Genomic DNA, 56,161 nt, shown 5'->3' on the forward strand with positions numbered 1-56,161 from the left:
TTCCTGTGCCAGCACTAACCCCTGTTCCTCCAGATACTTCGAATCGAGATCCGGTACGTAGGGCGTAAAGGCTTGGGCGGGTGAGAACGCTGTCCCACTGCAACTGAGAGCGGCAAGCAAGGCAAGGAGAGCAGTTCGCTTCACAGGTCAGCCGGAGAACAATCAGCGCTAGCTTAGCCGATTCCCTTCAGACTGCTGGCGCAGGTTGGCCCGGCTATTGCGCCGCCACATGGCGGGTTTAATGCGACGCAGCGCCGACCCTTGGAACTGCTGATCCCAGGCTTCCTCCGAGAGAGTCGCCAACTCCGCTAGGGCAGGAGCCAGCAACTCCGATCGCGGCTGGAGATCCGGAAGGGTGGTTATTTGGGCAAAGCGTTGATTCCAAGGGCAAACCTCTTGGCAGATATCACAGCCCGCCACCCAACCTTGGAGATTCTGGGCGATCGCGGCGGGCAAGTCTGCCGCTCGGTTCTCGATCGTGTGATACGCAATGCAGCGATTGGCATCAACCACATAAGGCTCCACGATCGCTTGGGTCGGGCAAGCCTCTAGACATCGGCTGCAACTGCCGCAATGGGCTGTGTGCGGACGATCAGCGGGCAACGCCAAAGTCGTCACCAGTTCCCCCAGAAAAATCCAGGAACCAAACTCGCGACTGATGACATTGCTATTTTTGGCGATCCAACCTAGGCCAGCTCGTTGCGCCCAGACTTTATCTGCGATCGGGCCACTATCGACGTACCAGCGACATTCGCAGTCCGGCTGCTGAGTTTGCAGCCAACGGGCGAGGGCTTTCAGTCGCTTTTCGACCACGCGGTGATAGTCGCGCCCCCAAGCATAGCGAGCAATTTTGCCCACTTCAGGCGACGGGTCAGGATGATCGCCGCTGTAGTAGTTCAGCGCGACACAAATCACGGACTGCGCATTGGGCAGCAAATTCCGCACATCCCGCCGGCGATCGCTGGCCATCCAGTCCATTTCCGCTTGATAGCCCTGGGCCAACCAGCGATCGAGTGCAGCCAAGGCTTCCGTATCGGGTGGATCGACGCTCGCAATCTCGACTTTGTCAAAGCCGAGGGCGATCGCTTCGGCCTTAATCTGCTCTGCAAGCGTTGCAACCATTGCCTACAGCAACACCGCTGCATCGCGATCGAGCAACCAGTAGAGTTGCCCTGTAACAGGCTGAATCAGGCGGACGGGCGTTTGTTGACTATCGCCTGTTGCCGCCAAGGCACGTTTTAGTGCTTCTTGTTTGGCTGCTCCACTAACCAAAAACACCACCGTTCGCGCTTGGTTAATCAACGGTGCCGTGAACGTGAGGCGTGGTTGTCCGCCGCGATCGCCTACCGTCACAAGACGGCTTTGTTCCTCCAAGGCAGCGGTTCCCGGAAACAGGGATGCCGTATGGCCATCGTCTCCTAGTCCCAGGAGGACTAAGTCAAACACCGGCCAGGCTGGCTCCTGCACTTGAAAAGCTCGCCGCAGATCTGTCTCCGCGATCGCGGCATCTTGCCAAGGATCAGCGGACTGAGTGGGCAGCGGGTGAATCTGCTCGGCCGGAATCGGCACCTGATCCAGCCAAGCTTGGCGCGCCATCCGCTCATTGCTATCAGGATGATCGTTGGGAACGTAGCGTTCATCTCCCCAGAAGATTTGCCAGTTGGCCCAGTCTGCCTCTGAAGTAGCCAACTGCTCGTACAGCGCCTTGGGCGTACTGCCGCCTGACAAGGCCAAACGAAACGTGCCTCGCTCCGCGATCGCCCGACTGGCAGTTTCTAACACCAGCGTTTGAGCTGCAGACACGACCGCTGCAAAATCGGCCAAGACAGATTGATGAACAGACATCTCAGGCTCTCTGCACTGGTTCCATTCTGGCTGATGGTCATTGTGCAGGTTGATGCCGTGCCTACTCACGACCTTTGCCAGCGATCGGATCAGGTTAGGGTGAGAGACGAGAGTGGCGTTACACCGATCGCCCCGCCTGATGAGACTGCCACCATGACACTGGATATCGTTCTTGGCTCAATCAACCGATTGACTTTACCTTGCCAGGCGTCATCAACTCGGCAGTCCAGAACAGTCGCCAGCGCGAGACTTTACGATTCAATATTGTTGTGCCGACGGGGCAAACTGAGCATTTTCAAGCCCTGCTCGAAACAACCTTTCCCTCGCCGCAGTTCCAGTGGCGACTCGGGACTTTTCAACCCTCTGCCGATCTGGCAGATTACCTCGCCCACAAATACAGTCGCGATCGCGGCGAGCGACTACTAGGGCGCTTCATGCAGTTCTCACGCGTCTGGCTGCCGCAGGTGTTTCCGGACCTAACGCGGATTCTTTATTTCGATACTGATGTTGTTCTGCTTGAAGACCCAGCCATTCTCGATCAACAAGCAGGAGACTTCAACGATCAGATTTTCTTTGCAGCTGTGCCTCACTCTCGACCTGCTTGGCTGTATTTCAAGAAGCCATGGCGAGCCCACAGCTACATTAAAGCCATGGGAACCACCTTTAACAGTGGCGTGATGGTGACTGACCTACGCTTCTGGACAGAGGCGGTCTATCAACGTATCCAAGCGGCCCTCGATCGCGATCGCCAATTCCGCTATCGCTTCTTGGAACCTGGTGACGAGGCTCTCCTCAACGCCTGCTTCCCGAACTACCGTGCCCTACCAAAGCGCTGGAACCGCTGTGGCTATGGCAATGCTCGCTTTGTCGCTCGGCTGTTGGCCTGTGATCCACAAGAGGCAGCAATCATTCACTGGAGCGGCGGTCATCATAAGCCGTGGAATACCCACGACATCATCTATGGCGATCTCTGGCGGCGCTATGCCAATCTCCCGGGCCTACTCCTACCCAACCCCATCTAGCTGGCTACTGCTCCTAAAACCAAGACAAGCGATCGCTGTTCTCTCGCTGTCTATATTGATGCAGCAGCAAACTCAATATTTAATTTGAGAGCCGCATTTAACTCTATCCAGAAAACTACAATCATAGATACAAGAGTGCTACCAACCAAAAACAAAAACCCTAATTCTATAGACAAAGAGCGATAGCTATTAGCTGGTTAACACATATTCTGTAAGGCATGAATACTTCTAGAAAATTTCAGGACTTCACTGCATCCTAAAGAACTCATAAAACATCTGTCATTGTCTCGCTTGAACACTAAATTGAAGTCAATAGCCCTTAGTGGCCAGAATTACATTTGAGAAGGGTTAAGGATGTTGAGCCATCCTGAAGGGGGATCTGTGAACAGGGCCTACGCTTACCTCGGTCTGCTCCTACTCGTGAGCTCTTACTTCACTGCTCCAGCGATCGCTCGGCCAGTGCGTGGGGGTGGCAGTCGCCCCAGCATCAGTAGACCTGTAACCCGACCTGCTCCCAGTCGGCCAAATGTGAGCCGACCCGTTACGACACCTAATCGTCCCAATATCACTCGACCGATTAATACGCCAAACCGACCCGTTAATGCTCCTAGTCGGCCTATCACCACTCCTAACCGACCTATCAACAACCCCAATCGGCCCATCAACACGCCAAATCGACCGATTATCAATCAGCCGATCAATAATCGACCAATCATTAATCGCCCAATTGGTTCTGGCAATACGATCATCAACAACCGCCCAATCAATATCAACAACATCAATACTCGTCCCAATTGGGTCAATCGGAATTGGGCAGCCTCTAGGCCTTGGGGAGGTTATGGTTGGTATGGTAGCTGGGCTAATCCACCTTGGGGGTGGTGGACCGCCAATACTGCTATCTGGGGAATTACATCTCTTGCCAGCGCTGCCATCATCAGTAGCTCGATTGATAATGCTGTCAGCACAAACGTTGTCTATATTCCAGTTCCTAACAGTTCCTATGAGCTTTACTATGGAACCATTGCGCCGACTAGTAGTAGTGTGACAACCTTTGCCTTTGGCTATGAAGGTCAAACCTATCAAGCAGTAGCAGATTGTCAGCAAGGGCTACTGAATGGTCAGCCTCCCACGACTGCTGCAGAAGCTGAACTTTTGAATGCTGCTTGTCAGGTTGCTTTTGCCAGCTTCTAGGAATTGATGAAGGTGTTTTAAAGGGTGGGCGATCGCTCACCTTTTTTGTCTGCTTGAGTCTTCCATTTTACGAGCGATTGCTGGCAATTTTAGCCTCAGAAGTGCTACAGCACCGGATCGCTAGCGCCAAACCGTAGACGCAACAGAGACAACGTCAACACGACTAAAAACAGTGCAAGACCAACAGTACAGGCATAACTGACTTCTAGCTTTTGAAAGGCCTGCTGATAGACATAATAGACAACAGTTTTAGAGCTATTGAGTGGGCCTCCTTGGGTCATGATGAAAACTTCTTCAAAGACCTTGGTTGCAGAAATTGCTGAAATCACCGCAACCAGAACAAGGTAGGGACGCATCAGGGGCAGCGTGATGTCTAAGTGGCGTCGCCAGCCATCCGAACCATCCAAGGCCGCAGCTTCGTAGAGTTCGAGAGGGATGCCCTGTAAACCGGCGAGATAAATCACCATGTAGTAGCCCAGTCCTTTCCAGACCGTCACGGCCATCACACTGAAGAGCGCCAAGGCTGGACTGGTCAGCCAAGGAATCGGTTGGAATCCTTCGCCAAACACCAACTGCCCGAGTTGGTTGAGTAGACCTGTTTCGGCATAGAGCCACCGCCAAGCAATTCCTGCAACCACGATCGAGACAATGACGGGGGTGTAGTAGGCCAAGCGGAATAGAGTAATGCCGCGTAGTGGGCGATTGACCAAGATTGCTAGGCCCAACGGTAGAAAGACCAGCAGCGGCACGACACCAATGAGATAGATAAACGTATTGCCAAGAGTTTTCCAAAAGACGGCATCGTTAAGCAGCCGCTGAAAATTTTCGAGGCCGACCCACTGGGGCGATCGCGTCAGGTTGTAGTCAAAGCGGGTGAAGCTGAAATAAAAGGCTTGCAGCGCTGGCCAAAACACCGTCAGACCAAGGATTGTCAGCGCCGGTGCCAAGAATAAGTAGGGGGACAGGCGATCGCGCAATGCAGTCATGGACACCTCTGGCACAGATAACCGAGGGCGAAGGCCCCGAAGGTAAAATACTGGTTTCCCCGCTCGGCGTCAGCTTGCCATGTCCGTTCAAATCCCTGTTGCTCTGCCGCAAAACGCCTACGAGATTGCGATCGCGAATGGGGGATTGGCCGCAGCAGGGACTTGGTTGCAGCAAGCTGATCTGAAGGCGGGCACGAAACTTCTGATTGTGACCAACCCGGCGATCGGGCGGCGTTACGGCGATCGCCTCGTGGCAGCACTGCAAGAAGCAGGTTTCATCGTCGACTGCCTGACCCTACCGGCTGGCGAACGCTACAAAACGCCAGCAACAGTTCAACGCATCTATGACAAAGCCCTAGAACTGCGGCTGGAGCGCCGTTCGGCCTTGGTCGCCTTGGGTGGCGGCGTGATTGGTGACATGACAGGTTTTGCGGCGGCAACCTGGTTGCGCGGCATTAGCTTTGTGCAGATCCCGACCTCCCTGCTGGCAATGGTTGATGCTTCGATTGGGGGCAAAACCGGCGTCAATCATCCCCGTGGCAAAAACCTGATCGGGGCGTTTCATCAACCCAAGCTGGTGCTAATTGATCCAGAAACGCTACAAACCCTGCCCGTACGGGAGTTCCGTGCCGGCATGGCTGAGGTAATTAAGTATGGCGTGATTTGGGATCGGGATTTGTTTGAGCGGTTGGAAGCAAGCCCCTTTCTCGATCGCCCGCGATCGCTACCGGCCAATCTCCTAACGCTGATCTTAGAGCGCTCCTGTCGCGCCAAAGCAGAGGTGGTTGCCAAGGATGAAAAAGAATCGGGCTTGCGGGCCATCCTCAACTACGGCCATACGATTGGCCACGCCGTCGAAAGTCTGACAGGCTATCGCATCGTTAACCATGGCGAAGCTGTGGCGATCGGGATGGTTGCGGCGGGACGGCTGGCTGTGGCGCTAGGACTCTGGAATCAGGATGAATGTGATCGCCAAGAAGCCGTGATTGCTAAAGCGGGCTTACCAACACGCCTACCAGAAGGGATTGATCAAGCTGCAATCGTCGAGGCTCTACAACTCGACAAAAAAGTGCAGGCAGGCAAGGTACGGTTTATTCTGCCAACGACGCTCGGCCACGTCACGATTACCGATCAGGTACCGAGCCAAACCCTGCAAGAGGTGCTGCAGGCGATCGCCAACCCCTAAGACCTACCGTTGGAGATAGGTGAATGTCCGTTGAAGAAGCCAGTAAAGCGGTTGTCCGCAACTATGTTGAAGCCTTCAATCGGGGTGATCTTGCAGCCCTCAAAAGCACTCCTAGCAGAGGATGCTGAGATCCAGGGCGTTTTGGGACAAGGGCTTTTCGATCGAATCGAGCCCGTTTGGCGTCAATTGATCGAGGGCTACGGCATGCAATTGAGCATCCAAGAACTGATTGCGGAAGGCAATGTGGTTGCCGCTCGATACCTCGAAACAGGAACGTTTCGGAAGCCAGCGTTTGGACAGCAACCGACAGGTCGATCCTATGAGCTGGTGGCGATCGAATGGTTTGAGATTGAAAACGGCAAAATTAAACGGCGCTGGGGTGTTCGCGACTCTGCTTCACAAGCTCGTCAGTTAGGGCTGTTGACTTCTTGATTGCGATCGCCGAAACAATATCTGGCCCGTTTAAGGCCGATCGGGAGTTTATGTCAGACTGAGGCAGAACAATTGCCCTTAAACACTGGCTGTGACCACCGATTTAATTTGCTTGCTGATTCTGGCCCTGTGGACCCTACCGCTGAACCACATTCCCGCCATTGGACGGGCTAGCAAAGCCGGTCTGGATTGGGCCATGAGCAATCGCGATCGCCAGCCAGAAGTGCCGGAGTGGGTGGGTCGTGCCGATCGTGCCCAGCGCAATCACCTCGATAATCTGGCGATGATTGCCAGCGTGATTTTGATTGCGCAGATCACAGGCAAAGCGGATGGGACAACTGCGATCGCTTCGATTGTGCTGCTGCTAGCCCGCATCGCCCACAGCCTCACTTACCTAGCTGGTTTACCCCTACCGCGATCGCTCAGCTACTTTGTCTCTATCGCAGCCCTGCTAACCATTGTCTGGCGTCTGTTTGCCTGAACTAGTAGGCGCAAACCCGAAAATCATCCCCGACCCAACAGGCGCGATCGCGACTGGAGCGTTCGGCAATACCCCAGCGGGAATTGATGCCCTCGGGGGTCAGTCCTCGCACTTCGGCAACGCCCGGCGACAAAACCGTTACGGTAATCACCGAACGGCCAGCAATCCAATTGGACTGCAGCGAGGTCACCGTAAAGCTGCCATTCTGTCCAAACTGTTTAAAGTCGCAAGCACCGTTGAAGGTTGTGCGGCCAGCTTCTTGAATCACACAGCGGGCAGGTGTTGCTGATCCGGGCAGTGCGAAGGCTGTTGCTAGGCCTAAGCCCAAGAGGCCACTGGCCATCGATTGCATCAACCAATTTGACTTCTGCATCTTGGGTGCTGGATAGAATACCTTTGTTGTATTAGATTGCCCAGAAAGGTTCTGCGATCGCAAGCAAGACGCATTTCGATGCAATCAATGCTCTCAGCCTGAAAGGGTCAATCAAAAACAGATGTCACTGGATAGGCAACATCTGTCATTACACAAATACTCAGTTAGAGCCGATCAACTTTAACGAGTTCCCAGCTGTAGCGATCCATTACTGCTTTGATAGGCGCACATTTGTTGCTTAGTGACTCGATCAACCCAACAGCGAACTGGTTTTCCTTTTTGATTAGCTTCCGCAGTTTCTGGCAAGCTCAGCAGAATAGAGCCGGTGCTGAGCAGCGCGATCGCTGTTAGGAGTGCAGCAGTAAATGAACGGTGTTTAGTGGAAGTCATTGTTCAGAACAGAATCACTGACTTCATTACAATCACTCTTGAGCATCTGACTCCTTGTGATCTTTCAGGGCTCCTATGTGTGAGATTGATCACACATTGGCAACACAATTAATTGCAATGAGCGATCGCTATTCGATAAAGGCCGAATGATTTGAATGAGTACGGGTCCAAGCCCAGCGCTCATGTTCAGCCAACTCTGTACCAGGGCGACTCCAGCGGCGATCAGTGTGACTGAGATCAACACTCGTAAAATTCACGTCGTAGATGAAGGCATGACTGAGATCAGCCTCATGTAGATCCGCTGCTGTAAAGTCTGTGCGATAGAGAATCGCCCGCACTAAATCCGCTTGCTGCAAGCAAGCTTGGCGACAGTTAGCCTCGGCCAAGATGCTGTCGTTGAGCATCGCCCGTCGCAGATTCGAACCCACCAATTGCGCCCGACAGAGATCCGATCGCAGGAGATCGGCCCCGAGCAAATTCGCACCGCTACAGTCTGCCTCTCGGAGAATGGCACCCCGCAACCAAGCTCGCCGCAGATCCGCACCAACCAAAATCGCGCCCGTCAGATCTGCTCTCTCCAGATCGACATTGACGAGATCGACAAAGGAGAGATCCGCTTGGCGAAGATCGGGAATGACTGTTGGATTTTGCGATCGCCAGCGACTCCAGACCGCTGTGCCGCGCCGCAGAAATGCCAGATGTTCTGCATTCGCCATGACCGCTACTCCCGCGAGCGATCGCCGGGATGCTCACGTCCCGACAGGTTTTCCAGTGCTGCTACAGCAGCCCGCGAGCCAGCAATGATGTCGCGCTCCTCCCCACCCAAAAAGAGTCGCCCAAAACTGCCAATCGCACTGACTTGCAGGATGTTGATCAACGCCGCCTTTTCCGCTTCGTTGGCTGCTAGCGCTGCATAAGCCGCCGGTTGCACTTCGAGGACGTAGAGGGTTTCACCAGCCAGCAGCATTTGACCACGGCGCTGCCGGTTGATCAGCTGCGCTTGGTGAGCATCAATATTGCGGATGATTTGGCTGGAGACAATTTTGGGTTTGAGGCGATCGCGCTCCGTCAGTCCCAGAGCAGAGAGAACGGCACGTCCCGCTTCACGGACTTCGCCTTGATTACTGGCGTGGACTTCCATCAAGCCGTAGAGGCGTTCGATGAACTGCACTCCAGGCCGCACCACCGCCGCCTTGAGGGCGATGTCCATCATCCGGTTGATTTCAATACCCGGGGAGATTTCAATCCAGACCGAGGCATCCCCTGGCAGGGTCAAAAAGCCTGTGGCGACTGTACCGATATAGGAGGCGTGTTGCCGTTGCAAATTGTCGAGGTAGACGTAACTGCGCAGCTCAACGCCCAAAACAACATCCTTGTAAAGCCAAATTTGAGTCTACCGCGCAGACTCAGCCTCAATCGAGCAAGGGCGCGATCGCACTGGCAATCGCTGCGCGTTGTTCCGCGTCGTAGCCCCAGCGATCGAGAAAGTCACTAAACGGGCCTTCAGCCGTTAAACTCTGCTGCAAGTCTTGGATCTGTTGGCGCAAGCTCGGGCTCTGGAGTTGCCGCAGATGTTCTGCCGATCGCCGACTGACTCGCTGGGATTGAGCGGCCATTGCTGGGTCGGCATTGCGCTCGTGGGTCAGCCCCATCGCCGTAGACATGGCTAGATTACGCACCATCAAGTCTTCGACATAGGTTGGTTGCGATCGCAGGGCAGCAATCAAGGCAGGAGCAGGTTGATCCGCCCAGGGCTCGTCGCTCGTGAGGTAGGTGACGAAAAAGCCCCGTGCCCCATCTCGGCTGGCCACCAACCGGGCGATCGCTTCAATGACGGCATCTGTCGGCTCCAAGGCTAAAAGCTGCTGAGCCAAGGCGATCGCAGTACCAAAGTCGGGATGATCAGGGATTGTTGGGACAGAGTCTGTCATCGGTGGCAAACAGCAGGGCACTGACGTTGATCTTAGAAGGCTGACTCAGACCCTCGCCGCGCACTAGAAGGTTTCCTCTTCCGCGATCGCGGGGGGTGCAGATTCGGGATGGGGACCAATCCACTCGGGATGTTTGAAGTAGTGCAGGTGCTGCCAGCGATCGAGCACATCGTGGATTAAAACCTGCTCAAAGAAGACCTTGGCCACCACAGCGAGCGGCAAGGCCAAAATCAGACCTGCTAGGCCAAAAATACTGGCAAAAACAATCTGAGCAATCAGGGTCAAGGCCGGCAGCAGCGAGACTTGACGCGCCATAATCGTCGGCGTTAGCCAGTAGCTTTCAAGTTGCTGAATAATGATGTAAATGACCAGCACCACCCAAGCTTTCCAAGGTTCATCTAATAACACGATAGAAATTGGAAAAACAGCACTAAGTGTGGGTCCGAGGTTAGGAATTAAGTTGAGGAATCCCGCAATAATCGCATTCACCAGTGCGAGCTTGACACCGAGGATCACCAATCCTAGCCAGCTGAGAATAGCGATCGCACTGGAGCTGATTAAAATACCGAGAAACCAGTCGCTGAGGGAGATCTCGCAGGCACTGAGAACTTCATCAGCGCGGCGTCGATAGAAGGAAGGCAGTAGGCGTAGAAAAGTCTGACGATAGGCTTGGGGATTGCTGAGCATCATCAGCATCAACACGATGACTAAGAGCAGCTGAGCAGCGGCAGCCAAGGTGTTGTTAAAGATGGAAAGAAAATTGCGAGCTAACGGCCCGAGTTGCTGGGAGAACGAGCTCCAATTGCGGCGATCGCCAAAACCCTGAATCAGGTCCCGAATGGTCGAGTCGACAAAGCTGCGGGCACTGCGATCGTCACTGAAACCGGGCAAAATCTTGACGACATCCACGAGCCGCTCTTCCACCCAAGTCAGCAACTTGGCAAAGCCTTGGGGTGCCAAGCGCAGCAACTCTTGAAACTGCACTAGCAACGGCGGCAGCAGCAGAGCAATAAGCAAACCGCCGCCGATCGTGATGCCCAAGAGCGTCACCGCCAGGGAGGTCCGCCGCGACCACCGCAAACGCTGCTGCAGCTGTCGCGCCAAATGGTTAATGATCACCGCCAAGACCACGGCGGCAAACAGCAACAACATCACCTGCCGCAACTGCCAGAGAATGTAGGCGGCTGCTAGGATGCCGGTGAAACCAAGCCACTGCCCGAGGCGCATGGTCGAGAATCCTTTCCGTTGACCTCACTCAGTATGCGGCACTGTTTTGGAGGACTCACATGCAGCGGACCTGGCGATCGCCCCAAGTGTTCCAACTGCCAGCAGGCTGGCTTCAGCAGGTTCAGCAAGCTTATCCCCATGACTACGCCGAGGTGCTGGCCCAGCTGATTTGGCAACGACAACTGGCCACCCCGGCATCTCTCGCTGGCTTTCTCAATCCCGATCGCTATTTACCCACCGGCCCTGAGGCGTTTGGGGTCGAAATGGATGGGGCGATCGCGCGACTCTTACAGGCCCACGCGAATCCTGACGATCGCCTCTTGATCTGGGGGGATTTTGACGCCGACGGGCTGACCGCCACAGCAGTGCTCTGGGAAGGACTGGGTCAATACTTTCCCCAGACAGAGCGTCTGTTTTGGACGATTCCCGATCGCCTCCAGCAATCCCATGGGTTGAACCTTGAGGGACTGGAGCAGGCGATCGCCAACGGCATCACCTTAGTGATTACCTGCGATACCGGCTGTAGTGATGCGGAGCTGCTGCAATGGGCCAGCGATCGCGGCTTGGATGTAATTGTCACGGATCACCACACGTTACTCCCTGAACGGCCACCGGTTACGGCGCTGATCAATCCCCGTCAGTTGCCGACTGACCATCCCCTCGCCACTCTCTCCGGCGTTGCGGTCGCCTACAAATTAATAGAAGCGCTCTATCAAGCTCTCCCCCTAGCGACAGCACAACCCTTGGAGCATCTGCTGGATTTAGTCGCGATCGGTCTGATTGCCGATTTAGTCGACCTGCGGGGGGACTGTCGCTATTTGGCGCAGCGAGGCTTGCAGCAATTACAGCAACTGGCCCAAGTCCGGCCCCAAGCCAGTCGTCGTCCCGGCATCACCGAACTCCTGAATCGCTGCCGGGGTAGCGGCGATCGCCCGACTGACATCCGCTTTGGTCTGGGGCCACGACTCAATGCTGTCAGCCGCCTCCAGGGCAAGGCCGATCTGGCACTGCAACTCCTGACCAGCCGCGATCCAACCGCCGCTCGACGATTGGCCCAACAGGTCGAGGAGCTGAACCAACGGCGGCAGCGCTTACAGCGTGACCTGCTGCGGGAATTAGAACCCCAAATTCAGCAACAGCGCGATCGCGCCGCTCTCGTCCTAGTCGGCGAGGGCTGGCACGGCGGCCTCCTAGGGCTGGTGGCCAGTCAGGTTGCCCATCGAGAAGACAAACCGACCTTAGTTCTCAGTCTGGATCCCCCCAAGACTCAACCGCGATTGGCCCGTGGCTCGGCCCGATCGATCACCGGCCTCAATCTCTATGAACTGCTCGCCAACCAGCGATCGCTACTGCTCCGTTTTGGCGGTCATCCGCAAGCAGCGGGACTGACCCTGATCGATGAGCATCTACCCCTGCTCAGAGAAGCCCTCGAACAACGGCTCCAGCAGTATCCGCCCGATCGCAGCCAAGCGGCGATCGCGCCAGAGCTGACGGTGAGCGTAGCGGATCTCGATCGCCCCCTATTTCGCGCCCTCTATGCGCTGGAGCCTTGCGATCGCCTGCCGCAATTGGAAGTTCGGCGCTGTCGCTTGCAACGGCAGTGGCAAAATTCTGTCGGTTCCGGCCCTTATCGCCGTCAGTACTGGACCTTTCAGATCACCGATGACCGTGGCGCGATCGCCCAGGGACAATACTGGCCCGAGAGCAATGCCGAGACCTTACCCCCCGAGGGCGATCGCTGCGACCTCGTGATCGAGCTCGATCTCCGCAGCGCTGCCGGGGATCAAAACCGGAAGGAACTGGTTGCCCGTCTGCTGGCTTGGCGATTACCGCAGTCAGAGTCAGCGATTCCTATGCCTGACTTGCTGGATTGGCGATCGCAGCTGCCGGATCCAGCGATCGCAGCTCATATCCTCACGACTTGTCCTTGGAGCTGGGAAGAACTCGCCAGCCACTGGCAACAGGCGCTGCGATTGCAACAACCATTAGCGCTGGCTTACCCGCACCCCGAAGCTGAGAGTCTGGAACGAGGATGGCGGCAATGGCTGGGAATCCTGACGGCCCTAGCCCAGCGATCGCAACCTGTCCCTTGGCCTCAACTCAGTGATCACCTGGGCTGGCCCACGGCTTTGATCAGCACTGGTTTACAAGTCTGTCAGCCCTTGGGTTATCACTGGCAAGCCAGTGCAGAAGGACTATTACTTATTTGGCCGGACCGGGCACAGTTGGCTTGGCAAAGCCCCCACCTCCAACAAACCCATCAGCAATGGCAGCGACTCCTGCGAGAATGGCAGAGACGGCGACAGTTCTTTGCTGAGGCTTCCCTCAAGACGCTAGCCGCAGGCCTAAACGATCGCTATAATCTCCGCACTTCCGAGCCGGCCTAGCTTGCCTCGACCGACGGCGGAACCGCCGGGACAACTGGCACAGTTACCCTGTGAACTGTCCCAAGCTCTTGCCTAGGCTGAGCCTAGGGTTTCCCGCTTTTGGCTTCTAGGAGCCTCGACCATGTCGCTGTTCAGTCGCCTTCGTTTTTCGGTTTACGGTTCGGCTCTGCTGGCTGCGAGTGGGGCAGTCTGCATTGGGATTTCAGCAGAACATGCCCGAGCGTTGCCCTGGCAGGACAGCCCCAAGGTCGTGCTCGATCAAGCTTGGCAACTCATCGATCGCGAGTACGTCGACCCCACCTTTAATCGTCAAGACTGGCAGGCCGTGCGGCGCGAACTCCTCAGCCGCAACTACGGTTCCAATGAAGAGGCCTATGCTGCCTTGCGATCAGCTCTGCGCCGGCTCGATGACCCCTACACCCGTTTCCTAGCGCCCGAACAATTCAAAACCCTGACGGAGCAAACGGCTGGGGAAGCCTCAGGGATTGGCATCGAGATTATTCCTGACAGCAAAGATAGTCGGCCGCGGATTCAGGCCATTCTCGACAACTCACCCGCCAGCAAAGGAGATGTTCAAGTTGGCGATCGCATCTTGGCGATCGATGCCGACTCCACCCGCGAACTCACCCTCGATGAAGTTCGCAACCGCCTTCAGGGCAAGGTGGGCAGCGAGATCGACCTCAAACTGCAGCGGGGCGATCGCATTTTTTCTGTCAAGCTGACCCGCGTCCAGATTGAAATTCCCAGCGTTACCGCCGAGCTGCGGCAACATAGTGGCCGATCGGTGGGCTACATCCAGCTCCGAGAATTTACAGCTCACGCGGCGCGGGAAATGCGGACTTCGATTCGTAGTCTCGATGAGCAAGGCGCTACCTCCTACGTGCTCGATCTACGGGGCAATCCGGGCGGACTGCTCTACTCCAGCATCGAGATCGCCCGCATGTGGCTTAACAACGGCACGATCGTCAAGACCGTCGATCGCAATGGCAAATCGGAGACAATCAACGCCAACAACAGCGCCATCACCAACAAACCGCTGGCCGTCCTCGTCGATCAGAACTCTGCCAGTTCCAGCGAGATTCTGGTCGGAGCACTGAAGGATAACAATCGCGCCGTGGTCATCGGCCGCCAAACCTTTGGTAAAGCCCTCGTGCAGTCAGTTCACACCCTTGCCGATGGTTCGGGCTTAGCTGTCACTGTGGCTCACTACTACACGCCCAACGGCACCGATTTGGGTAATCGGGGTATTCAACCCGATGTCGAGGTGCGCCTCAATCAGCGGCAGCAGGCTCTGCAGCGCAGCGACCCTAGCTTCTTGGGTTCCAATCAAGACCCCACCTACGGCCAAGCGATCGCAACCCTCGAGCAGCGCACTGCCGAAAGCACGCCCAGCCCAGCGAGCTCGCCCCAGTTGAGTCAACGCCCCAGCGAGATTCGCCCTTGAGTGCACTGCTCACCGATCCCCGCTATCAAGCGGGTATTGCCCTCTTTAACCAGCGGCAGTTCTACGCTTGCCACGATGTCTTCGAAGCGTTGTGGCACGAGGCGATCGAGCCCGATCGCACTTTTTTGCAAGGCGTTTTGCAGATTGCAGTCGGGCTGCATCATCTCTCCAATAGCAACCGACGCGGTGCCACGATTCTGCTAGGGGAAGGCTGCGCCCGCCTGCAGGATTACCAACCCGACTATGCAACGGTGGATGTCAGCCACTTGCTCGCCCAGAGTCGACAGGTATTGCAAGCCCTCCAGGGTTTACCCAGCGAGGATTGCGGTGAGGCGATCGTGATCGGTTTGGGGCTGCGTGCTGGGACAGCTCCTAGCCTGCCCTGCCCTCAACTCTGTCTTCAAACGAGCGGGGTATGATTGGGGCGATCGCGCCCGCGTGACAAGGACGACAGGAATGACAGCGGTAATTCGGCGACTGATTTGGGGCATGAGCCTGTTCGCAGCGATCGCACCGGCTAGCTGGAGTTTTGCACAAACCACGAATGCGCCTGCACCGGCCCAGGCCGACCAAAGCCTGACCCTGTTCTCGGACATTCAAGAAGCGAATTCCAAAACTGGCGTCGTCACTGCCCGTGGCAATGTAGTGATTCTCTATCCCGCACGACAACTGCGAGCCACAGCGGCCCAAGCGCAGTATTTTTCACGGGAACGGCGGATTATTCTGACTGGCAATGTTTTCGTCCAGCAGGAAGGCGGCAACTCCCTCCGGGGCGAAACCGTGACCTATCTGATCGAAACCGGTAAGTTTGTAGCCCTGCCGACACCCCAAGGACAAGTGCAATCGATCTATAACCTTGATAGTGCTGAATCACCCTAGGTCGCCGCTGACCCATAAGATGGGAACGTTTGCCGAGTACCGCTGCGATCGCTGTGAAGATTCGCCTAGAAAATGTTCGGAAGTCCTACGGCAAGCGCCTGATTGTTAATCGCGTCAGCTTGTCCGTAGCCCAAGGCGAGGTTGTCGGGCTGCTCGGCCCCAATGGCGCGGGTAAAACCACGACGTTTTATATGACCACTGGCCTTGAACGGCCGGATGAAGGTCATGTCTGGCTGGATGAAACGGAACTCACCCGCCTGCCCATGACCCAGCGGGCCCGCCTTGGCATTGGCTATCTCGCCCAAGAGGCCAGTATCTTCCGGCATCTGACGGTGGTGGAGAACTTACTGCTAGTGCTGCAGCAAACTGGTATTCGGGGACGAGAACAGCGCCAGCGAGTTGAGGAACTGCTCAGCGAGTTTCGGCTTGAAAAAGTGGCTCACACCCAAGGTATTCGCGTCTCTGGGGGTGAACGTCGCCGCACCGAGATTGCCCGCGCCCTGGCTGTCGGCAGTCAGGGGCCAAAATTTTTGCTGCTGGATGAGCCCTTTGCCGGTATTGACCCGATTGCTGTGGCCGAAGTGCAGGAGATCATCGCCCGACTCCGAGCCCAACAGATGGGCATTTTGATCACCGATCACAACGTGCGGGAAACCCTGAAGATCACCGATCGCGCCTACATTCTGCGGGACGGAGAAATCTTGGCAGCCGGCTCCGCCGAAGAGTTAGCGTCCAATCCTCTCGTCCGCCAATACTATTTGGGTGAAGACTTCGTTTTCTGAGCTTCCCAGCACGCTTCGCGGCCTGTGGCGACGACCTCGGCGGTATGGCCTGAGCGTACGGGGGTTTGCAGCGAACCGCTAAACTTGGCAGCATGACTACTCCAGACCTCAGTCTTGCGTCATCCTCAACCCAGCCCAAACCCAGCTTGCGGCTGCCATGGTGGGATCGAATCTCGATCATGGACCGCTACATCCTGCGGGAAATGTTGGGGCCTTTCCTGTTTGGGGTTGGCGCCTTCACTTCGGTAGGCCTGTCGATTGGGGTCGTCTTTGAACTCGTGCGGCAAGTCACAGAAGCAGGTCTGCCCCTGTCCGTCGCGGCCCAAGTCTTCCTGCTGAAAATGCCAGACTTTTTGGTCTTGGCTTTTCCGATGTCGATGCTGCTGTCAGCCTTGATGGCCTACAACCGGCTGTCTAGCGACAGTGAATTGATTGCCCTGCGCAGCTGTGGCATCAGCAGCTACCGGTTTATTCTGCCAGGCATCTTGATGAGCATTGTGGTCACCGGTATGACCTTTGCTTTTTATGAATCGGTGGTGCCGGCGGCCAACTTTCAGGCTCAGGTGACACTGCAGACAGCACTCAACCAGACTCGGCCTCAGCTGGAAGAAAAAAACAATATTGTCTACCAGCAATTCGATCGCAAGACCTCAGAGCTCGCACGCATTTTCTATGCCCGTCGCTACGACGGTGAGCAGATGCGAGGGCTGACGATTCTGGACTTTACGCGCGGCGAACTCAGTCAGATTATTTCGGCAGAGACTGGGGTCTGGCATCCCGGAGATCAGCTCTGGGAATTTCGGAATGGCACCATTTACGGCGTTGCTCCCGACGGTTCCTACAGCGGCATCGCCACCTTCAAGTCGCAGGAATTCACAATTCCTGAAACTCCCCTGAGTATTGCTAGCCAGAGTCGCGACGAGACGCAGATGAATGCAACCCAAATCTGGCAATATCTGCGCGTGCTGCGGCAAACCAACAATACGGCTGACATCCGCAAGTGGGAGGTACGCCTGCAGCAGAAGTTAGCCTTACCCTTTGTCTGTGTTGCCTTTGGCTTAATTGGTGCCAGTTTAGGTACTGCTCCGAACCAGCGGACTGGACGCGCTACGGGCTTTGGCATCAGTGTGCTGATTATCTTTTCCTACTACCTGCTGGCCTTTGTGACAGGAGCCTTGGGCATCAATGGCACCCTGCCAACGCTACTAGCCGGTTGGTTTCCCTGGCTGTTGGGCATGGGGGTCGGACTGTACCTGCTGCGTCAGACTGCTCGCTAGATCCCGTCAGCCCTTAGGATCAAAACAATTGCGACGCTACCGCCATGAATCTGGTCAGCCTTCAGAACAGTCTGGATAACGCAACCTTTGCCATCCTGCTGCCCACCCTGCTCTGCTACTGGACAGGTGTGGCCTTCCCGAATCTGAAGGGATTGCCAGCGATCGGGACGGCGGGGATGGCGATCGCGAATCTCTGTATGGCGGCGCTACTGGGAGCACGTTGGCTAGAGGCGGGCTACTTCCCGATCAGCAATCTCTACGAATCCCTGTTCTTTCTGGCTTGGGGACTAACCGCCATTCACCTCTTGGCCGAAAAGTTGAGCGGCAGTCGCCTCGTGGGCGCAGCCACCTCACCGTTAGCGCTAGGGATTGTGGCCTTTGCCGCCTTTACGCTGCCCAAGGAGATGCGACAGGCTGAGCCGCTCGTGCCAGCGCTGAAGTCGAACTGGCTGATGATGCACGTCAGCGTGATGATGGTCAGCTATGCGGCACTGCTAGTCGGCTCTCTACTGAGCGTTGCTTTTTTGGTGGTGACCCGTGGTCAGGCGATCGAATTGCGCGGTAGTTCCGTTGGCACAGGCAGTTTCCGGCAGGTGAAGCTCAACCGAGCGAGTGACCTCACGATCGCGACTGCAGAGTCTGGGGGAAGCGGCGGTACCGCTGTCCTCGAGCAACCGGTGCTGCAGCTCGCGCCAGAGCAGCTCAGCTTGGCCGATACCCTAGACAACGTCAGCTATCGAGTGATTGGTCTGGGCTTCCCTCTGCTGACGATTGGCATCATTGCCGGCGCAGTGTGGGCCAATGAGGCTTGGGGCTCTTACTGGAGCTGGGATCCGAAGGAAACCTGGGCGTTGATCACCTGGCTCGTCTTTGCGGCCTACCTCCATGCCCGGATTACGCGGGGCTGGCAAGGACGGCGACCCGCCATTCTGGCAACCGTTGGTTTTGGCGTGGTGTGGGTCTGCTATTTGGGCGTCAACTTGCTTGGCAAGGGCTTGCACAGTTACGGTTGGTTCTTCTAACCGAACACTGAGAACGGATTCATGGCCGATCGCACGCCTGCACAAGCTGTTTTTTGTGACTTCGACGGCACAATCACGACGGAAGACACCTTTGTGCGGGTGCTGGAAGCCTTTGCGCCCGAGGCTTGGGCAGCAGTCTGCGATGACCTCTTTGCCTTTCGGATCAGCTTGCGCCAGAGCATCCGTCAGGTGATGGCGACGATTCCTTGCGATCGCCTACCGGAAATGCAGGCTTTAGTCGCCACCTATCCAGTACGGTCGGGCTTTGTCGAACTGCTGGACGATCTGGAGGCGCGAAATATTCCCTTCTACGTCGTCTCGGGGGGCCTGCGTTGTCTTGTTGAAGCAGTGCTTCATCCCTGGCGATCGCGCTTGGCGGGACTATATGCCGCTGAAGTCGATCTCAGTGGCCCAACCATTCAGGTCTACTCAGACTTTGAATCCGATCAAGAACTGGTCGCGAAAGTCCAAGTTCTCGACAAGGTCGGAGCCTCGCAAGCGATCGCGATCGGCGACTCGATCACGGACGTGAATTTAGGCATGGCTGCCGATCTGGTCTTCGCCCGTCCCCACCTAGCAGACTACCTGCGCGATCGTGGCAAACAATCACTGCCCTGGGACAGCTTCCACGACGTCCGCCAAGAACTCCAGCGCCGCTGGAGTCGTCACTAACGGGGCTTGCAGTACTGATTGTGCAGCCGCTGTACTTCCACCAGGCGATCGCTGCGGGCCTGTACCGCGTAGGCTTCAGCTTCGAGCTGCTGGCGGCGAGGATCGCGATAGCTCAAAAACGAGCGCCGTAGTTGCGGGGGTGGATCGTAGGGCAAGCCAAGCACTTGCAACTGGGTGCGTCCCGCGCAAAATTGAGCTGCGTGAACTGCCTCATGGACGAGGGTGACTTCATCCAGACCCAGTTCAAACACGACGGGATTGACCACAATCAGCCGTTCCTTGGGAGCGAAGTAGCCGTAGAGGCCCTCTCGACCAGGTTGGCGAATTTGGACGCGAAAACCAAAGCGGTTGAGGCTTTGCAATAGGGGCTGGAGTGTTGCCGACCAAGGGGACGCGATCGCGGGTTGAGAAAGCAAGGCCAAGCTGGCGATCGCGATCGCGGTGATCACTGACTTGGGAGATCGTCCCATGCTGGTCTTCTGCCCGTTCGACTGGACTGGCTTGCAGGCTAGCGCATTCCGGGCAAAAAGCCGGTGGTTAAGCGACGAATCACGCGGGTGGCAATGTCGCTGTAGTCCAACTCTCCCACCAGAATTTGCGCCATCCGTTGCGGTGCTGTCGGGCGCTTGATCCCAATCTGATAGCCGAGGTTAGGGACCCGATAGAAAACACTGGAGATCCGCTTGGCCCAGGCCATGCTGTCACCCCACTCCTGCTGGATCGTGCGGCTATAGCCAGCGAGTGCGTTGCGATCACCGGCGATCGCGCGATCGATCGCTTCGGCAGCTCGCATGCCACTCAGCAGCGCCGGACGAATGCCTTCCGCAGTGAAGGGATCGGTGAGAGAAGCGGCTTCCCCCACCAGCAGCGCTGAGCCGCGGTGCAAGGGCTGGGAGCCATCCCAAACGCAGAGCGGATGGGGAACAATGCGATCGAGGTCAGCGCTCACACCAAATCCAGCGAGATAGGTTTCGAGCAAGCCCCGAAAGTCGGTGGCATCGTTGCCGCGAAAGGTACCAATCCCGATCGAGTAGCCATCGGATTTGGGAAAGACCCAGATGTAGCCATTGCGGACTAGACCGAATTCAAAATGAGCAGTGCTGTCCGGACGGGCTGGCAGGGGCACATCCAATTCGCAGGCTTGGGCGTAGCGCCGTTTCTGACTCGGGAAACCCAGCCATTGCGCCAGCGGCCCACGGGCACCATCCGCGGCAATCAGGGTGCGACTACGGTAGGCGCGATCGCCCACGGTAACCAGCCAACCATCGCCTTCCGCAGAGACTGCCGTAACCGCCGCCCCATCCTCAATGCGGGCGCCTAAGTTCGCTGCTTGCTCGACCAAAAAATGATCGAAGCGATCGCGTCGCACCATCCAGAACGGTTCTTCGCTCGGCAATTCAGCCTCGACCGGATCGCCCAGTTTCCAAGTGAATCGGAGCCGATCGACGCCATGGTCAACCACCGATCGCAGATCACAATCAAACCAGCGAGCGACCTGAGGCGAGACGCCACCTGCACAGGCTTTCTGTCGGGGCAACTGAGCCTGCTCCAACAGCAACACTTGGCGATCGCGCCGTGCCAGATGATAAGCCGCACTCCCACCGGCGGGGCCAGCCCCAACAACAATGCAGTCCAGCATGACGGCCTAGACCGTCATAATGTCTTTTTCTTTGTCGCTCAGCAATTGTTCGACTTTGGCTGAGAATTTGTCGGTGAGCTTTTGCACTTGATCTTGTTGATCGCGGGCGTCATCCTCTGAGATTTCACCACTCTTTTCCAGCTTACGAATGCTGTCGATCGCATCGCGGCGGACATTGCGAATTGCGACCTTTCCCTCCTCAGCATATTTCGCCGCGAGCTTCACCAATTCTTTCCGGCGATCGCTGGTCAAGGGCGGAATATTGAGGCGGATGATTTGGCCATCATTGTTGGGCGTCAGGCCAATATCTGACAGCGAAATGGCCTTCTCGATCGCGCCCATACTGCTGCGATCAAAGGGCTGGATTTGTAGGGTTGAGGCGTCGGGAGTGCTGATCGAAGCTAATGACTTCAGGGGTGTCTCGCTGCCGTAGTAATCGACAACGATCTTGTCAAGCAGGGATGCATTGGCGCGGCCAGTGCGAATCGTGTTGAAGGACCGCAAAGTGGCCTCCACCGACTTTTGCATGGTGCTTTCAACGTCAGCTAACTTCACAGGAACCTCCCACGGTCGTACCAATGTCTTCACCTTGCACGGCACGGCGAATATTGCCTTCACCAAACAGGTCAAAGACCACAATCGGAATACTATTATCTTTGCAAAGTGCGATCGCCGTACTGTCCATCACGCCCAGTTCGTGATTGAGGACGTAGTTGTAGTTCAGCGTTGTGAAGCGTCGCGCTTGCGGGTTGAGTTTCGGGTCAGAATCGTAGACCCCATCCACTTTGGTGGCTTTGAAGACCACATCGGCATTGATCTCCGCTGCCCGCAAGGCTGCCGTCGTATCGGTGGTGAAGAAGGGATTACCGGTACCGGAACCAAAGATCACGACGCGACCTTTTTCTAAGTGCCGAATAGCACGGCGGCGGATGTAGGGTTCTGCCACCTCTTGCATCGCGATCGCGGTTTGTACCCGCGTCGGCACTTGGAGCTGCTCTAGCGCATCCTGCAGGGTGATGGCATTCATCACCGTAGCAATCATGCCCACGTAGTCTGCCGTCGCCCGCTCCATGCCCGCAGCTGCGCCTTTGATGCCGCGGAAGATATTGCCGCCACCGACGACGATCGCGACTTGAAAACCGTCTTGAACGACAGTGGCAATTTCCTGAGCAATCCGCTGCACGACAGCGGGGTCGATGCCATAGCTCGCGTCGCCCATTAGGGCTTCGCCACTCAGTTTGAGAAGAACGCGTTTATAGGCCATGCCCACACTTGACTGGGGTCGATGCCTCACCAGCCCCACTAACGATAGCAGTCACTGCGATCGCAACTAAAGCCAGAGATGTGAGGAGGGGATCCGGCCTTTGGTAGACTCAACTGTTGGAATCCCCAGAAGCAATCATCCGTAAGGAGTCAGGACGGCGTGGAGAAGACGATCGGTCTCGAGATTATTGAAGTTGTCGAGCAGGCAGCGATCGCCTCGGCCCGCCTGATGGGCAAAGGCGAAAAGAATGAAGCCGATCGCGTCGCAGTAGAAGCGATGCGGGTGCGGATGAACCAAGTGGAAATGCTGGGCCGCATCGTCATCGGTGAAGGCGAGCGCGACGAAGCACCGATGCTCTATATCGGTGAAGAAGTGGGCATCTACCGCGATGCAGACAAGCGGGCTGGCGTACCGGCTGGCAAGCTGGTGGAAATCGACATCGCCGTTGACCCCTGCGAAGGCACCAACCTCTGCGCCTACGGTCAGCCCGGCTCGATGGCAGTTTTGGCCATCTCCGAGAAAGGCGGCCTGTTTGCAGCTCCCGACTTCTACATGAAGAAACTGGCTGCACCCCCAGCTGCCAAAGGCAAAGTAGACATCAATAAGTCCGCGACCGAAAACCTGAAAATTCTCTCGGAATGTCTCGATCGCGCCATCGATGAATTGGTGGTCGTGGTCATGGATCGTCCCCGCCACAAAGAGCTAATCCAAGAGATCCGCCAAGCGGGTGCCCGCGTCCGTCTGATCAGCGATGGTGACGTTTCGGCCGCGATCTCCTGCGGTTTTGCTGGCACCAACACCCACGCCCTGATGGGCATCGGTGCAGCTCCCGAGGGTGTGATTTCGGCAGCAGCAATGCGTTGCCTCGGCGGTCACTTCCAAGGCCAGCTGATCTACGACCCAGAAGTGGTCAAAACCGGCCTGATCGGTGAAAGCCGTGAGAGCAACATCGCTCGCCTGCAAGAAATGGGCATCACCGATCCCGATCGCGTCTACGACGCCAACGAACTGGCTTCGGGTCAAGAAGTGCTGTTTGCGGCTTGCGGTATCACCCCGGGCTTGCTGATGGAAGGCGTGCGCTTCTTCAAAGGCGGCGCTCGCACCCAGAGCTTGGTGATCTCCAGCCAGTCACGGACGGCTCGCTTCGTTGACACCGTTCACATGTTCGACGATGTCAAAACGGTTAGCCTCCGTTAATTCCTGATCCCAAATGGCGGCCGGAGCGGTAGAACGGGTATAGCTCGATCGCTTCGGTCGTTGTTTTTCAGCGAATCCATTTGCGATCGCTTTTCAAACCCTTTTTTCGTCAACCTTCTTTAAACGCCCTCATGCATCTCGCAGTTGTCGGCCTCAGCCATCGGACAGCACCGGTTGCCGTGCGCGAGAAGCTGAGCATCCCTGAACAGCAAGTTGAAGCCGCGATTCAGCAGCTGAAAAGCTACCCACACATCGAAGAGGTGGCGATCCTCAGCACCTGCAACCGCCTCGAGATCTACTGTGTCACCCGTGCTACTGAGCCCGGCGTGCGCGAAATCACCCAATTTTTGTCTGAGCACAGCCATCTGCCCTTAGGGGAGTTGCGGCCTCACCTGTTTGTCTTACTCCATCAAGACGCCGTCATGCACCTGATGCGGGTGGCGGCAGGCCTCGACAGTTTGGTGCTGGGCGAAGGCCAGATTCTGTCCCAAGTCAAAACCATGTACAAGCTGGGGCAGCAGTACGAGGGCGTCGGTCGCATCCTCAATCGTCTGCTCAAACAGGCCGTCACCGCTGGCAAGCGTGTCCGCACGGAAACCAGCATTGGCACCGGCGCAGTCTCGATCAGTTCGGCAGCGGTGGAACTAGCGCAGCTCAAGGTCATTGCACGGGACGATCGCAGCGACGGCAACCTTGCGGGTCAGCGAGTGCTGATCCTGGGGGCAGGCAAGATGTCGCGTCTCCTCGTTCAACACCTAATTGCAAAAGGGGCTGACACGATTCAGATCCTCAACCGCACCTTGGGTCGGGCGGAAGAACTAGCCAAACAATACGGCGGTGATCTCCAGATTCAGGTTGGTCTGCTCTCGGGCTTGATGAATGCGATCGTGGAAGCAGACATCGTCTTCACCAGCACTTCAGCGACGGATCCCATCCTCGATCGCGCCAAGCTGGAGATGGTGCTGGCCCCTGAACAGCGGCTGATGCTGATCGATATTGCCGTGCCGCGTAACGTAGCTGCGGATGTGGTGGAACTGACGAGCGTTGAGTCCTACAACGTTGATGACCTACGCGAGGTCGTCGCCCAAAACCAAGAGAGCCGCCGCAAGCTAGCGGAAGAAGCAGAAGCCCTGTTGGAAGAAGAGGTCGATGCCTTCGATAACTGGTGGCAGTCTCTGGATACGGTGCCAACGATCAACTGCCTGCGCGACAAGATTGAGATGATTCGCGAGCAGGAACTCGAGAAAGCGCTGTCGCGGCTGGGCACGGAGTTTGGCGACAAACATCAAGCGGTGGTGGAAGCCCTGACTCGTGGCATCGTCAACAAAATCCTGCATGACCCGATGGTGCAGCTGCGATCGCAACAGGATATCGAAGCCCGCCGCCGGGCCGTCGATGCCCTGCAAATGCTGTTCAATCTCGATCCACAAGGACAGTTGAGTAGCTGATGGTCGTTGAATGGCTGAAATTTGCAGTTCCAGCGACTGAGCAAGCGGCGTTCCTAGCTGCCGATGCGGCGGTTTGGACGCCCCTCCTGAGCCGCTATCCGGGCTATTTGCGCAAGGAAGTTTGGCAAGATCCCAGCGATCGCGATCACCTAGTGATGGTCATTCACTGGCAAAGTCGCGAGCAATGGAAAAGTATCCCTGAAGATGTGTTGATCGAGGGCGATCGCCGCTTTCAGGCTCAACTCGGGCGTGAGTATCCGCTCGTGGAAGCGCAGGAATTTGCGATCGTTCCCCAGCCTGAGATCTGATGCAATCTGCGATCGCTGAACTCAACACCGATCGCCTCCGCCTGCGAGCTTGGCAAGAAAGCGATCGCGAACCCTTTGCGGTGCTCAATGCCGATCCAGGGGTGATGGAGCATTTCCCTGCCTGTCTGAGTCGGGCTGAAAGTGATGACCTCGTCGATCGCATCGAAGCGCATTGGCAGCAGTGGGGGTTTGGCCTCTGGGCAGTTGAACAAAAGAGCGATCGCGCCTTCATTGGGTTTATTGGCCTCAAGACTGTGCCCTTTGAAGCAGACTTCACACCAGCGGTGGAGATTGCTTGGCGGTTGGCGCAACCCTACTGGGGGCAAGGATTCGCTTCCGAAGGAGCGAAGGCTACTTTGCAATTTGGCTTTGAGCAGCTTCAGCTCGACACGATTGTTAGCTTCACCGCCGTCTGTAACCAGCGATCGCAACGGCTGATGCAACGGTTAGGGCTGCAGCAGGTGGGGACGTTCGAACATCCCGCCTTACCCGAGGGCGATCGCCTGCGGACACATGTCTTGTATCGGGGCGATCGCCAGCAATGGCAGGCTGGCCTTCTAGGCTAGAGAGAGACGATCAGCCAGAAACCAATGCGCGTTTTAGTTGTGGGTGCTACCGGCCGGACGGGGCGATGTGTTGTCGAAACGGCGATCGCAGCCGGACATTCAGTACGAGCGCTGGTGCGCAGTGCGAATCCCCAACCACCTTTGCCTGAGGGTGTGGAACTGGTAGTGGGTGATCTCAGCGATCGCGCCAGTTTGGAAGCAGCGTTAGCCGGTATGGACGCCGTGATCTCGGCCGCTGGGGCTACGCCTAACCTCGATCCCCTCGGCCCCTTCAAGGTTGACTATCTGGGAACAACTCAGCTGATTGATCTGGCCGGTGCTGCCGGTATTCAGCGTTTTGTCTTGGTCAGCTCGCTCTGTGTGTCGCGGCTGCTGCACCCGCTCAACCTGTTTTGGTTAGTGCTGTTCTGGAAGCGTCGTGCTGAGCGCTATCTCCAATCCAGCGGTCTGTCTTACACAATCGTGCGACCAGGTGGTCTGCGCAGCGATCGCACAAGGGTGCCGCTCAAACTAACCGGCCCCGATGAGTTGTTTGATGGCAGCCTCCCACGGTTGCAGGTTGCAGAAGTGGCGGTCGAAGCTTTGATCAACCCCGCTGCCGCCAACCGGATCGTCGAAATTGTGGGGGATTCCAGCCTGCCGGAGCGATCGCCCGCTGAACTCCTTAGCGCCTGATCCACCACGATGGACAAACGTCACCTTTTGGGGCTGGCAATCGGCGGTATCGCGATCGCAGGTCTGGCCTACTGGCTGGGCTCTGAACTCCTGCGCGAACTCACTCAGGCGGAAGTCTATCCAGGGCCTTGGCAAACCCAACCGCTGGCAGAGTTGGACAGCAGCTTGAGCAGCCACAACGTTCCCAACTGCCAACCCTATCGGTATCGCACCAACCAACTCGACCCCGAAATTGGGGAATATCTTGTCGCTTGCCCCACCCTAGCAGGACAACAACCGCAGGCTTATTTAGTGCTGCTGCCGCTGCAAAAAGTCGTCAGCGGTCCCTTTCCGCTTGATCCATCTCTCGCCAATGCACCTTAGCCACGCAGCCTTGGCCACCAGACTGGCGATTTCCCACCAGGAATGACGGATCAGCCTTGTCCTCGGGGTATTCCAAGAAAGTTCGCTGAGGATGAAAGCATGGATGCGAGTTTGCTGCTGCGTCAGATCACCACAGGCTATTGGGGATCGCAGGCACTGTACGTTGCAGCGAAGCTGGGCATTGCAGATCAACTGGTGAACGGGCCGCGCTCTTGTGAAGATCTGGCGATCGTCGTGGGAGCCAAGCCCGAGGTCTTGTATCGATTACTGCGAGCTCTAGCCAGTCTAGGCATTTTCACTGAGGTCAGCGATCGCCAGTTTGCGTTGACGCCTGCGGCAGAACTGCTGCGATCGGGCACGGCTGGATCCCTGCGGAATCTGGTGATGATGTTCGGCGAAGAGCACTACGTGGCTTGGGGCGAGCTGCTCCACAGCATCCAAACCGGTGAGAATGCCTTCGAGCATCACTATGGTGCGCCGGTGTTTGCCTACTATGCTCAGCACCCAGCTTCCGCCGACATTTTCAACGGGGCGATGTCGGATATGTCTCGCCCAGATACAGCCGCCGTACTATCCAGCTATGACTTTCAGGGCATCCGCTGCCTGGTCGATGTGGGCGGCGGCCATGGTCAACTGCTCTCACAGATTTTGGCGGCTTATCCCGACCTCACGGGGATTCTCTACGATCAACCCGCCGTGGTTGCGGGTGCCGACAGTGTTTTGGCAGATGTGAGCGATCGCTGCGAAGTGGTCGGCGGTGATTTCTTTGCATCTGTGCCGGCTGGTGGTGACGCCTACCTGCTCAAGCACATCATTCACGACTGGGATGATGCTGACTCCCTCAAGATTTTGGCGAATTGTCGTCAGGTGATGCAGCCCGGCGATCGCTTGTTACTGCTCGAACAGGTGGTGCGGGCTGGCAATGAGCCCAACCTGGCCAAATGGCTGGACTTGAACATGTTGGTGATGACTCAAGGCGGCCGCGAACGCACCCAAGCAGAATTTGCAACACTCTTAGCCGATGCCGGTTTCCAGCTCAGTCAGATTCACGGCACCGCGAGCGAAGTCTGCATCATCGAAGGCCGAGCGATTTAAGATCTTGCCGATATTGAATCGATCAACAAGGTTAGGGTGTTTTTTCCTGATCCGTTTAGCCTTAACCCCGCAGCCAACACCGGACAGTTTTACCCGTGCGATCGCAATTCAGCCGATCGAGTCTCACCCGAAATCTTGTTGCGGGGGGAACTGGAGGAGTCGAGTCCCCCATCGTGCGTGCGGTGGGAGTACGCAGTCACCCCTACGGATAGAGGCTGTTAAAACCACACCAAGCAACCCCAAAGTTGTCCTAATTTAATTGCGGACTGCCGCGGCTCAAGGACTTTGGAGCGTGGCTACGAACTGCTCGATCTGCTGTTGATAACTGCCCAAGGTTTGCTCCACCCACTGGTGATCTTGGGCGTTGGCATAGAGATGGATCAGCGGATAGCTGGCGTCTGGTAAGACCAGCAGCCATTGATCGCCGCGATCGCCCTGAATCCGCAAGCCCTCCTGAAAGTTGAGGCGATCGGGCTCATGGCTTTCGAGGAGTTGCCGCATCAGGGTCCCTAGTAAATTGCGCGGGCAGCTCAGGGTTAGGTGGCGATGGGCAATACTCGGCAGTGACTCCACCCACTGGGACAGCGATCGCGATTGGCGATCGAGTCCTTCAATCAGCCGAGCAATGCCAAATATGGCATCAAAGCCAGCGTGCATCTCTGGAAAAATGAAGCCCAACTCGCCACTACCACCGAGGATGACATCCGGTAGATTGCGGCAAGCAGCCATCAATGCCGTCGGAGTCGGTCGACAACGATGCACGCGCCCGTGATAGCGCCAAGCAGTCTGATCTACAGCGCTGGAACTGGTCATCGGCACCACCACTGTGCCTCCCGGTCGCCGCAACCAACAGATTTCTGCCATCAAAACGGTCAGCTGTTCATGGTCCAGCGCCATTCCCTGCTCATCGACCAAGGTAAAACGCTCACCATTGGCCGCCACTTGCACGCCACAGTTAGCCTTAATCGCACTGACAACTTGGCCCATCTGCTCCAATAGAGACTGGCGTTCGTTTTCTGTGGGCGGTTGCTGGCGCAGGCTGGCATTGAGAATGACGGCATCGCAGCCAAACTCACTCAGCAGGAGCGGCAAAACCGCCCCCGAGACGGAGTAGGCGTAGTCGATCACAATTCGGTTGGGCGATCGCAGCAGCAAGTCGCGATCGAGGCGATCGCAAAACAACTGGCGGTAGAGCGGCAGGGTTTCGCTGACGGTGATCATCGTGCCGAGATCCTGCATGGGGACACGGCGCAAATCCTCCTGAAAGAACGCCGCTTCAATCCGCCGTTCTAAGGCGCGATCGACGGTCAAACCCTCGCGATCCAAAAACTCGATTAGGACATGGGTGGGCCAGAGTGGATCGAGACGGACATGGATACCGCCCACCACCGGCAACCGCGCCAGCATCGAGCGAGCGATCGGCACTGCTGCCGCTTCGAGGTTGCGAATCGTAATGCCCGTGGACATCAAGCCTGCAATCAGAGATCGCGTCACCATTTGCGAAATACTGCGCTGGTCGCGCGAGACCGTGACACTGCTACCGGGCGGTATGGTTGAGCCGTAGGCGACGCCCAACTTGACGGCAAACTCCGGCGTGATATCGACGTTGGCGATACCGCGCACACCGCCATCACTAAATAGGCGACGGCGGGCACTAGTTGCCCAAATCAAATTGAGGTTGACGATCGCGCCTGCTTCAATTTGCTTGCGGGGCCAAATCCGCACTTCGGCCTGAACCTGTGCTTCTTCTTGGAGACGACAGCCGCTGCCGATGACTGCACCCTCATGAATTTGCACATGGCGCTCCAGACGCACCCCATCCGCCAGCACACAGCCCTCGAGGTGCGATCGCTGCCCAATTTGCACCCGATTCCAAACCACTGCACGATCGAGGCAAGCGCCAGCCTCAATCCGGCTTTCATCCCCGATTACCGTGCCAGCTTTGAGCTGCACCTCCTCGCCGATGTAACAGTGCTGACCAATCCAAAGGGGGGGTTCTAGCTGCGCACTACTGGCGATCGTGGTGCCCTCACCAACATAGATACCGGGCCGCCACTCCATTTGATTGGCTTGCAGTCGCACCCGCCCCAGCAAAGCATCGAGCTGCGCCCGTTGATAGGCCTGACGGTTACCGATATCACACCAGTAGCCCTGATCGACGTAGCCCGTTACTACTTCTCCGGCAGCCAAAAGACGCGGTAGAAGATGGGTAGCAAAGTCTGAGGGCTCATCCAGGGGCAGATAGTCCAGGGCTTCGGGTTCAAGAATGTAAAAGCCGCTGTTGACGGTGTCAGAAATTAGTTCACTGGCATCTGGTTTTTCAATCAGACGGATAATTCGTTGCTGGCGATCGCAGACAACGCAACCAAATTCAAGAGGCTGATCCACCCGAGCCAAAATCACCGTCGCGATCGCTTGCTGTTGGCGATGCCAAGCCAACGCTGCTGTCAGATCAAAGTCGCTCAGGCAGTCGCCACTGGCAACAAGAAAGGTCTCCTGCAGTTGACTAGTCAGGTTTTTGACGCTGCCCGCCGTCCCCAAGGGGCGATCGGCTTCGAGGATGTAGCGCAGGTCAACCCCCCAGTCCTGTCCCTCTTGGAAGTACTGCTGGATCGTCTCGGGGCGATAGTAGAGCGTTGCCAGAATTTCTTGATAACCATGGCGGTGCAGCAGTTGCAGAATATGGGCCGCGATCGGGCGATTGAGGATCGGCACCATCGGTTTGGGGCGATCGCAGGTCAAGGGTCGTAACCGCGTTCCCAGTCCACCCGCGAGTAAAACAGCGCGCATAATCTCTGCAGTCTTTTTGGCAAAGTGCCCGCCCTCAGCCAAAAATCCTATGATCGGGGCAAGACCAGAGAGAAATTGCAATGACCGGCTTGCTCTACCTCGGATTAATCCTGTATCTCATTGGTGCTTGGCGGTTCTGGGTTGGCTTTGGGAAAACCCACTTCAGCAGCAACCGAGCGATTTTGACTCTGCTCTGGCCACTGTTGCTGGTCAGTCAGTCCTTCCGCCAGAACTTCCGTCGCGCTCTCAAGGGTTAGAGCGATGGCGATCGTAGACCCTTGGCAAGACCGCTGGCAGACTGTTGCTCGTCGCTACAGCCGCGAGTATCGGCGCGAAGCCCAACCGCTACCAGATGACCTCGAGTCGTTGGCGATCGTCCAAACCTGGCGAGCAGGTCAGCTCCAGAACCAAATTGGTTCCGCTTTTTGGGAGTTAGCGCAACCCGGTAAAGGACAGGCTTGGCTGGATTTAGGCTGCAGCCTCAGCTTCTTGGTCTACCCTTGGCGTGATTGGCAGGCTAGCTTTTCAGGACAGGATATTTGTCCCGAAGCTTGTGAAATCCTGCGGCAGCGGGGGCCTCAGCTCAACTCCAAACTGTTCAAGGGCTGCCGCCTCGCCCCTGCCCACCAACTCGACTACCCTGATCGCAGCTTTGATGGCGCGATCGCGACGGGAGTCAGCGCCTATTATCCGCTCGACTACTGGGCTGAAGTTCTGACCGCAGTTCAGAAAGTGCTCAAGCCGGGTGGCCAGTTCCTATTTGATGTCATCAATCCTGAAGCCGCGATCGCAGAGGATTGGGCCATCCTTGAAACCTATCTGGGCGCGCCGGTTGAGCTGGTCGATCTCGATCAGTGGCGACAGCTCTGCCGCGATCGCGGAGCGCGCATCCGTGCCGAATCAGCCGGGCCACTTTTCCAACTCCTGCGCATTGATTGGCCCAAGGGCTAGCGGTTGCCTGCGATAGCGAAAGAAGAGAATCAACAACTAGCAGCTCGCTCTACAGTTGCTGCAGAGCGATTGCTCAGGTGAGCTAAGCTGGGGGCTCAAATGGATGGGTGATTTACATGAAGACGAAACCCACAACACACAGGACAAATAACCAGACACGATCGCAACAAACTCGCCAGTCAACCGGGCGATCGGGACCATCTGGGCTGGAAGCGATCGCTCCACCTGCTATGGCGACTTATATCTATCGGTTACACCCCCGCGATCGCATTAATCTAATTCGACGGGGAGTTCCCGCCACTTTGGTTGTGCAAACGGAGCAACAACTAGGGCTAGCCAGACAAGGCGTTTGCCAGATGTTGGGGCTATCAGTCTCAACGATCAAGCGGCGTCTGACTCAAAATCAGGCGTTGACTGCGGATGAGACCGAGCGATTGCTAGCGCTGCAGCAGTTGATTGGTCAGGTCGAGGCGATCATTGCAGAAGCGGGCGAGCCCAGTGGATTTGATGCGGCGCAGTGGGTTGGGGAATGGCTGATGACGCCGAATCCGGCCCTGGCGGGGCAAAAGCCAGCGGAATACATGGATACGGCTGAGGGACGGCGGCTGGTTTCGCAGGCGATCGCCATGATGCGCAGCGGAGCTTATGCGTGAGTGCAGCGATCGACACGATCTCCGTTTGGCGCATTGCTGTAGAAGGCCGGGACTATAGCGCTGAGGATCGATCGGGCAAAGGGGCAGCACTGACCGGTGGCCGCTGGAATCGGGAGGGGCTGCCGGTGCTGTACACGGCGGAGAATATCGCGTTGGCCTGCCTAGAGACTCTGGTGCATTTGGGACCGAGTCTACCTTTGAATCGCTACTTGGTGCAGATTGAGCTAGAGGCGCAGGACTGGGAGGCACGAACGGTTTTCGATCCTAAGCAGGGAATTGGCTGGGATGCGGAACCGTATGGGCAAACATCACTGGATTGGGGCAGTCGCTGGCTCGAAAGCCAAGGGTAGTTGCTGGCGGTAGTGCCGTCAAGTTTAGTGCCGGAGGAGTCGAATATTTTGATCAATCCGCGTCATCCGCGCATGGCAACAGCAAAACTAACGAAGCTGCGCCGCTGGTTGTTTGATCCGCGATTTAGGACTTAGGGAAGCAGCCAGACACCGGATTGCTCCAGCCAACGCTTAGAACATCAAAGGGCAGCGGCGATCGCCTGCGTCACAGTTTCCAGAACTTGCACTCGGGCAAAACGTTTGTCATTGCCTGCCACGATCGTCCAAGGCGCGATCGCGGTACTGGTACGTTGCAGCATTTGATTGACGGCGACCTCATAGAGCGGCCATTGCTCACGGTTACGCCAATCTTCGTCTGTTAATTTGTACTGCTTAAAGGGACTGTCCTTACGCTCTTCAAACCGCTGCAACTGCTCATCGGCGCTGATGTGCAGCCAAAACTTAACCAAGATGTAGTCAGCCGTTACGAGCTGGGCTTCAAACTCATTAATTTCACCATAGGCTCGCTGCCACTCGCGATCGCTGGCAAAGCCCTCAATCCGCTCCACCAAGACGCGACCGTACCAACTGCGGTCAAAAATGCCGATCGCACCCCGCGCCGGTAGACGTCGCCAGAAGCGCCAGAGGTAGTGTTGCTGCTGCTCCTCGGTATTGGGGGCACTGAAGGGATGCACCGCAAAACTACGGGGATCGAGTTGGCTGGTCAGACGTTTAATCGCTCCGCCTTTGCCAGCCGCATCCCAGCCTTCGAACAGAATCAGCACTGGGCGGCGATCGCGATCGAGTTGCCGTTGTAGCTTCAGCAAATCGATTTGGGCTTCGCCCAAGCGGCGATGATAGTCGACCTCACTCAATTTCTGCGTTAGATCAACCTTGGATAACCAATCCGGTTCCATTGGCGCCAGCTTCGTCTGGGCAGGGAGTTGGGGCTCCGTCGTCGCCTGCTGCAATTGAGCCCGTTCTAACCGCGATCGCAGGGCAGCCGTCAGCGTCGTCAGGGATTTGATGCTAGCCCAGCGCCGACAATCGGCCTCCACCAAGGTCCAAGGCGCAGCCCCTGTGCTGCTGTAGATCAGCATTTCCTCGGCCAACTGACGGTACTGGTTATAGTGTTTGGCTTGCTGCCAATCCTCGGGCCGAATCCGCCAAGCATGCAGTTCATCTTTAGCCGCTTTTTTGAGGCGCTTACGCAGCTTCTCTTTGCTGACATGCATCCAGAGTTTGATGATCACCGCACCGTCATCGTGCAATTGCCGTTCAAAGGCATTGATCTGCTGAATGGTTTGGGGCACTTGGGCTGGGTCAATGCGATCGAACAACCGATCTTCCAAAACCCGCGTGTACCAGCTGTGATAGAAAATGCCGACTTTGCCCTGAGGGGGTAGGCGCAGCCAAAACCGGCGCAGGAAGGGAAATTGCTGCTCTTGTTCCGTGGGCGGCCAGACCGGGTGAACAATAAAGCCCCGCGGATCCATGTACTCCACCAAGCTGCGAACATAGTCACCTTTCCCGGATGCCGCCCAGCCTTCGAGCACCACAATCACGGGAATACTGGCTTGCCAGCATTGCCGTTGCAGATTGGCCAAATCCAGCATCAATCCCTCGACTTGCTGCTGATAGGCTTCTTTGGAGAGGCAATGGCTGAGATCAAGGGTTTCTAGCATCTGCAAACAACACCTGACGGTTCTTCTCAACTTGCCACAGCCCACCTTCGGGACCGCCTCCCTTCCACCCAGCTTTAGCCCGCACCGCCAGCGGAGTTTGGCAAGGGTTAGGGCAAGAACGCTCTATGTCAAAATGTGAAGCGTGAGAATTCTTGATGACCTAGACCCAGTTTCTGGTCCCACTGCGATCGCGCTGGGCAACTTTGATGGCATCCACCTAGGGCATCAGCAAGTCATCGCGCCGGTTCGGGCAGCTCATCGCAGCCATCCCGACTGGATGCCGTCGGTGGTGACCTTCAACCCCCACCCCCAAGCTTTCTTCTCCGGCGATCGCCTGCCCTCCATTACCCCCGTTGCTGAAAAGGCAGAACTGCTGCAAGGGTTGGGCATCGAACAGTTGGTCTTGCTGCCCTTCACCCGCGAGCTGGCCAACCTGACGCCCGAACAGTTTGTCTCAGAGGTATTGGTTCAACACCTCCAAGCGAGGCAAATTAGCGTTGGCCAAGATTTTCGGTTTGGGCGAGGACGGAGCGGCTCGGCGCAGGATCTGCAAGCGATTGCCCAGGGCCGAGGTATTCCCACCACGATCGTGCCGCTGTTTAAGCACCGTGACTTGCGGGTCAGCAGCTCTGCGATTCGCAAAGCCCTCGACCAAGGTCAGCCTGAGCTGGCAGCGGCTTGGTTAGGACGCCCCTATCGCCTGACCGGTTGTGTGATTCTGGGACAGCAGCTCGGACGGCAATTGGGGACACCAACTGCCAATCTCCAGCTTCCGGCCGATAAGTTGTTGCCCCGTTGGGGAGTCTATGCTGGCCGCGCTCATCTACCCGAGCAAGGACTGCACAATTTACCCGCCGTGCTGAATGTCGGTCAGCGACCCACCGTAACTGGCGATCGTAGCGTCAGTGTCGAAGTCCATCTTCTGGACTGGCAGGGCGATTGCTACGGTCAGCTGCTGCAGGTTGATCTGCTGCACTTTTTGCGACCTGAACAGAAATTTGACTCGCTCAGTGCTTTGACGCAGCAAATTCAGCAAGACTGTCGCTTGGCGCGATCGCAGCTTGCAACAGAGTCATCGAGCTTGGCTTGAGGCGGCAAGTGCGAGCTGGCCGCGATTGCTCAGAGGAATTTAGAAGCTGTAGGCGGCATTGAGACCCCAGAGGATCAGCAGACCAATGCTGCCAAGAATCAGGACAGCCGATAAGCCGATCGCCAAGGGATTGTCAGCGCCTTGGAACTTCATGATGCCGCGGTTGAGATCGGACATAGTTTTGCAAGAACAACAACGATGATTAGCGGTGTTTATCACTACCTCTAGTGTTCGCTAATCATTTCTAAATCGCAACCCTTGAACCAGTGATCCCACGGGATCATCACCCTAGAGCGATCGCATCTTTATAAAAACTGGGTCAAAGTCGCACTGTCGTCTTTTTTCAACGCATCAAAGCTTAAGATCTGCGTTGATTTCCGTCCTAGAGTCAATCTCTGCTGAATACTCAGAAGTTTAGCGATACAAGCGGCCAAAGTTAGGCAAAGGGGATAACGCGATCGCGGCCGGATTGTTTACCTTGATACATCGCCGCATCAGCCCGAGCGATGAGTGTATCAATCGTTTCGGCAGGCTGAATCAGCGTGACACCAATCGTCATGGTCTGAGCTACACATCCTGCGTCTGTAGAAATAGGCTGAGCAACCACATAACGCAACTTCTCCGCGATCACTACTGCATTTTTGAGCGAGTGAACACCTTGCAAAACGACTAGAAATTCATCACCACCAATCCGTGCTGCAAAATCATTGCTACGAATCGCTAACTTGATCCGTCTTGCCACAACTTGAAGGACTGTATCACCAGCAAGATGACCAAAGTGATCGTTGACATCTTTGAAGCAATCTAGGTCACAAAATAGAACAGCAAATTCTTTCCCATGACGGCGATCGAGAGCACAAAGGGCTTGAATCCGGGCGATCGCTTCTCGACGATTAATGAGTCCTGTTAATTCATCCGTTTTTGCCTGACGTGACAACTCTTGTTCAGTATATTTTTGACTAGTGATATCGACATTAACACCCATAACGCTCAATGGTCGACCCTCATCATCGTAGGACATGACTTTGCCACGATCGAGAATCCAACGATAAGAACCATCTCGATGTTGAATTCGATATTCTGTGGTGTAATTAGGTTGACTTTGATCAGTAAAGTTGACCTTAAGATTCTGTTCTATCAAGAGGATGTCTTCAGGATGAAGACGCTGCCACCATTCATCAAGCCTGTCAGACCAATCTCCCTCTTGATAACCAAGTTGCTTGAGCAATCCTGGCGAGTAAAAAGCAGTTTGTGTTCTTAAATCAGCTTCATAAATAGCAATATCACCTGCACCCATAGCAAACTCCCAACGCTGTGCTAGCTGCTGGTAACGCTCCTTAGACTCAGCAAGCTGTTGTGCTGCCTGGTAGCGATCGGTCACATCGCGCCATGTATAGCTCAACGCATTATCGACTCGGACAGCCCGAATATCAAAGCGACGCTCTTCGTTATAAATATCATGGGGATAAGCATAGTCATTGAGAATTAATGGCTCAAAACTTTGCATCGTCTGTATGTAATGATCCAGCAAACCGCTGGCCTTGTGAGCAGGTAGGATTTCAAGCAGTGTCTTCCCAATGAGTTGCTCACGAGTCATTTGGTTATAAAGGCATGCCGCAGGGTTGGCATCTGTGTAGCGAAAATCGACAATATTACCCTTGTCATCCCAAATCGCAGTTAGTAAAACATGAGGATCAATCAGTGAATCCATTACAGCTCTAAGTTGCGCTCGCTCCTCTCTCAATGCTTGTTGCGATCGCACCTGATCATGAATATCCCGAAAACCTTTGACAAATCCTATAGGCTGTCCTGCTTCATCCTTCACAGCTGCAACACGAATTGAAAACCAGCGATAATCACCATTTTTATGCCTTATGCGTATTGACTGTTCATGTTTAGTTGTATTTTCTTCAGGGAAAATAGCCTTAGCATACAGTGTCTCTAGTATGAAACGATCTTGAGAATGGATAAAGCTAGCGACTCTTGAGCCTATCCAATCTTCCAAGCCCCCATCTAAGACCGATTGCAAAGAAGGTGAAACCCAGCGAATACAGTGATCAGGCTGAGCAAAAATCACAATATCTGAAGCATTTTCAGCCAGTAATCGGTAGCGTTCCTCAAGGTTTTTTTGAACTTTTATACTGCGTTGAATACGGATTGAAATCAGGACAGAGATTGTCGAGACAACAATGGTTGACAATACAACAGAAAGATAATCAGCAGACAGAAAATATCCCCAGTAAAATCCTGCTAAAACTGTGAAAGCGAAAGCAAGAGCACTCAGCAAAAAAACTTGTCGAGGCGAGACAAAAAGAATACTTAAAACTACAGGAACCCAATAGTAGGGCTGTAAACTAATAGCAGCTGAAAGATAAAAATCCAGCCCTAAAATAGCAACCTGACTAGTTAGCAAACAGAGTAAGTAACGATACCTATAGATCTTCCAGCGAAGAATTTTCAAGGGTCGACACCATCCTGCCATAATTGATTCCTTCATAAGAATTCTATTTTAAGGACAAGATATGCTGGTTTTTACCATAGCTTTTTTAGATTTAAACTGCCACTTACGTAAATCTTGTGATCGCTACAACCAGAGTGGCAACCTAGTGAGCAGAACTAAGCCGTTGACTGTCTTCAAAGCAGCGCTGGTAGAGCCGAGGGACTCCCTCTCTGTCGTTATCTCCGGCCATGAATAGCAAGTCTATGACGCAATTATCACACTCAATTGTTTAATTGCTCAAGAAGGAATTTTCTATTTTTCGTACTTCTGACGCTAGAGCGCCCAGCAAAGAAAGCGCTACGGTGAAAAGCAGATTTCGCTGAGCTGCTGCCATGACTGCTGTCGTTCTCCCTGCTGCCGCTGAAACGCTGGCTGCTTTACAAGCAACCTTTGATCGGGGGGATACACGCACGCTCGCCTTCCGACTGGCGCGATTACAGGATCTGGCCAAGCTAGTTGCTGACAATGAAGCGGAGCTATTGCAAGCCTTGGCGTCAGACCTCCGCAAACCAGCACTGGAAGCCTACGCCAGTGAGATTTATTTCGTGCGCGACCAAATCAAACTGACCTGCAAGCATCTGCGGCGCTGGATGCAACCCGAGAAGCAGTCGATTTCCTTGATGCAGCAGCCTGGCCAGGCCTATCGCCAAGCAGAACCGCTCGGAGTCGTGCTGATCATTGGCCCCTGGAACTATCCCTTTCAGCTGCTCATCACGCCGTTGATTGGGGCGATCGCGGCGGGAAATTGTGCCGTACTCAAACCATCGGAACTGGCTCCCGCGACTTCCAGCCTGATTCAGCGACTGATCAGCGATCGCTTTGACCCTGATTACATCCGCGTTTTAGAAGGCGATGCTAGCGTTAGCCAAGCCCTGATTACTCAGCCCTTCGATCACATCTTCTTCACTGGCGGCACGGCGATCGGGCGAAAAGTGATGGCTGCTGCGGCCGAAAACCTGACGCCCGTCACCCTCGAGTTGGGCGGTAAGTCACCCTGCATTGTTGATACCGATATCGACCTCGATGTGGCCGCCCGTCGCATCGCCTGGGGCAAATTCTTCAACGCCGGTCAAACCTGCATTGCGCCTGACTATTTGTTGGTGCAACGCACGGTCGCAGAGCCGTTCATTGAAGCGCTGATCGACAACATCCAGCAGTTCTATGGCGAGGATCCGCAACAGAGTGCTGACTACGCCCGCATTGTCAGCGATCGCCACTGGCAAAGGCTAAATAGCCTGTTGGTTGATGGCACGATTCGCCATGGTGGTCAGGTGGATAGGAGCGATCGCTACATCGCACCGACTTTAATTACGGACGTCAACTGGCGCGATCCCATCCTGCAAGAGGAGATTTTTGGGCCCCTCTTGCCGATTTTGATTTACGACCAATTGGATGAGGCGATCGCCCAAATTCGTGCCCAGCCCAAGCCCCTCGCGCTCTATCTATTCAGCCGCGATCGCCAAGTGCAAGAGCGCGTCCTAGCGGAAACCAGCGCCGGTAGCGTCTGCCTCAACGACACGATCCTGCAGGTCGGCGTCCCCGATGCTGCTTTTGGTGGGGTCGGCCCCAGCGGCATGGGCGGCTATCACGGCAAAGCCAGTTTCGAAACCTTCAGTCACTACAAGCTGGTGCTCAAGCGACCGTTTTGGCTCGATCTGGCCCTGCGCTATCCGCCCTACGGCGACAAGATCAACCTCTTCCGCAAGCTCTAGTGGCTACAAGCGATCGTGCTTTACCAGCCGGATTCGTCGAATTGCAGCGCTTGCCCCCGCACCGACTCATTAAACTGGCCGCGATCGTAGACGATCTGACCGCCAACGATGGTCACCTGCGGCCAGCCGGTTAGGTTCCAGCCCTCAAAGGGGCTCCAGCCGCACTTAGTCTGCAGATCTTCTCGCCGCACTAGTTGGTAGCGATCGAGATCGACCAGCACCAAGTCAGCATCATAGCCGGGCTCAATCTTGCCTTTGTTTGCGATGCCGAAGATTTTGGCCACATTAGTCGACATCCACTGGGCAACTTGCGCCACCGTGCAGCGGCCCTTTTGCGCTTCGGTCAGCATCAGCGGCAAGGAAGTTTCAACCCCCGGCATGCCCGAAGGGCAATTGGGATAGGGCTGGGCTTTTTCCTCAAGGGTGTGGGGTGCGTGATCGGTCGCAATGCAGTCAATCACACCATCGAGCAGCGCTTGCCAGAGCACTTCGTTGTCCCATCGCGTCCGCAAGGGCGGGTTCATCTGCGCGAGACTGCCGATCTCGTAGTAGGCATCGCGGTTGAGCAGCAAATGCTGTGGTGTCACCTCCGTCGTCACCCAAGCTGGCTTGTCCTGCCGTAGCAGCAGCGCTTCGTCACCGGTTGAGAGGTGGAGGATATGCAGCCGCCGCTGGTATTTCTTCGAGAGTTTGAGCGCCAGACGGGTCGCCAGCAAGGCCGCTTCATTGTCTTGAATGGCGGAATGGAGATCCGGCACGTGGGGGCCCGCCAGCATGAACTCACGGCGCGCCAAAATGCGTGGCTGATCCTCCGCATGCACCGCAATCAGGCGCCGTCCCGCTGCAAAAATCGGCTCCAGTTCGGGTTCTGTCGGCACCATCAGCGGGCTGTGAGAGGCCCCCATGAAAATCTTGATGCCACAGGTGGGTGTCGCCGTATGCAGGTCGGGATGATTCTCTGGCGTCGCACCAATGAAGAAGGCGTAGTTGACGAGGCTTTTCTCTGCTGCGATCGCCAGCTTCTCTGTCAGGATTGCCTGGGTCGTCGTCAGCGGCTTGGTGTTGGGCATCTCCATAAAGCTGGTGACACCACCCCGCGCACAGGCGCGGCTAGCCGTGTGCAAATCTTCTTTGTGGGTCAAGCCCGGATCCCGAAAGTGCACCTGTGGATCGATCACGCCCGGGAGTAACGCCAGTCCTTCAGCCTGCACTTCCGGCGTATCGTCACTTGCGGCAGGCAACTGATCTGCGATCGCGACGATCTTGCCAGCCCGAACCTCGACATCGGCCAGTTGCCACTCTCCTGTGGGCAAGAGCACTCGGGCGTTACGAATCCAGAGGTCGCTCATGCAAACTGTTCCTTTCCACGTGCTATGCCGAGCCTAGGCGAGGCAGCAAGCGATTGGCAATGAGATTCAGTCAGCGAGGCGGGGAACTCACGGGCTAGGATGTGCATCATCATCTTCCATGCCAAGGCTGACTTCTGAACTTCATGGCTAAACCAGAAACGTCGTCTACTTCCACGGCTAGCTCTGACACCCCTAGCCCGAAGAAGGAGAACGTCTGGCTCGAGAATGCCAAAACCCTCGGACTGAGCATCATTTTTGCCCTAGGGATTCGGCAGTTCGTCGCCGAGGCTCGCTACATTCCCTCGGGTTCGATGCTGCCTACCCTGCAGATCAACGATCGCCTGATCATTGACAAGGTTAGCTATCGCTTCAATCCGCCGCAGCGGGGCGACATCATTGTCTTTGAACCGCCCTTTGCTTTGCGGAAACGGGGCTACGACGATGCTTTTATCAAACGGGTGATTGGCCTCCCCGGCGACACTGTCGAAGTCCGAGATGGCCAAGTTTATGTCAATGGCAAAGTCCTGAATGAGAATTACATCGCCCAAGAGCCCAGCTACACCTGGGGACCCAAAACCGTGCCTGCCAATAGCTACCTTGTGTTGGGCGACAACCGCAACAACAGCTACGACAGCCACTATTGGGGATTTGTCCCGGAAAACAAAATCATCGGTAAAGCCCTCGTGCGTTTTTGGCCGCTCAACCGCTTGGGGGAAGTAGAACCTCTGCCCAGCTACCAAAAAACGCCACCCATCACGCCCCTAGGCTGGCGGTTGCCACACCCGACCCACCAGCGTTTGTCCTAGGAGATGGGTGTTGCGGGCTTGCGATCGCAGGCTCGTCTCACTCACAGTCCAGGTCTGGTGCGGGTCAAACACCGTGACGCGATCGCCCAGTTCCAGCGATCGTGGCGTTTCACCCAAACACTGTTGTGGCCCTGTCGAAAGTCGCTGCCAGAGTGTCAGCGGCGACCAGCCTGCTTCAACCACCAGTGTTTGCCAAAGCTGGGGTAACGCCAATTCCAGCCCGATCGCACCGGCTGGAGCCTCACCAAAAGCAACCGTTTTCTCTTCGTAGAGGTAGGGACTGTGATCGACGGCGATCGCGGTAATCACACCTTCTTGAACCGCTTGCTGAAGCGCCAGTTGTTCTTCCGGTTCCGGCAGTGGCGGCGCTAGGCGCAGGTTGGGATCATAATCCGTGAGGTCGGCAGTATTTCCCAGCAAATGCAACCAAGTGACGCTGGCCGTAATTGGCAGGCCTCGCTGCTGGGCTTGGGCGATCAATTCGACGCTACGCGCTGTCGAAACTCGCATCAAATGTATGGGTGTCAGGCAATCAGCGAGTAGCTCTAGCAGCAGTGCTAAGGCAGCAGTTTCCGAACTTTGGGGATCGACCGGCAAGCCCCAACGCAATGCCAAACTGCCCTGACGGGCCCGTCCTTTGCCGCGCAACTGGCGATCGCAGGGCCAGATCAACAAAGGCCGATCGAGGCTGTGACTGTAGAGCAACAATTGCCGTAGAAAGGCAGGATTGGCCAGTGGCTGGCCATCGCCAAAGCCGATCGCTCCAGCAGCAGCCAACTCTGCCAATTCACTGAGTTGTTCACCTTGCCCTTGCCGAGAATAGGCCGCCCAGTAGTCGAACTGCACGCCGTTAAACTGGTGCGATCGCGCACTGAGTGTCTCAGCTTGATCGAGCCAGGGATCACCTTCGGGTAAGAGTACAACCCGACCAAAGCCACCCGCCGCTGCTGCTGCTGCCAAACTGGCAAAAGTTTCGCGGGGTTCTGCACCCGGTTCGCCAGCGCGACTGTAGAGATCGGTCAGAGTTGGACCCAGAATCCAATCGGAGGCAGCATGAATTCGATCATCCGGTTGGGGATCGAGGTGATCTGAGATCGCGACTAGGCAGCCGTTTTCGATCCGCACATCGCAATGACGATCCGCTGCGATCGCCGGATCTAGCACCCGAATTTGATGCAACAGATCGGCCATGACTGCCTAGAGGGCTCCTGCTGCCGTGCGATCGAGCACTGCCCCATCCAAATGCAGGGTCAAGTTCATCGCTTGCAGCACTGGGCGCGAATCAAGCCGCTTCGGATAGTCAACAACGGTGACTGCGCCGTTACCCTGCTTGATTGACCAAATATCTGCTGGCGAGAGGCCGAGGACATGGCAGAGGATGACTTTGTTGACCGCGTCGTGGGCCACAACGAGTCCTGTACTACCTTCTGGCGCATTAGCAACGATCGCCTCCCAAGCTGCGACAGAACGATCCCAGACTTCCTGTAGGTTTTCACCTTCGGGCATCTGGACTTGCTCGGGCTGGTCCTTCCAGAGCTGCAACAGCTCGCCAAACTCCGCCGCAATTTCTTCTTCAAGCTTGCCTTCCCAAAGGCCATGGCCAATTTCCTGCAAGCGATCGTCTACCGATAGTTCGCAGTTGGGATGACGTTCAAGAATCAGTTCCGCTGTTTCTTTGGGGCGAGCCATCGGACTGCTGACGGCGAAATCAATCTGAATCGGCGCAAGGAATTCTGCCGCCGAGCGCGCCTGGGCACGGCCGTTGTCATTGAGCGGAATATCGATTTGACCTTGGAAGCGTTTCTGGCGGTTCCAGTCGGTTTCACCATGGCGAACCAGCAGCAACCGAACGCCGCTACTGGCCCCGCGATCGGGTAGGGCATCACCTAGGGGAGCCGTCAGGTTCAAACATTCCAGTTGGGCCGGCTGATTCGTTCCATCCGCAAAGTTGAGGACACTGATGCCGCAGTTGGACTGGCGAATAACCTGGTAAGCAGAGGGATCGACCCCCAGCGCTGTCGCAATCAGCGATCGCAAAATGCCGTTGTGGGCGACGAGCAGCACGGTTTGATCGCGATGGCGCTCGAGCAAGTCCTTCCAGAACTGCCGAGCTTGTTCAAACAGTGCCAAAACCGGCGCATGCTCCCGACTGCCACCCTGACCATCGGGCACCGTCAGCACTAACTCGTGGGGCGCTTCATGCCACTGGCGGTAGAGTTCAGCGTACTGCGATCGCACTTCCTCGCGACTCAGTCCTTCCCAAAGGGGTAGGTCGACTTCCAGCAAGCCATCGCTGACCGCTAGCGCCGGCGGGGTCTCGATTTGTTCAATGATGATTTCAGCGGTGCGCTTGGCCCGCTGCAGCGGGCTGCAGTAAGCCGCCGCAAAGGGAATGCCGTTCAGGGCTGCCGCAACCTTGACCGCATCGGCGGCCCCGCGATCGGTCAGCTGAGAATTGTCGCAGCGTCCTTGGATACGCCCAGCGGCGCTATAGCTGCTTTGTCCGTGGCGGACGAGGACAACACGCGTAGCCAAGGTTTTCTCCGCTGAGTCGGTGCAAAGGACAGGCCAAAAGCCCGAATCATTTTACGCTGAGCCGACCGTCTCGAGGCCAATGGGATAATGCCGGGGACGAATGCTACAGCGAGAGCCCATGGGCATACGGCGATTACTAGTCTGGAGTTTGTCTCTGCTGGCCTGCCTCTTGATGGGCAATGTGTTGCTGAATAGTTGGCAGCAACCGCAGGTCCAGAGTCAGTTGGAATTGCGGCAGAACGAGTTGTCGCTGCAGCTCTTACAGCTTCAGGATCAGTGGGCTAGTGCCGATGGCGATCGCCAAACCACGCTTGCTACGGCTGAGCGTAGTTTTCGCCAAAGAGTTGAACAACTCCAAACAAATAGTGCTTCAGGGCTCCTCGTCCAGACGGATCAGCTCAGCCAAGCACAGCTGGAATTAGGGGTGATTGAGGCGGTCAATGGCAATGCTCCAGCTGCGATCGCCACTTGGGAAAATGCGATCGCCACGGCTTTACCCAACTCCCCCAATCCGCAGAGTGCCACGGTTCTGATCGGCCTCTGGCAAGATCCGCCCCGACTGCTCCCCGATGCCGAACCGCAATTGCGATCGCAGCTACGGGGCTGGTTTCAAACTCAGTCCCTCGAGCAGCTCTACCGTCTCCAACAGCGTTCTGATGCCCTTGCCAGTCTGGTCAAGCGCCAAAATCGGGCGGCTTGGCAAGCCCTGATCGCCCTGCTACTGCTCAACGGGCTACCCCTCGTCGGTTCAATTCTGGGACTGGGCATTTTGGGCTACTTAGGCTGGCGGCGCTGGCGCAAGCAACCCTTCCCACCACTGCAGGGCTGGACGGTGCCCTGGGATTCCACTGTGGTGGCCTGGATCATGCTGCCGGGCTTCATCTTGATCGGCCAGATTGGCCTCAATCAATTGCTGCTCCCAACGCTACTGGCTGCCGTTGGCTTCGACAGTAGTCGCTTGGATGTCAGCGGCCAAGCATTCTCGATCTTGGTGCGCTACAGCCTGATGGCGGGGCTGGTTCTGGGGCTGCTGGCCTGGACGCTACAGCGCTATCGTCCCCTGCCACCCGATTGGTTTGTCCTGCGCTGGCGATCGCGCTGGCCCTTGTGGGGCATTGGGGGCTATTGGGTCGCTCTGCCCGTAGTGATTGGGACCTCACTCCTCAACCAACTGATCTGGCAGGGCCGTGGCGGCAGTAATCCGCTGCTGGAGTTGGTGCTGGATAGCGGCAGCCGCAGCGCCCTGTTCTGGTTCTGGGTGACGGCGGCGATCGCGGCGCCCCTATTTGAGGAAGTGCTATTTCGGGGTTTTCTGCTGGCCTCCCTCACCCGCTGGCTACCAGTGCGCGGCGCGATCGCCCTCAGTGGCCTACTCTTTGCCCTAGCCCACCTCAGCCTGTCGGAAGTGCTGCCCTTGTTTGCCCTCGGCTGTCTATTGGGCGAGGTCTACACCCGTAGCCGTAACCTTTTAGCCCCAATGCTCTTGCATGGCCTTTGGAATAGCGGCACCTTAATCAGCCTGCTCTTGCTCAGCCAGCCTTAGAGCAGTGTTGTGGTCGGTTGGCAAATCAGGAACCCGTTTTTAGAAACAAGCGCTATCTTTAAGCGGAAACGTAGTCGGCAATACACATCAGGCCTCTGGGTTCCAGAGATTCTTAACAGAACCTTAAAAAGTACTGTCAAGTCTTTTCGAGACGACTAACCCACGGCATACTCGGCCGTGTTTTCCCCTCAACCCACTGCCCCTCAACCGCCATGGTCGCCGTTCCTGCTCGCCCGATTCCTCAGCCCCGCCCGCTGACGGTAGTCACGCCGGTTGCTACTCCACGGAACCGCTCGCGATCGTCGCTAAAAACGCGTAGTTGGCCTTGGTTGGGCGTCTGTCAAAAAATTGGTCTGGGGCTGGGAGCCAGCCTAGGGGCAGGTGTCTTGGGCGTCTATTGCTTCAATGTCTACCTCGACTCTCGCTGGAGTCGGAATTTCCAACAGCTCGATCAGTTGCGACAACAGGAACTGAAGCTGACAGCTACCACAGCATTGCTACGGGATGAGGTGTTGGAACAGGGTCAGCAAAGCGGCAAAGGCTGGGTATCGGCCAAACCCTCGGATTTGATCTTCTTGCAACCTGCACCGCCGCGCCCGGCCAATCCTGTACCTGCACCTGAATTGCCAGCCCCCACAGCCTCCGTAGGATATTGACGATGACGGTACTGCCGCAAGCGAGAGGAGGTCGGAATTCCCGGCGATCACCGCGTCGCTCAGTACCGCAGCAGGTCATTGAACCACGGCGAATACTCGCCATTTGGCTACTGCTGGTGATTGGCGCTGCTCTCTTAGGTTGGCGTCTGTTTACCGTGCAGGTGCTAGAAGGGCCAATGCTCCGACAAAAAGCCACGGAACAGCAGCGAGTGATGCTGTCGCCCTTCCTGCCACGGCGGCCCATCATCGATCAGCAGGGCAATCTGATTGCCCTCGACCAAGAGATTTATACCCTCTACGTTCACCCCCAGCTTTTCAAAGAGCCCATTCCTAGCGTGGCCCAAAAACTGGCGCCGATTCTAGGGATGGACGTCAGTACCCTGACACAGCGATTCCAGTCGCAAAAGAGTGGCATTCGCCTGCGATCGGATCTGTCGCGCGAGGCCGTGACTGCTCTGCGGAAGCTTTACCTTGATGGCCTCGAGTTTGAGCAGCGGGCCCAGCGCCTCTATCCCTTCAAGGATCTCTATGCCAATATCGTTGGCTTTCTCAACGATGAGCGCAAAGGCCAAGCTGGATTGGAATTCAGCCAGCAGAATCTCTTGCAGCGGCCCGTCCTAAAAGCATCCGTCGAGCGATCGGGGGATGGTAGCTTGCTGCCTGATGGTGTGCCTGCTGGCTTCCTGCACCAAGATGATATGCGGCTGCAACTCACCTTGGATGGCCGCCTCCAACGCACCACACAAACAGCACTCCGGCAGCAATTAAAACGCTATTCCGCCAAACGGGGCGCGGCGCTGGTGATGGATGTGCGGGATGGCTCGATGTTGGCGCTAGTCAGTGAGCCGACCTACGACGCCAATCGCTATTTCGAAGCTGATCCCAAGCTCTTTAATGACTGGGCAGTTCATGATCTCTATGAGCCGGGGTCGACTTTTAAGCCGATCAATATTGCGATCGCCCTAGAAGAGAAAGTTCTCGACATTAACGATGTCATCTACGACGAAGGTCGCATCCAAGTCGGGGGCTGGCCAATCAACAACCACGACTTCAGCACAGCAGGCGGACGAGGACCCCTGAATCTGGCGCAAGTGATGCAGTATTCCAGCAATGTGGCCATGGTTCACATCGTGGAACGCATGCGGCCCCAACGCTATTTTGAATGGCTGCAAAAATTGCAAATCGATAAACCCGTTGGGACTGATTTGCCCTTTGCCACCGGCGGGCAGATCAAATCACGCGATGAGTTTGTCAACTATGTGATTGAGCCTGCAACAGCAGCATTTGGGCAGGGTTTCTCGCTGACCCCCCTCAAGCTTTTGCAGCTGCATGCCGCGATCGCCAATGGAGGCAAACTGGTCACGCCCCACGTCATCGCCGGACTAGTCGACAGTCAAGGTCAGCTCTACTGGCAGCCGCCGCGTCCTGAAGCACCACAACTCTTTTCTGCCGATACGTCGAAGCAGGTCATGGGTTTGATGGAGAGTGTGGTCGCTGCCGGTAGCGGAAAACCAGCCCAAGTTAAAGGGTATCGACTAGGTGGGAAAACCGGGACTGCCCAGAAAGCAGAAAATGGTGTGTATGTTGCAGGGGCGCGGATCACCAGCTTTGTGGGTGTTTTACCCGCAGACAATCCACGCTATGCCATGTTGGTCGTGGTCGATGAGCCGAAGGGGGATGACGCCTACGGCTCAACGGTTGCCGCTCCCGTTGTCAAGCAAATGGCGGAAGCCCTCGTTGCGATCGAGGGTTTGGCTCCTAACCAGAATTGAACCTGCTTGTGAAAATCCCTAGGATTCTAGTCACCATTCCTGGACTCGAGACAGTAACAAGGGAATTAACTAAGGCCCAAGGCCCTCACCTGAGCAGGTTCTGATCCGAATCCAATGTCCTGATTGAGTTTAGGGATGCTGGGGCATTTTGTTGGGGAGCAGAGCCGGCGATCGCTCATTGAGAAGGCGTTAGATTGGTCGTCCAAGTTTTGGCATCCCCGACTTCCACCTTGAGGAAGCCTTTGGAGTAGGCCGGGCTGGGGCAGCGATCGCGGTTGGCGTCAGGGTATTCAAAAGCATCCTCTTGCATACAAAAGGGGAAATCACCAGACCACAGTGTTTGATCTGACTCTGCAAAGACGTAGACCTCATCAACGCTATCGAGCAAGTTGGGGAAAAACTGACATTTACTCTGATCAAGATTCCACCAGCCTTCGCTGCGATAGCTATCGATTGAAGTATCGAAATAAGCGATCGCGACTGAAAGATTTTCACCCGATTGATTGCAGACTTCGTATCCAGCCTCATTGCGGTCTGGATTTTCAACCTGCTCAACCTGAGTTTCTTCAGGCTCACTAAACTGGTCAATTGCGATCGCTTGATTTCCTGCATTTTCTTTGACATAGCGCTCAGCGATGCGAGGCTCGATCGCAAAACCAATCCCTTCTGACTGCGCTGGATCCAGCTTGGAAACAACAACCCCAACAACGCAACCGCGCTTGTCGAGAACAGGGCCGCCCGAGTTACCTGGGTTGATGGCAATATCGGTTTGGATCAGGCCTTGATCGGTGACGAAGCGACTAATAATGCCTTGGGAAATGGACCATTCCTGGCCCAAGGGCGACCCGATCGCATAGACCGTGCTGGCCGTTTCAATGTCATCACTTAGCTTTAGGGGAGTGCCGATTTCTGTCTCCGTTTTAATTAAGGCCAAATCAGAAGAATCGGCCTCACCCTCACCAACCGCGAGCAACTGGGCGTCAACCACATTGCCACGGACATCCTTCACCGTCAGGGTGCCGCCATTCCCTTTGACCACATGAGCGTTGGTAAGAATGATGGAGCCGTTGTCATTTTTGACGACAAAACCAGAGCCCAAACCTGTGGCCGTTTCGATTTTGACCACACTGCCCTTGCTGCGCTTGAAGATATCGCTCGCTTCCAGCTGGCGTGAACCACACAGGTTACCCGACGGGTTTAATGCCTGCCGCGATCGCCCACAGCTTTGAACGAGCAAGGAGACGAGTGCAAGGCCCAGCAGTGGCTGCCAGATCCGAGAAACAGTAGGCATGGGAATCTGCGATCGCGAAGAAGCATTTGTTCTGCAGTGTAGGGTCTGGTTTTGATCCTGCAACTACGGCTAGGAACACTAGGACGGGATGATCGCTGGTGCCAGCGGGATCAGACAGGTGACTGTGGTCCCCAAACCCTCGCCAGGGCTAAACAGTTCAACAATGCCACCCATACTCTCCAGCAAGCGTCGACAGATCACCAGCCCCAAGCCACTCCCACCAAACTGCCGTGTCAGAGAGCTATCCGCCTGACTGAAGGATTGAAAGAGACTGCCCTGTCGCTCGGGGGCAACACCAATACCACTGTCTTCAATCTCCAGCCGTAGATAGCCCGGTAGATTCTGCCCATTGGCGCAAAGGGGCTGCCAAACCGCTGTTGCTCGCACTTCAACGTAGCCAGTGAGCGTAAATTTAATCGCATTGCCCACGAGGTTAAAGAGCACCTGCAGCGACCGTTGGCGATCGCCCCAGAGGGCAACCGATTCGGTCTCCGCAGCAATACGACAGCGATAGACCAGCCCTTTGGCTTGTGCTTGGCTCCGCAGACAGGTTTCTACCTCCGCCAGCAAGTTCCGTAGTGGCACGGTTTCGGCTTGGAGCTGCAGCCGTCCGGCTTCGATGCGGGCGATATCGAGAATGTCATTGATGATGCCTAGCAGATGCAATGCCGAATGATAGGCCCCGGCAATAAACTCCTGGCGTTCCTCTGGCGTCTCGGCCAAGTCGTCTTGAAGAAGCTGCAGATAGCCAATCATGCCGGTCAGCGGCGTACGTAGCTCGTGGGAGGTATTGGCGAGGAAGTCGGTCTTCAGTTGCGAAAGGGCTTCCGACTGACGATGGGCTTCGATCAAGGCCTGCTGCTGTTCCAACAAAGTTTGATTTGCTCGCTGCAATTCCAGGGCCAACGCCTGGCTTTGGGCGTAGAGGCGAGCATGAGCCAGTGCAGTCCCCACCTGATCCGCCAGCTCCCAAACCAGATCGCGATCGCCCGCAGTCAATTCCTCCGCCGATCGCAGCAGCAAAACACCGTTGGGATGATCTTGATAGCCGGTTGGAACCATCCAGATTGGTTCCGCTGGCGATCGTTCAAAATCAACTACTGCTTGAGTGGGTCGCAAACTCAGCAAGGCATCCGCTAGCGAAGGATTCCTGGCGATCGCCAATTGCTCGCCCAAGACGACCGGCAGGTGCGCCTGACGATACTCCGCCACAATTGCGATCGCCGTTGATCCCAACTCGTAGGGACAGAGCAAGCAACGCTGCAGTCCAAGTGCCTGCCCAAGCCCTTGCACCGTATGTCGCCAAATTGTCTCAGGGTCGAGGGTGCGGCGAATATCCCAGGCGATTTGGGCAAACAGCTTGGCATGGTGGGGTGGCGCGATCGCGATCGGGGGTTCTGGTAACGCCTCGGGTAGCGGCTCCTGCTGCCGCCCAATCACCAGTAATAAAGTGCTGGCCTGCTGCGGTTGCAGAATTGGACTAAGCGTCAGGTCGAAAACGTAAACCTGTCCCTGAAAACGAAAGCCAGTACGAAATTGCTCAGCACGGCCGCGATGCATGGCTCGCCGCATCCGCGCCAAGTAGAGGTTGAGATCAACCGGCGTAAACTGCTCGCCGAGGTAACTCCCGACGACTTGCTCGCTGTTCAGGCCCAGCCATTGGCCACTGCGCCAAGCAAACGAGAGGTAGCGTCCGAGAAGATCTTGGACGTAGTACAGATCGGCGGTGGAGGCGAGTTGCGCTGCTGACGGCGTAATCCAAGCCAGCTCCAGCGGGTTCGCAGCAGTCGAGCGCGAGGCAGACCCAGACATAGCGCGATCGACCTTCGACAGTCCGGCCTTAGCGTAGCAACCGTCGCGAGAAATGGCTGTTGAGCCGTTCCAGTCTCAAGAGAGCTTTAGACGGCCTTTAGAATGGGGAAGCTGCCTTGTCTGCTGCGCTTTTCCTACGGGTTCCGGCTGTATGACCGACGTTTCGGTTTCAAAAATTCGTAACTTTTGCATCATTGCCCACATCGACCACGGCAAATCGACCCTGGCCGATCGCTTATTGCAAGAAACGGGAACGGTGCAAGCCCGCGAAATGAAGGAACAGTTCCTCGACAACATGGAACTGGAGCGGGAGCGCGGCATCACGATCAAGCTGCAGGCAGCGCGGATGAACTACCGTGCTCAGGACGGCGAGCAGTATGTGCTCAATCTGATCGACACCCCCGGCCACGTTGACTTTTCCTACGAAGTCTCGCGATCGCTGCAGGCCTGCGAAGGGGCGCTGCTGGTCGTCGATGCCTCCCAGGGTGTAGAGGCGCAGACCTTGGCCAACGTTTATCTGGCCTTGGAAAATGATCTAGAGATCATTCCAGTCCCGAACAAGATCGACTTGCCTGGGGCCGATCCAGAACGGGTCAAGCGCGAAATTGAAGAAGTGATCGGGCTGGACTGTAGCGGCGCGATCGAAGCATCAGCTAAATCTGGCATCGGCATCGGTGAAATTTTAGAGAGCATCGTTCACTTGGTGCCGCCCCCCAGCGATACGACAGGGGAACCGCTGCGGGCACTGATCTTTGACAGCTATTACGACCCCTATCGCGGCGTCATCGTCTACTTCCGGGTCATCGACGGCACCGTCCGCAAGGGCGATCGCATCCGACTGATGGCTTCGGGTAAGGAATACGAGATCGACGAGCTGGGCGTACTTTCCCCCAACCAAGTTCAAGTCGAAGAATTACATGCGGGTGAAGTCGGCTACATTGCTGCTTCGATCAAAGCCGTGGCTGATGCACGGGTCGGCGACACGATCACCTTGGCAAGGGCCAGAGCGACCGAACCGCTGCCGGGCTACGTCGAAGCCAAGCCGATGGTCTTCTGCGGCCTCTTCCCGACGGATAGCGATCGCTATCCCGATCTGCGAGACGCCTTAGAAAAGCTGCAACTTAGTGATGCGGCGTTGCAGTACGAACCGGAAACTTCCAGCGCTATGGGCTTTGGTTTCCGCTGCGGCTTCCTGGGGCTGCTGCACATGGAAATTGTGCAAGAACGGCTGGAGCGGGAATACAACCTCGACCTGATCACGACAGCACCGTCAGTGGTCTATCAAGTCACCACGCTGGATGGCGAAGTGCTGCGGCTGGATAACCCCTCCAAACTGCCGCCGCCACAACAGCGCGAAAAGATTGAAGAGCCCTACGTCAAAGTTGAAATCATCACGCCCGAAAACTATGTCGGAGCCCTGATGGATCTCTGCCAAACCCGTCGTGGCATCTTCATCGACATGAAGTATCTGACCCAAGAGCGGACGACGCTGATCTACGAAATGCCCTTGGCGGAGGTAGTGACGGACTTCTTCGACCAGATGAAGTCGCGCACCAAAGGCTACGCCAGCATGGAGTACTCGCTGATTGGCTACCGCGAAGGCGAGCTGGTGCGGATGGATATCCTAATCAATAGCGAGCCGGTCGATCCCCTCGCGACGATCGTGCACCGCGACAAGGCTTACTACGTGGGTAAGGCACTGGTGGAGAAACTGAAAGAGCTGATTCCCCGCCACCAGTTCAAAATTCCGCTGCAGGCCGCGATCGGCTCTCGCGTGATTGCCAGCGAAAGCATTCCGGCGCTGCGCAAAGACGTCTTGGCCAAGTGCTACGGCGGCGATATCAGCCGCAAGAAAAAGCTGTTGCAAAAGCAGGCCAAGGGCAAAAAACGGATGAAGGCGATCGGGACGGTGGATGTTCCCCAAGAAGCCTTCATGGCTGTCCTCAAGCTCGATCGCGAAGGCTGATGACCGTTCCCGATTCCGTCACCCCGTGGTGGCAACAACTCTGGCAGCACCAAAAGGAAAACCTTTTGTTAGTGCTGCTGGCCATCGTTCTAGCGCTGGTAATTCGCGGCTGGGTTGCGGAACCGCGCTTCATCCCCTCTGATTCCATGCTGCCGACGCTGCACGTGGGCGATCGCCTACTCGTGGAAAAAATCAGCTATCAACTGCACACCCCCCAGCCAGGAGACATCGTTGTTTTTCAGCCTCCGCAGATTTTGCAGCAGGCTGGCTATGGCGCTGATCAGGCCTTCATCAAACGGGTGATTGCACGATCGGGGCAGACCGTCCAAGTTCACAAGGGTCAAGTCTGGGTGGATGGTCAACCCTTGACAGAGCCCTACGTGGCGGAATTGCCTGCCTACGAGTGGGGGCCCTATCCCGTGCCCGAACATTGCCTGTTTGTGATGGGTGATAACCGCAACAACAGCAATGACTCACACATTTGGGGGTTCTTGCCCGAGAGGAATGTCATTGGTCGCGCTTGGGTGCGCTTTTGGCCATTGGATCGTTGGGGACGGGTGACAGCTCCAGCGATCGGAACCCGCCTCGAGCAGACTGCACCGCTCGGCTAGAGTGAAAACAGACAGATTTATTGGACGGTGATGATGAGTTCTTCGCTTGGTCTACTGCTCAACACGCTTTCAATCACCCTCAACATCTACTTTGTCCTGCTGATCATCCGCGTCTTACTGAGCTGGTTCCCTAACTTTCAGAGCAGTCAGTTCATGCTGATTTTGGGTCAACTCACCGATCCCTATTTGAATCTGTTCCGGCGCGTCATTCCGCCCTTGGGTGGCATGGACTTTTCACCGATTTTGGCCTTTTTCATCTTGCAAGCCGTGACCCAAGCCGTTCAACAGCTTGCCGTCCAAACCTCGGGCAGTTTTTCGGCTTTTTACTAAAGCTCGAATTAAGGCGATCGCTCGGTCCGGTTCAAGCCGCTTCTAGCGGTGCCATGGTCAGGCCTTCACGCCGCAACTGTTCGTGATAGAGCTCCGCTTGCTCTTGGGGGCCGCTCCAAACGGTGGCGGCTCCTTCGTAGTGGACCTGATTCGTGAGATCCCAAGCGCGATCGCCGGTCATGCCCGGAATGTATTTCAGCAGGCATTCCGCCACGTGCTGAAACGTATTGACGTCATCATCGAGCACGATCACACGGAAGTGCGGATAGGGCTGGCGAACCCGCGTTGTCGTTGTACCCGGGGCAGTAGCTGGTGCGGCGATCGCTTGCAGAGAACAGGTCAACACGGTCAAAACAAAAGCATCGTTTCTCGATCGTTTTTTAACACAAGGGCGAGGGACGCCTAGAATACTAAGAACGCTCTCATCAGGTTGGGGACTCATGGAACTGTTGACCTTCGGTTGGGCCGCTTTGCTGGCTGTCTTCACGTTCTCGCTGGCAATGGTGGTCTGGGGTCGGAATGGCGACGGCAGCATTGGCTTCTAGGTCAGCGCGATCGCTATGACTGAATTTTTACCGTCCATCTTGGCAGTGGTCGCCCTCAGTTTGATGGTGGCGGTTACTGCTGGTGTCATCTATCTCACCGCTGTCGATTGGCGAGATAAGCGTCGTCGGGCTCGCGAAGGCAGCTCCCGCTAGCGATCGCGCCCATCCATCGGCACTGAATGACCAAAAACCGCCACAGCGTTCTGCCATGGCGGTTTTTTGCTAGGCAATTAATGCCGGTGTTGGTTAGACAGATGCTGCTTCCAAACTGGGATAGTCGGTGTAGCCGTGCTCATCGCCACCGTAGAAGGTGTTGCGATCGTAGGGATTAAGGGGCGCATCTAAGGCAAAACGCTCCACCAGGTCGGGATTGGAGATGTAGAGTCGGCCAAAGGCGACTAAATCTGCTGCTCCCGAGGCAATCGCGGCTTCAGCAGTCGAGCGACTGTAACCACCGGCGGCAATCACTGGACCGTTGTAGAGCGATCGGAACACCGGCGTTGCCATCTGGTTGAATTCAGGACTTTCCTCCGCCTTGTCCCAACGCGGTTCAATCCAGTGCAGGTAAGCCAGATTGTAAGGATTCAGCATCTGGGCGACATAGCTGAACAGACCGACGGGATCGGAGTCGCGCATGTCATTGAACTGGCCCCAAGGGGAGAGGCGTAGACCAACGCGATCGCTTCCCCAAACACTGATCACGGCGTCGAGGACTTCGCGCAGGAAACGGCTGCGGTTTTCAAAGGAACCACCATAGCGATCGCTACGCTGACTGGTGCCATCCTGCGAAAACTGATCGATCAGATAGCCGTTGGCCCCGTGGACCTCAACACCATCAAAGCCCGCCGCTAAAGCATTTTCAGCCGCACGGCGATAGTCTTCCACAACGCCCGCAATCTCCTCGGTTTCCAAAGCGCGCGGCGTCACAAAGGGCTGTTCTCCTTGGAAGGTTGCAGCCATGCCTGCTGGCTGAATTGCACTCGGAGCAACGGGCAGTGCGCCGTCGGGCTGCAGCGATGGATGGGAAATCCGCCCGACGTGCCAAAGCTGCAAGAAGATGCAGCCGCCACGATCGTGGACGGCCTGCACAATCGGTTTCCACCCTTCAACCTGTTCAGGCGAGTGGATGCCTGGGGTGAGGGGGTAGCCCTGT

General features: G+C 56.2%; 59 protein-coding genes (2 of these 59 cut by a window edge). 35 read left to right on the forward strand and 24 right to left on the reverse strand.

All coding sequences use genetic code 11. The annotated features are described in order from the left end of the window. The 3 genes in view from SYC_RS05260 to pgl are tightly spaced (at most 24 nt apart) and all read right to left on the reverse strand, a layout consistent with a single transcriptional unit that may run on beyond the window. Positions 1-144: the start of a tetratricopeptide repeat protein gene (locus SYC_RS05260; protein ID WP_011243302.1), read on the reverse strand. Its footprint begins 720 nt before the window's first position; 144 of the gene's 864 nt are visible here — the first part of the coding sequence; the start codon lies at positions 142-144; the stop codon falls past the left edge of the window. A 24-nt stretch (positions 145-168) separates the two neighbouring features. After that, on the reverse strand, positions 169-1,122 hold the full coding sequence (queG, locus tag SYC_RS05265) for a tRNA epoxyqueuosine(34) reductase QueG (RefSeq protein ID WP_011243303.1): 954 nt from the start codon (positions 1,120-1,122) through the stop codon (positions 169-171). 3 nt (positions 1,123-1,125) lie between these two features. Then, on the reverse strand, positions 1,126-1,914 hold the full coding sequence (gene pgl / locus SYC_RS05270) for a 6-phosphogluconolactonase (protein WP_011243304.1): 789 nt from the start codon (positions 1,912-1,914) through the stop codon (positions 1,126-1,128). Positions 1,915-2,045: 131 nt separating this feature from the next. On the opposite strand from pgl, the gene SYC_RS05275 reads away from it, so the two are divergent. Together SYC_RS05275 and SYC_RS05280 are read left to right on the forward strand one after the other, a co-directional pair. Further along, entirely contained in the window at positions 2,046-2,867 is an 822-nt protein-coding gene (locus SYC_RS05275; RefSeq protein ID WP_162010023.1) for a glycosyltransferase family 8 protein, read from the forward strand. A 420-nt stretch (positions 2,868-3,287) separates the two neighbouring features. After that, positions 3,288-4,058, forward strand: a complete 771-nt coding sequence (locus tag SYC_RS05280; RefSeq protein ID WP_234701804.1) for a hypothetical protein — start codon at positions 3,288-3,290, stop codon at positions 4,056-4,058. Positions 4,059-4,162: 104 nt separating this feature from the next. On the opposite strand, the gene SYC_RS05285 is transcribed toward SYC_RS05280, so the two are convergent. Beyond that, a complete protein-coding gene (locus tag SYC_RS05285) occupies positions 4,163-5,044 on the reverse strand; it encodes a carbohydrate ABC transporter permease (RefSeq protein WP_011377610.1) in 882 nt (293 codons plus the stop codon). Positions 5,045-5,123: 79 nt separating this feature from the next. Here SYC_RS05285 and aroB point away from each other — a divergent pair, with 79 nt between their 5' ends. The 3 genes from aroB (at position 5,124) to SYC_RS05300 (ending at position 7,143) form a co-directional block, all read left to right on the forward strand. Then, a complete protein-coding gene (gene aroB / locus SYC_RS05290; protein ID WP_011243308.1) occupies positions 5,124-6,230 on the forward strand; it encodes a 3-dehydroquinate synthase in 1,107 nt (368 codons plus the stop codon). A 63-nt stretch (positions 6,231-6,293) separates the two neighbouring features. Next, the gene (locus SYC_RS05295) at positions 6,294-6,662 is read left to right on the forward strand and encodes an ester cyclase (protein WP_011243309.1); all 369 of its coding nucleotides are present in this window, start codon (positions 6,294-6,296) and stop codon (positions 6,660-6,662) included. A gap of 91 nt (positions 6,663-6,753) precedes the next feature. Beyond that, complete coding sequence (locus SYC_RS05300) at positions 6,754-7,143, forward strand: MAPEG family protein (protein ID WP_011243310.1); 390 nt, start codon at positions 6,754-6,756, stop codon at positions 7,141-7,143. Between the two features lies 1 nt (position 7,144). On the opposite strand, the gene SYC_RS05305 is transcribed toward SYC_RS05300, so the two are convergent. The 5 genes from SYC_RS05305 to SYC_RS05330 all read right to left on the reverse strand — a co-directional run bounded on the left by SYC_RS05305 (position 7,145) and on the right by SYC_RS05330 (position 11,064). Beyond that, positions 7,145-7,516, reverse strand: coding sequence for a hypothetical protein (locus SYC_RS05305; RefSeq protein ID WP_011377608.1), 372 nt, complete (start codon positions 7,514-7,516; stop codon positions 7,145-7,147). Between the two features lie 518 nt (positions 7,517-8,034). Continuing rightward, the gene (locus SYC_RS05315; RefSeq protein ID WP_011243311.1) at positions 8,035-8,622 is read right to left on the reverse strand and encodes a pentapeptide repeat-containing protein; all 588 of its coding nucleotides are present in this window, start codon (positions 8,620-8,622) and stop codon (positions 8,035-8,037) included. A 5-nt stretch (positions 8,623-8,627) separates the two neighbouring features. Continuing rightward, positions 8,628-9,269 carry a hypothetical protein gene (locus tag SYC_RS05320; RefSeq protein WP_011243312.1) on the reverse strand — a complete coding sequence of 214 codons (642 nt, stop codon included), beginning with the start codon at positions 9,267-9,269 and terminating at the stop codon, positions 8,628-8,630. A gap of 49 nt (positions 9,270-9,318) precedes the next feature. Next, positions 9,319-9,837 carry a hypothetical protein gene (locus SYC_RS05325; protein ID WP_011377607.1) on the reverse strand — a complete coding sequence of 173 codons (519 nt, stop codon included), beginning with the start codon at positions 9,835-9,837 and terminating at the stop codon, positions 9,319-9,321. Between the two features lie 63 nt (positions 9,838-9,900). Beyond that, the gene (locus SYC_RS05330; RefSeq protein ID WP_011243314.1) at positions 9,901-11,064 is read right to left on the reverse strand and encodes an AI-2E family transporter; all 1,164 of its coding nucleotides are present in this window, start codon (positions 11,062-11,064) and stop codon (positions 9,901-9,903) included. 59 nt (positions 11,065-11,123) lie between these two features. Between SYC_RS05330 and recJ the strand changes: the two genes are divergently transcribed. The 8 genes from recJ (at position 11,124) to SYC_RS05370 (ending at position 19,527) form a co-directional block, all read left to right on the forward strand. Continuing rightward, complete coding sequence (gene recJ / locus SYC_RS05335) at positions 11,124-13,451, forward strand: single-stranded-DNA-specific exonuclease RecJ (protein ID WP_011243315.1); 2,328 nt, start codon at positions 11,124-11,126, stop codon at positions 13,449-13,451. A gap of 121 nt (positions 13,452-13,572) precedes the next feature. Then, positions 13,573-14,895 carry a S41 family peptidase gene (locus tag SYC_RS05340; protein WP_011243316.1) on the forward strand — a complete coding sequence of 441 codons (1,323 nt, stop codon included), beginning with the start codon at positions 13,573-13,575 and terminating at the stop codon, positions 14,893-14,895. Further along, a complete protein-coding gene (locus SYC_RS05345) occupies positions 14,892-15,314 on the forward strand; it encodes a DUF309 domain-containing protein (protein ID WP_011243317.1) in 423 nt (140 codons plus the stop codon). The genes SYC_RS05340 and SYC_RS05345 overlap by 4 nt, the downstream gene beginning before the upstream one ends. 37 nt (positions 15,315-15,351) lie before the next feature. After that, entirely contained in the window at positions 15,352-15,774 is a 423-nt protein-coding gene (locus SYC_RS05350) for an LptA/OstA family protein (protein ID WP_011377605.1), read from the forward strand. 53 nt (positions 15,775-15,827) lie between these two features. Beyond that, complete coding sequence (lptB, locus tag SYC_RS05355) at positions 15,828-16,556, forward strand: LPS export ABC transporter ATP-binding protein (RefSeq protein ID WP_011243319.1); 729 nt, start codon at positions 15,828-15,830, stop codon at positions 16,554-16,556. Between the two features lie 179 nt (positions 16,557-16,735). Beyond that, the gene (locus tag SYC_RS05360; RefSeq protein WP_231621348.1) at positions 16,736-17,833 is read left to right on the forward strand and encodes an LptF/LptG family permease; all 1,098 of its coding nucleotides are present in this window, start codon (positions 16,736-16,738) and stop codon (positions 17,831-17,833) included. Between the two features lie 44 nt (positions 17,834-17,877). After that, positions 17,878-18,855 (forward strand): c-type cytochrome biogenesis protein CcsB, encoded by a 978-nt coding sequence (gene ccsB, locus SYC_RS05365; RefSeq protein WP_011243321.1) that lies wholly within the window; start codon positions 17,878-17,880, stop codon positions 18,853-18,855. Positions 18,856-18,876: 21 nt separating this feature from the next. Continuing rightward, positions 18,877-19,527 carry an HAD-IB family phosphatase gene (locus SYC_RS05370; RefSeq protein ID WP_011243322.1) on the forward strand — a complete coding sequence of 217 codons (651 nt, stop codon included), beginning with the start codon at positions 18,877-18,879 and terminating at the stop codon, positions 19,525-19,527. Here the strand turns inward: SYC_RS05370 and SYC_RS05375 are convergent. The 4 genes from SYC_RS05375 to pyrH are packed head-to-tail and all read right to left on the reverse strand — an operon-like array spanning position 19,524 to position 22,430. Then, on the reverse strand, positions 19,524-19,997 hold the full coding sequence (locus SYC_RS05375) for a hypothetical protein (protein ID WP_011243323.1): 474 nt from the start codon (positions 19,995-19,997) through the stop codon (positions 19,524-19,526). The two genes, SYC_RS05370 and SYC_RS05375, sit on opposite strands and share 4 nt — an antisense overlap. Before the next feature lie 38 nt (positions 19,998-20,035). Continuing rightward, positions 20,036-21,166 (reverse strand): geranylgeranyl reductase family protein, encoded by a 1,131-nt coding sequence (locus tag SYC_RS05380; protein WP_011243324.1) that lies wholly within the window; start codon positions 21,164-21,166, stop codon positions 20,036-20,038. 6 nt (positions 21,167-21,172) lie between these two features. Next, positions 21,173-21,721, reverse strand: a complete 549-nt coding sequence (gene frr / locus SYC_RS05385; protein WP_011243325.1) for a ribosome recycling factor — start codon at positions 21,719-21,721, stop codon at positions 21,173-21,175. Then, positions 21,708-22,430: a UMP kinase gene (gene pyrH, locus SYC_RS05390; protein ID WP_039755415.1), complete on the reverse strand. Its 723-nt coding sequence runs from the start codon at positions 22,428-22,430 to the stop codon at positions 21,708-21,710. The genes frr and pyrH overlap by 14 nt, the downstream gene beginning before the upstream one ends. Positions 22,431-22,589: 159 nt before the next feature. On the opposite strand from pyrH, the gene glpX reads away from it, so the two are divergent. The 7 genes from glpX (at position 22,590) to SYC_RS05425 (ending at position 28,082) form a co-directional block, all read left to right on the forward strand. Beyond that, complete coding sequence (glpX, locus tag SYC_RS05395; RefSeq protein ID WP_011243327.1) at positions 22,590-23,627, forward strand: class II fructose-bisphosphatase; 1,038 nt, start codon at positions 22,590-22,592, stop codon at positions 23,625-23,627. 131 nt (positions 23,628-23,758) lie between these two features. Beyond that, complete coding sequence (locus tag SYC_RS05400) at positions 23,759-25,075, forward strand: glutamyl-tRNA reductase (RefSeq protein WP_011243328.1); 1,317 nt, start codon at positions 23,759-23,761, stop codon at positions 25,073-25,075. Then, positions 25,075-25,383: a TIGR03792 family protein gene (locus tag SYC_RS05405; protein WP_011243329.1), complete on the forward strand. Its 309-nt coding sequence runs from the start codon at positions 25,075-25,077 to the stop codon at positions 25,381-25,383. Before SYC_RS05400 ends, SYC_RS05405 begins: the two co-directional genes overlap by 1 nt. Further along, positions 25,383-25,949, forward strand: a complete 567-nt coding sequence (locus SYC_RS05410) for a GNAT family N-acetyltransferase (protein WP_011243330.1) — start codon at positions 25,383-25,385, stop codon at positions 25,947-25,949. Before SYC_RS05405 ends, SYC_RS05410 begins: the two co-directional genes overlap by 1 nt. Positions 25,950-25,973: 24 nt before the next feature. Next, a complete protein-coding gene (locus SYC_RS05415; protein ID WP_011243331.1) occupies positions 25,974-26,624 on the forward strand; it encodes an SDR family oxidoreductase in 651 nt (216 codons plus the stop codon). A 9-nt stretch (positions 26,625-26,633) separates the two neighbouring features. Further along, on the forward strand, positions 26,634-26,987 hold the full coding sequence (locus SYC_RS05420) for a hypothetical protein (RefSeq protein WP_011243332.1): 354 nt from the start codon (positions 26,634-26,636) through the stop codon (positions 26,985-26,987). Between the two features lie 99 nt (positions 26,988-27,086). Beyond that, complete coding sequence (locus SYC_RS05425; protein WP_011377602.1) at positions 27,087-28,082, forward strand: methyltransferase; 996 nt, start codon at positions 27,087-27,089, stop codon at positions 28,080-28,082. 276 nt (positions 28,083-28,358) lie between these two features. On the opposite strand, the gene SYC_RS05430 is transcribed toward SYC_RS05425, so the two are convergent. Beyond that, a complete protein-coding gene (locus SYC_RS05430; RefSeq protein ID WP_011243334.1) occupies positions 28,359-30,872 on the reverse strand; it encodes a mannose-1-phosphate guanyltransferase in 2,514 nt (837 codons plus the stop codon). An 80-nt stretch (positions 30,873-30,952) separates the two neighbouring features. On the opposite strand from SYC_RS05430, the gene SYC_RS13980 reads away from it, so the two are divergent. From SYC_RS13980 to SYC_RS05445, 4 genes are all read left to right on the forward strand, one after another. Further along, on the forward strand, positions 30,953-31,129 hold the full coding sequence (locus tag SYC_RS13980) for a hypothetical protein (protein WP_011243335.1): 177 nt from the start codon (positions 30,953-30,955) through the stop codon (positions 31,127-31,129). A gap of 4 nt (positions 31,130-31,133) precedes the next feature. Further along, entirely contained in the window at positions 31,134-31,823 is a 690-nt protein-coding gene (locus tag SYC_RS05435) for a class I SAM-dependent methyltransferase (protein WP_011243336.1), read from the forward strand. A gap of 116 nt (positions 31,824-31,939) precedes the next feature. Beyond that, positions 31,940-32,476 carry an antitoxin Xre-like helix-turn-helix domain-containing protein gene (locus SYC_RS05440; RefSeq protein ID WP_011377601.1) on the forward strand — a complete coding sequence of 179 codons (537 nt, stop codon included), beginning with the start codon at positions 31,940-31,942 and terminating at the stop codon, positions 32,474-32,476. Continuing rightward, positions 32,473-32,826 carry an RES family NAD+ phosphorylase gene (locus SYC_RS05445; protein WP_011243338.1) on the forward strand — a complete coding sequence of 118 codons (354 nt, stop codon included), beginning with the start codon at positions 32,473-32,475 and terminating at the stop codon, positions 32,824-32,826. The genes SYC_RS05440 and SYC_RS05445 overlap by 4 nt, the downstream gene beginning before the upstream one ends. A 179-nt stretch (positions 32,827-33,005) precedes the next feature. Here SYC_RS05445 and pap read toward each other — a convergent pair whose 3' ends face one another. Beyond that, on the reverse strand, positions 33,006-34,490 hold the full coding sequence (gene pap / locus SYC_RS05450; protein ID WP_011377600.1) for a polyphosphate:AMP phosphotransferase: 1,485 nt from the start codon (positions 34,488-34,490) through the stop codon (positions 33,006-33,008). A gap of 142 nt (positions 34,491-34,632) precedes the next feature. On the opposite strand from pap, the gene SYC_RS05455 reads away from it, so the two are divergent. Next, entirely contained in the window at positions 34,633-35,580 is a 948-nt protein-coding gene (locus SYC_RS05455) for a bifunctional riboflavin kinase/FAD synthetase (protein WP_011243340.1), read from the forward strand. A gap of 39 nt (positions 35,581-35,619) precedes the next feature. On the opposite strand, the gene SYC_RS13795 is transcribed toward SYC_RS05455, so the two are convergent. Together SYC_RS13795 and SYC_RS05465 are read right to left on the reverse strand one after the other, a co-directional pair. Further along, on the reverse strand, positions 35,620-35,757 hold the full coding sequence (locus SYC_RS13795; protein ID WP_011377599.1) for a hypothetical protein: 138 nt from the start codon (positions 35,755-35,757) through the stop codon (positions 35,620-35,622). A 259-nt stretch (positions 35,758-36,016) separates the two neighbouring features. After that, positions 36,017-38,041 (reverse strand): diguanylate cyclase, encoded by a 2,025-nt coding sequence (locus SYC_RS05465; protein ID WP_234701805.1) that lies wholly within the window; start codon positions 38,039-38,041, stop codon positions 36,017-36,019. A gap of 371 nt (positions 38,042-38,412) precedes the next feature. Between SYC_RS05465 and SYC_RS05470 the strand changes: the two genes are divergently transcribed. Beyond that, positions 38,413-39,792, forward strand: a complete 1,380-nt coding sequence (locus SYC_RS05470) for an aldehyde dehydrogenase family protein (protein ID WP_011243342.1) — start codon at positions 38,413-38,415, stop codon at positions 39,790-39,792. Positions 39,793-39,812: 20 nt separating this feature from the next. Here SYC_RS05470 and SYC_RS05475 read toward each other — a convergent pair whose 3' ends face one another. Continuing rightward, positions 39,813-41,141: a dihydroorotase gene (locus tag SYC_RS05475; protein WP_011243343.1), complete on the reverse strand. Its 1,329-nt coding sequence runs from the start codon at positions 41,139-41,141 to the stop codon at positions 39,813-39,815. A 143-nt stretch (positions 41,142-41,284) separates the two neighbouring features. On the opposite strand from SYC_RS05475, the gene lepB (SYC_RS05480) reads away from it, so the two are divergent. After that, on the forward strand, positions 41,285-41,947 hold the full coding sequence (gene lepB / locus SYC_RS05480) for a signal peptidase I (RefSeq protein ID WP_011243344.1): 663 nt from the start codon (positions 41,285-41,287) through the stop codon (positions 41,945-41,947). Here the strand turns inward: lepB (SYC_RS05480) and SYC_RS05485 are convergent. After that, positions 41,903-43,138, reverse strand: a complete 1,236-nt coding sequence (locus SYC_RS05485; protein WP_011243345.1) for a dihydroorotase — start codon at positions 43,136-43,138, stop codon at positions 41,903-41,905. The genes lepB (SYC_RS05480) and SYC_RS05485 overlap by 45 nt on opposite strands. A 6-nt stretch (positions 43,139-43,144) precedes the next feature. Further along, on the reverse strand, positions 43,145-44,482 hold the full coding sequence (locus tag SYC_RS05490; RefSeq protein WP_011243346.1) for a histidine phosphatase family protein: 1,338 nt from the start codon (positions 44,480-44,482) through the stop codon (positions 43,145-43,147). A 118-nt stretch (positions 44,483-44,600) separates the two neighbouring features. Here SYC_RS05490 and SYC_RS05495 point away from each other — a divergent pair, with 118 nt between their 5' ends. From SYC_RS05495 to SYC_RS05505, 3 genes are all read left to right on the forward strand, one after another. Beyond that, positions 44,601-46,025, forward strand: coding sequence for a CPBP family intramembrane glutamic endopeptidase (locus tag SYC_RS05495; RefSeq protein ID WP_234701806.1), 1,425 nt, complete (start codon positions 44,601-44,603; stop codon positions 46,023-46,025). 212 nt (positions 46,026-46,237) lie between these two features. Then, positions 46,238-46,681 (forward strand): hypothetical protein, encoded by a 444-nt coding sequence (locus SYC_RS05500; protein WP_011243348.1) that lies wholly within the window; start codon positions 46,238-46,240, stop codon positions 46,679-46,681. A gap of 2 nt (positions 46,682-46,683) precedes the next feature. Continuing rightward, a complete protein-coding gene (locus SYC_RS05505; protein WP_011243349.1) occupies positions 46,684-48,453 on the forward strand; it encodes a peptidoglycan D,D-transpeptidase FtsI family protein in 1,770 nt (589 codons plus the stop codon). A 175-nt stretch (positions 48,454-48,628) separates the two neighbouring features. Here SYC_RS05505 and SYC_RS05510 read toward each other — a convergent pair whose 3' ends face one another. Both SYC_RS05510 and cikB read right to left on the reverse strand, forming a co-directional pair. Further along, entirely contained in the window at positions 48,629-49,744 is a 1,116-nt protein-coding gene (locus tag SYC_RS05510) for a trypsin-like peptidase domain-containing protein (RefSeq protein WP_041676970.1), read from the reverse strand. A 78-nt stretch (positions 49,745-49,822) separates the two neighbouring features. After that, the gene (gene cikB, locus SYC_RS05515; protein WP_011243351.1) at positions 49,823-51,556 is read right to left on the reverse strand and encodes a photosynthesis regulation sensor histidine kinase CikB; all 1,734 of its coding nucleotides are present in this window, start codon (positions 51,554-51,556) and stop codon (positions 49,823-49,825) included. A gap of 151 nt (positions 51,557-51,707) precedes the next feature. Between cikB and lepA the strand changes: the two genes are divergently transcribed. The 3 genes from lepA to SYC_RS05530 are packed head-to-tail and all read left to right on the forward strand — an operon-like array spanning position 51,708 to position 54,463. Continuing rightward, positions 51,708-53,522, forward strand: coding sequence for a translation elongation factor 4 (gene lepA, locus SYC_RS05520; RefSeq protein ID WP_041676973.1), 1,815 nt, complete (start codon positions 51,708-51,710; stop codon positions 53,520-53,522). Then, a complete protein-coding gene (lepB, locus tag SYC_RS05525; protein WP_011243353.1) occupies positions 53,522-54,133 on the forward strand; it encodes a signal peptidase I in 612 nt (203 codons plus the stop codon). The genes lepA and lepB (SYC_RS05525) overlap by 1 nt, the downstream gene beginning before the upstream one ends. Before the next feature lie 30 nt (positions 54,134-54,163). Further along, on the forward strand, positions 54,164-54,463 hold the full coding sequence (locus tag SYC_RS05530) for a YggT family protein (RefSeq protein ID WP_011243354.1): 300 nt from the start codon (positions 54,164-54,166) through the stop codon (positions 54,461-54,463). A gap of 31 nt (positions 54,464-54,494) precedes the next feature. On the opposite strand, the gene clpS is transcribed toward SYC_RS05530, so the two are convergent. Continuing rightward, complete coding sequence (clpS, locus tag SYC_RS05535) at positions 54,495-54,785, reverse strand: ATP-dependent Clp protease adapter ClpS (RefSeq protein ID WP_321167215.1); 291 nt, start codon at positions 54,783-54,785, stop codon at positions 54,495-54,497. A 118-nt stretch (positions 54,786-54,903) separates the two neighbouring features. Between clpS and petN the strand changes: the two genes are divergently transcribed. Beyond that, complete coding sequence (gene petN / locus SYC_RS05540) at positions 54,904-55,008, forward strand: cytochrome b6-f complex subunit PetN (RefSeq protein ID WP_011243356.1); 105 nt, start codon at positions 54,904-54,906, stop codon at positions 55,006-55,008. A 15-nt stretch (positions 55,009-55,023) separates the two neighbouring features. Further along, on the forward strand, positions 55,024-55,161 hold the full coding sequence (locus SYC_RS13985) for a hypothetical protein (RefSeq protein ID WP_011377590.1): 138 nt from the start codon (positions 55,024-55,026) through the stop codon (positions 55,159-55,161). A 93-nt stretch (positions 55,162-55,254) separates the two neighbouring features. Here the strand turns inward: SYC_RS13985 and SYC_RS05545 are convergent, their stop codons facing one another. Continuing rightward, positions 55,255-56,161: the 3' portion of an alkene reductase gene (locus tag SYC_RS05545; protein WP_011243357.1), read on the reverse strand. 200 nt of this gene lie beyond the right edge of the window; only the last 907 of its 1,107 coding nucleotides appear in the window; its start codon lies off the right edge, out of view — the gene reads right to left on this strand; it ends in the stop codon at positions 55,255-55,257.

The organism is Synechococcus elongatus PCC 6301 (genome assembly GCF_000010065.1).
GTDB classification, from domain to species: Bacteria; Cyanobacteriota; Cyanobacteriia; order Synechococcales; family Synechococcaceae; genus Synechococcus; species Synechococcus elongatus.

What these genes read in the sequence shown, in the direction of transcription:
- queG (WP_011243303.1), bottom strand. Translation starts at nt 1,122, where the DNA reads ATGGTTGCAACGCTTGCAGAGCAGATTAAGGCCGAAGCGATCGCCCTC.
- SYC_RS05285 (WP_011377610.1), bottom strand. Translation starts at nt 5,044, where the DNA reads ATGACTGCATTGCGCGATCGCCTGTCCCCCTACTTATTCTTGGCACCG.
- aroB (WP_011243308.1), top strand. Translation starts at nt 5,124, where the DNA reads ATGTCCGTTCAAATCCCTGTTGCTCTGCCGCAAAACGCCTACGAGATT.
- SYC_RS05295 (WP_011243309.1), top strand. Translation starts at nt 6,294, where the DNA reads ATGTTGAAGCCTTCAATCGGGGTGATCTTGCAGCCCTCAAAAGCACTC.
- SYC_RS05305 (WP_011377608.1), bottom strand. Translation starts at nt 7,516, where the DNA reads ATGCAGAAGTCAAATTGGTTGATGCAATCGATGGCCAGTGGCCTCTTG.
- SYC_RS05315 (WP_011243311.1), bottom strand. Translation starts at nt 8,622, where the DNA reads ATGGCGAATGCAGAACATCTGGCATTTCTGCGGCGCGGCACAGCGGTC.
- SYC_RS05325 (WP_011377607.1), bottom strand. Translation starts at nt 9,837, where the DNA reads ATGACAGACTCTGTCCCAACAATCCCTGATCATCCCGACTTTGGTACT.
- SYC_RS05330 (WP_011243314.1), bottom strand. Translation starts at nt 11,064, where the DNA reads ATGCGCCTCGGGCAGTGGCTTGGTTTCACCGGCATCCTAGCAGCCGCC.
- recJ (WP_011243315.1), top strand. Translation starts at nt 11,124, where the DNA reads ATGCAGCGGACCTGGCGATCGCCCCAAGTGTTCCAACTGCCAGCAGGC.
- SYC_RS05340 (WP_011243316.1), top strand. Translation starts at nt 13,573, where the DNA reads ATGTCGCTGTTCAGTCGCCTTCGTTTTTCGGTTTACGGTTCGGCTCTG.
- SYC_RS05350 (WP_011377605.1), top strand. Translation starts at nt 15,352, where the DNA reads ATGACAGCGGTAATTCGGCGACTGATTTGGGGCATGAGCCTGTTCGCA.
- SYC_RS05360 (WP_231621348.1), top strand. Translation starts at nt 16,736, where the DNA reads ATGGACCGCTACATCCTGCGGGAAATGTTGGGGCCTTTCCTGTTTGGG.
- ccsB (WP_011243321.1), top strand. Translation starts at nt 17,878, where the DNA reads ATGAATCTGGTCAGCCTTCAGAACAGTCTGGATAACGCAACCTTTGCC.
- SYC_RS05370 (WP_011243322.1), top strand. Translation starts at nt 18,877, where the DNA reads ATGGCCGATCGCACGCCTGCACAAGCTGTTTTTTGTGACTTCGACGGC.
- SYC_RS05375 (WP_011243323.1), bottom strand. Translation starts at nt 19,997, where the DNA reads ATGGGACGATCTCCCAAGTCAGTGATCACCGCGATCGCGATCGCCAGC.
- SYC_RS05380 (WP_011243324.1), bottom strand. Translation starts at nt 21,166, where the DNA reads ATGCTGGACTGCATTGTTGTTGGGGCTGGCCCCGCCGGTGGGAGTGCG.
- pyrH (WP_039755415.1), bottom strand. Translation starts at nt 22,430, where the DNA reads ATGGCCTATAAACGCGTTCTTCTCAAACTGAGTGGCGAAGCCCTAATG.
- SYC_RS05400 (WP_011243328.1), top strand. Translation starts at nt 23,759, where the DNA reads ATGCATCTCGCAGTTGTCGGCCTCAGCCATCGGACAGCACCGGTTGCC.
- SYC_RS05405 (WP_011243329.1), top strand. Translation starts at nt 25,075, where the DNA reads ATGGTCGTTGAATGGCTGAAATTTGCAGTTCCAGCGACTGAGCAAGCG.
- SYC_RS05410 (WP_011243330.1), top strand. Translation starts at nt 25,383, where the DNA reads ATGCAATCTGCGATCGCTGAACTCAACACCGATCGCCTCCGCCTGCGA.
- SYC_RS05415 (WP_011243331.1), top strand. Translation starts at nt 25,974, where the DNA reads ATGCGCGTTTTAGTTGTGGGTGCTACCGGCCGGACGGGGCGATGTGTT.
- SYC_RS05420 (WP_011243332.1), top strand. Translation starts at nt 26,634, where the DNA reads ATGGACAAACGTCACCTTTTGGGGCTGGCAATCGGCGGTATCGCGATC.
- SYC_RS05425 (WP_011377602.1), top strand. Translation starts at nt 27,087, where the DNA reads ATGGATGCGAGTTTGCTGCTGCGTCAGATCACCACAGGCTATTGGGGA.
- SYC_RS05430 (WP_011243334.1), bottom strand. Translation starts at nt 30,872, where the DNA reads ATGCGCGCTGTTTTACTCGCGGGTGGACTGGGAACGCGGTTACGACCC.
- SYC_RS13980 (WP_011243335.1), top strand. Translation starts at nt 30,953, where the DNA reads ATGACCGGCTTGCTCTACCTCGGATTAATCCTGTATCTCATTGGTGCT.
- SYC_RS05435 (WP_011243336.1), top strand. Translation starts at nt 31,134, where the DNA reads ATGGCGATCGTAGACCCTTGGCAAGACCGCTGGCAGACTGTTGCTCGT.
- SYC_RS05440 (WP_011377601.1), top strand. Translation starts at nt 31,940, where the DNA reads ATGAAGACGAAACCCACAACACACAGGACAAATAACCAGACACGATCG.
- pap (WP_011377600.1), bottom strand. Translation starts at nt 34,490, where the DNA reads ATGCTAGAAACCCTTGATCTCAGCCATTGCCTCTCCAAAGAAGCCTAT.
- SYC_RS13795 (WP_011377599.1), bottom strand. Translation starts at nt 35,757, where the DNA reads ATGTCCGATCTCAACCGCGGCATCATGAAGTTCCAAGGCGCTGACAAT.
- SYC_RS05470 (WP_011243342.1), top strand. Translation starts at nt 38,413, where the DNA reads ATGACTGCTGTCGTTCTCCCTGCTGCCGCTGAAACGCTGGCTGCTTTA.
- SYC_RS05475 (WP_011243343.1), bottom strand. Translation starts at nt 41,141, where the DNA reads ATGAGCGACCTCTGGATTCGTAACGCCCGAGTGCTCTTGCCCACAGGA.
- lepB (WP_011243344.1), top strand. Translation starts at nt 41,285, where the DNA reads ATGGCTAAACCAGAAACGTCGTCTACTTCCACGGCTAGCTCTGACACC.
- SYC_RS05485 (WP_011243345.1), bottom strand. Translation starts at nt 43,138, where the DNA reads ATGGCCGATCTGTTGCATCAAATTCGGGTGCTAGATCCGGCGATCGCA.
- SYC_RS05495 (WP_234701806.1), top strand. Translation starts at nt 44,601, where the DNA reads ATGGGCATACGGCGATTACTAGTCTGGAGTTTGTCTCTGCTGGCCTGC.
- SYC_RS05500 (WP_011243348.1), top strand. Translation starts at nt 46,238, where the DNA reads ATGGTCGCCGTTCCTGCTCGCCCGATTCCTCAGCCCCGCCCGCTGACG.
- SYC_RS05505 (WP_011243349.1), top strand. Translation starts at nt 46,684, where the DNA reads ATGACGGTACTGCCGCAAGCGAGAGGAGGTCGGAATTCCCGGCGATCA.
- SYC_RS05510 (WP_041676970.1), bottom strand. Translation starts at nt 49,744, where the DNA reads ATGCCTACTGTTTCTCGGATCTGGCAGCCACTGCTGGGCCTTGCACTC.
- cikB (WP_011243351.1), bottom strand. Translation starts at nt 51,556, where the DNA reads ATGTCTGGGTCTGCCTCGCGCTCGACTGCTGCGAACCCGCTGGAGCTG.
- lepA (WP_041676973.1), top strand. Translation starts at nt 51,708, where the DNA reads ATGACCGACGTTTCGGTTTCAAAAATTCGTAACTTTTGCATCATTGCC.
- lepB (WP_011243353.1), top strand. Translation starts at nt 53,522, where the DNA reads ATGACCGTTCCCGATTCCGTCACCCCGTGGTGGCAACAACTCTGGCAG.
- SYC_RS05530 (WP_011243354.1), top strand. Translation starts at nt 54,164, where the DNA reads ATGATGAGTTCTTCGCTTGGTCTACTGCTCAACACGCTTTCAATCACC.
- petN (WP_011243356.1), top strand. Translation starts at nt 54,904, where the DNA reads ATGGAACTGTTGACCTTCGGTTGGGCCGCTTTGCTGGCTGTCTTCACG.
- SYC_RS13985 (WP_011377590.1), top strand. Translation starts at nt 55,024, where the DNA reads ATGACTGAATTTTTACCGTCCATCTTGGCAGTGGTCGCCCTCAGTTTG.